43 protein-coding genes and 1 pseudogene (1 of these 44 running past the window's edge) are annotated in these 54,902 nt (G+C 54.6%); 32 read left to right on the top strand and 12 right to left on the bottom strand.

Annotated features, from left to right (window positions below; translation table 11 throughout):
• Window positions 1-30 precede the first annotated feature (30 nt).
• Together EDC54_RS15055 and EDC54_RS15050 are read left to right on the top strand one after the other, a co-directional pair.
• Entirely contained in the window at window positions 31-6,858 is a 6,828-nt protein-coding gene (locus EDC54_RS15055) for an Ig-like domain-containing protein (protein WP_329957852.1), read from the top strand.
• A gap of 106 nt (window positions 6,859-6,964) precedes the next feature.
• Window positions 6,965-7,312, top strand: a complete 348-nt coding sequence (locus EDC54_RS15050) for a tryptophan synthase subunit beta (protein ID WP_132458058.1) — start codon at window positions 6,965-6,967, stop codon at window positions 7,310-7,312.
• Between the two features lie 126 nt (window positions 7,313-7,438).
• Here EDC54_RS15050 and lapD read toward each other — a convergent pair whose 3' ends face one another.
• The gene (gene lapD / locus EDC54_RS15045) at window positions 7,439-9,385 is read right to left on the bottom strand and encodes a cyclic di-GMP receptor LapD (protein WP_132458055.1); all 1,947 of its coding nucleotides are present in this window, start codon (window positions 9,383-9,385) and stop codon (window positions 7,439-7,441) included.
• 9 nt (window positions 9,386-9,394) lie between these two features.
• Complete coding sequence (lapG, locus tag EDC54_RS15040) at window positions 9,395-10,084, bottom strand: cysteine protease LapG (RefSeq protein ID WP_132458052.1); 690 nt, start codon at window positions 10,082-10,084, stop codon at window positions 9,395-9,397.
• A gap of 164 nt (window positions 10,085-10,248) precedes the next feature.
• On the opposite strand from lapG, the gene murQ reads away from it, so the two are divergent.
• The 3 genes from murQ (at window position 10,249) to tadA (ending at window position 12,490) form a co-directional block, all read left to right on the top strand.
• Window positions 10,249-11,175, top strand: coding sequence for an N-acetylmuramic acid 6-phosphate etherase (gene murQ / locus EDC54_RS15035; RefSeq protein ID WP_132458049.1), 927 nt, complete (start codon window positions 10,249-10,251; stop codon window positions 11,173-11,175).
• Window positions 11,176-11,206: 31 nt separating this feature from the next.
• A complete protein-coding gene (yfhb, locus tag EDC54_RS15030; protein ID WP_132458046.1) occupies window positions 11,207-11,845 on the top strand; it encodes a phosphatidylglycerophosphatase C in 639 nt (212 codons plus the stop codon).
• 93 nt (window positions 11,846-11,938) lie between these two features.
• Window positions 11,939-12,490, top strand: coding sequence for a tRNA adenosine(34) deaminase TadA (tadA, locus tag EDC54_RS15025; RefSeq protein ID WP_196238463.1), 552 nt, complete (start codon window positions 11,939-11,941; stop codon window positions 12,488-12,490).
• A 25-nt stretch (window positions 12,491-12,515) separates the two neighbouring features.
• Here the strand turns inward: tadA and mltF are convergent, their stop codons facing one another.
• Window positions 12,516-13,961: a membrane-bound lytic murein transglycosylase MltF gene (gene mltF, locus EDC54_RS15020; RefSeq protein ID WP_196238462.1), complete on the bottom strand. Its 1,446-nt coding sequence runs from the start codon at window positions 13,959-13,961 to the stop codon at window positions 12,516-12,518.
• A 278-nt stretch (window positions 13,962-14,239) separates the two neighbouring features.
• Here mltF and purL point away from each other — a divergent pair, with 278 nt between their 5' ends.
• The 5 genes from purL (at window position 14,240) to glnB (ending at window position 23,025) form a co-directional block, all read left to right on the top strand.
• Window positions 14,240-18,124 (top strand): phosphoribosylformylglycinamidine synthase, encoded by a 3,885-nt coding sequence (purL, locus tag EDC54_RS15015; protein WP_132458039.1) that lies wholly within the window; start codon window positions 14,240-14,242, stop codon window positions 18,122-18,124.
• A 652-nt stretch (window positions 18,125-18,776) separates the two neighbouring features.
• The gene (locus EDC54_RS15010; RefSeq protein ID WP_132458037.1) at window positions 18,777-20,213 is read left to right on the top strand and encodes a sensor histidine kinase; all 1,437 of its coding nucleotides are present in this window, start codon (window positions 18,777-18,779) and stop codon (window positions 20,211-20,213) included.
• A 96-nt stretch (window positions 20,214-20,309) separates the two neighbouring features.
• Window positions 20,310-21,083, top strand: a complete 774-nt coding sequence (gene qseG, locus EDC54_RS15005; protein WP_230514538.1) for a two-component system QseEF-associated lipoprotein QseG — start codon at window positions 20,310-20,312, stop codon at window positions 21,081-21,083.
• Window positions 21,080-22,417, top strand: coding sequence for a two-component system response regulator GlrR (gene glrR / locus EDC54_RS15000; RefSeq protein ID WP_132458031.1), 1,338 nt, complete (start codon window positions 21,080-21,082; stop codon window positions 22,415-22,417). Before qseG ends, glrR begins: the two co-directional genes overlap by 4 nt.
• Window positions 22,418-22,686: 269 nt before the next feature.
• Entirely contained in the window at window positions 22,687-23,025 is a 339-nt protein-coding gene (glnB, locus tag EDC54_RS14995) for a nitrogen regulatory protein P-II (RefSeq protein WP_132458028.1), read from the top strand.
• 68 nt (window positions 23,026-23,093) lie between these two features.
• Here glnB and pemA read toward each other — a convergent pair whose 3' ends face one another.
• From pemA to hmpA, 3 genes are all read right to left on the bottom strand, one after another.
• Window positions 23,094-24,209 carry a pectinesterase PemA gene (pemA, locus tag EDC54_RS14990; RefSeq protein WP_132458025.1) on the bottom strand — a complete coding sequence of 372 codons (1,116 nt, stop codon included), beginning with the start codon at window positions 24,207-24,209 and terminating at the stop codon, window positions 23,094-23,096.
• An 86-nt stretch (window positions 24,210-24,295) separates the two neighbouring features.
• A complete protein-coding gene (gene paeY, locus EDC54_RS14985; protein ID WP_132458022.1) occupies window positions 24,296-25,954 on the bottom strand; it encodes a pectin acetylesterase PaeY in 1,659 nt (552 codons plus the stop codon).
• A 621-nt stretch (window positions 25,955-26,575) separates the two neighbouring features.
• Window positions 26,576-27,766 carry an NO-inducible flavohemoprotein gene (gene hmpA, locus EDC54_RS14980; RefSeq protein ID WP_132458019.1) on the bottom strand — a complete coding sequence of 397 codons (1,191 nt, stop codon included), beginning with the start codon at window positions 27,764-27,766 and terminating at the stop codon, window positions 26,576-26,578.
• A 361-nt stretch (window positions 27,767-28,127) separates the two neighbouring features.
• Between hmpA and glyA the strand changes: the two genes are divergently transcribed.
• The 5 genes from glyA to EDC54_RS14955 all read left to right on the top strand — a co-directional run bounded on the left by glyA (window position 28,128) and on the right by EDC54_RS14955 (window position 33,743).
• On the top strand, window positions 28,128-29,381 hold the full coding sequence (glyA, locus tag EDC54_RS14975) for a serine hydroxymethyltransferase (RefSeq protein ID WP_132458016.1): 1,254 nt from the start codon (window positions 28,128-28,130) through the stop codon (window positions 29,379-29,381).
• A gap of 201 nt (window positions 29,382-29,582) precedes the next feature.
• On the top strand, window positions 29,583-30,740 hold the full coding sequence (locus EDC54_RS14970; protein ID WP_132458013.1) for a 3-phenylpropionate MFS transporter: 1,158 nt from the start codon (window positions 29,583-29,585) through the stop codon (window positions 30,738-30,740).
• 31 nt (window positions 30,741-30,771) lie between these two features.
• The gene (locus EDC54_RS14965; RefSeq protein ID WP_132458010.1) at window positions 30,772-31,431 is read left to right on the top strand and encodes a DUF1007 family protein; all 660 of its coding nucleotides are present in this window, start codon (window positions 30,772-30,774) and stop codon (window positions 31,429-31,431) included.
• On the top strand, window positions 31,422-32,498 hold the full coding sequence (locus EDC54_RS14960; RefSeq protein WP_132458007.1) for a nickel/cobalt transporter: 1,077 nt from the start codon (window positions 31,422-31,424) through the stop codon (window positions 32,496-32,498). The genes EDC54_RS14965 and EDC54_RS14960 overlap by 10 nt, the downstream gene beginning before the upstream one ends.
• Before the next feature lie 117 nt (window positions 32,499-32,615).
• The gene (locus EDC54_RS14955; protein WP_132458003.1) at window positions 32,616-33,743 is read left to right on the top strand and encodes an ABC transporter substrate-binding protein; all 1,128 of its coding nucleotides are present in this window, start codon (window positions 32,616-32,618) and stop codon (window positions 33,741-33,743) included.
• Window positions 33,744-33,818: 75 nt separating this feature from the next.
• On the opposite strand, the gene EDC54_RS14950 is transcribed toward EDC54_RS14955, so the two are convergent.
• The 4 genes from EDC54_RS14950 to suhB all read right to left on the bottom strand — a co-directional run bounded on the left by EDC54_RS14950 (window position 33,819) and on the right by suhB (window position 37,802).
• Complete coding sequence (locus EDC54_RS14950) at window positions 33,819-34,619, bottom strand: ABC transporter ATP-binding protein (protein WP_132458000.1); 801 nt, start codon at window positions 34,617-34,619, stop codon at window positions 33,819-33,821.
• On the bottom strand, window positions 34,616-35,599 hold the full coding sequence (locus EDC54_RS14945) for a FecCD family ABC transporter permease (RefSeq protein WP_380895424.1): 984 nt from the start codon (window positions 35,597-35,599) through the stop codon (window positions 34,616-34,618). Before EDC54_RS14945 ends, EDC54_RS14950 begins: the two co-directional genes overlap by 4 nt.
• Window positions 35,600-35,707: 108 nt before the next feature.
• Window positions 35,708-36,832 carry an ABC transporter substrate-binding protein gene (locus EDC54_RS14940; RefSeq protein WP_132457994.1) on the bottom strand — a complete coding sequence of 375 codons (1,125 nt, stop codon included), beginning with the start codon at window positions 36,830-36,832 and terminating at the stop codon, window positions 35,708-35,710.
• Between the two features lie 166 nt (window positions 36,833-36,998).
• Window positions 36,999-37,802, bottom strand: a complete 804-nt coding sequence (suhB, locus tag EDC54_RS14935; protein WP_132457991.1) for an inositol-1-monophosphatase — start codon at window positions 37,800-37,802, stop codon at window positions 36,999-37,001.
• Window positions 37,803-38,041: 239 nt separating this feature from the next.
• On the opposite strand from suhB, the gene trmJ reads away from it, so the two are divergent.
• From trmJ to sseB, 11 genes are all read left to right on the top strand, one after another.
• Window positions 38,042-38,767 carry a tRNA (cytosine(32)/uridine(32)-2'-O)-methyltransferase TrmJ gene (gene trmJ, locus EDC54_RS14930; RefSeq protein ID WP_132457988.1) on the top strand — a complete coding sequence of 242 codons (726 nt, stop codon included), beginning with the start codon at window positions 38,042-38,044 and terminating at the stop codon, window positions 38,765-38,767.
• A gap of 119 nt (window positions 38,768-38,886) precedes the next feature.
• Complete coding sequence (iscR, locus tag EDC54_RS14925; RefSeq protein WP_102119449.1) at window positions 38,887-39,381, top strand: Fe-S cluster assembly transcriptional regulator IscR; 495 nt, start codon at window positions 38,887-38,889, stop codon at window positions 39,379-39,381.
• Between the two features lie 201 nt (window positions 39,382-39,582).
• A complete protein-coding gene (locus tag EDC54_RS14920; protein WP_132457985.1) occupies window positions 39,583-40,797 on the top strand; it encodes an IscS subfamily cysteine desulfurase in 1,215 nt (404 codons plus the stop codon).
• Between the two features lie 24 nt (window positions 40,798-40,821).
• Window positions 40,822-41,208: a Fe-S cluster assembly scaffold IscU gene (gene iscU / locus EDC54_RS14915; RefSeq protein ID WP_132457982.1), complete on the top strand. Its 387-nt coding sequence runs from the start codon at window positions 40,822-40,824 to the stop codon at window positions 41,206-41,208.
• A 68-nt stretch (window positions 41,209-41,276) separates the two neighbouring features.
• Window positions 41,277-41,600 (top strand): iron-sulfur cluster assembly protein IscA, encoded by a 324-nt coding sequence (gene iscA / locus EDC54_RS14910; protein ID WP_132457979.1) that lies wholly within the window; start codon window positions 41,277-41,279, stop codon window positions 41,598-41,600.
• Window positions 41,601-41,670: 70 nt separating this feature from the next.
• Window positions 41,671-42,189, top strand: a complete 519-nt coding sequence (gene hscB, locus EDC54_RS14905; RefSeq protein WP_132457976.1) for a co-chaperone HscB — start codon at window positions 41,671-41,673, stop codon at window positions 42,187-42,189.
• Between the two features lie 72 nt (window positions 42,190-42,261).
• The gene (hscA, locus tag EDC54_RS14900) at window positions 42,262-44,112 is read left to right on the top strand and encodes a Fe-S protein assembly chaperone HscA (protein ID WP_132457973.1); all 1,851 of its coding nucleotides are present in this window, start codon (window positions 42,262-42,264) and stop codon (window positions 44,110-44,112) included.
• Window position 44,113: 1 nt separating this feature from the next.
• Complete coding sequence (gene fdx / locus EDC54_RS14895; protein WP_132457970.1) at window positions 44,114-44,449, top strand: ISC system 2Fe-2S type ferredoxin; 336 nt, start codon at window positions 44,114-44,116, stop codon at window positions 44,447-44,449.
• A gap of 21 nt (window positions 44,450-44,470) precedes the next feature.
• Window positions 44,471-44,674: a Fe-S cluster assembly protein IscX gene (iscX, locus tag EDC54_RS14890; RefSeq protein ID WP_132457967.1), complete on the top strand. Its 204-nt coding sequence runs from the start codon at window positions 44,471-44,473 to the stop codon at window positions 44,672-44,674.
• Between the two features lie 199 nt (window positions 44,675-44,873).
• On the top strand, window positions 44,874-46,187 hold the full coding sequence (gene pepB / locus EDC54_RS14885; protein WP_132457964.1) for an aminopeptidase PepB: 1,314 nt from the start codon (window positions 44,874-44,876) through the stop codon (window positions 46,185-46,187).
• Between the two features lie 31 nt (window positions 46,188-46,218).
• Window positions 46,219-47,013 (top strand): enhanced serine sensitivity protein SseB, encoded by a 795-nt coding sequence (gene sseB, locus EDC54_RS14880; protein WP_132457961.1) that lies wholly within the window; start codon window positions 46,219-46,221, stop codon window positions 47,011-47,013.
• Window positions 47,014-47,047: 34 nt separating this feature from the next.
• On the opposite strand, the pseudogene EDC54_RS14875 reads toward sseB, so the two are convergent.
• A pseudogene (locus EDC54_RS14875) lies at window positions 47,048-47,211 on the bottom strand (MurR/RpiR family transcriptional regulator); the annotation flags it as partial.
• Window positions 47,212-47,275: 64 nt separating this feature from the next.
• Window positions 47,276-48,145 carry a 3-mercaptopyruvate sulfurtransferase gene (gene sseA / locus EDC54_RS14870; protein WP_132457958.1) on the bottom strand — a complete coding sequence of 290 codons (870 nt, stop codon included), beginning with the start codon at window positions 48,143-48,145 and terminating at the stop codon, window positions 47,276-47,278.
• 418 nt (window positions 48,146-48,563) lie between these two features.
• Between sseA and ndk the strand changes: the two genes are divergently transcribed.
• From ndk to hisS, 6 genes are all read left to right on the top strand, one after another.
• On the top strand, window positions 48,564-48,992 hold the full coding sequence (gene ndk, locus EDC54_RS14865; RefSeq protein ID WP_132457955.1) for a nucleoside-diphosphate kinase: 429 nt from the start codon (window positions 48,564-48,566) through the stop codon (window positions 48,990-48,992).
• A 225-nt stretch (window positions 48,993-49,217) separates the two neighbouring features.
• Window positions 49,218-50,429 carry a bifunctional tRNA (adenosine(37)-C2)-methyltransferase TrmG/ribosomal RNA large subunit methyltransferase RlmN gene (locus EDC54_RS14860; protein ID WP_132457952.1) on the top strand — a complete coding sequence of 404 codons (1,212 nt, stop codon included), beginning with the start codon at window positions 49,218-49,220 and terminating at the stop codon, window positions 50,427-50,429.
• A 156-nt stretch (window positions 50,430-50,585) separates the two neighbouring features.
• On the top strand, window positions 50,586-51,359 hold the full coding sequence (gene pilW / locus EDC54_RS14855) for a type IV pilus biogenesis/stability protein PilW (RefSeq protein ID WP_132457949.1): 774 nt from the start codon (window positions 50,586-50,588) through the stop codon (window positions 51,357-51,359).
• Window positions 51,349-52,338 carry a cytoskeleton protein RodZ gene (gene rodZ / locus EDC54_RS14850; RefSeq protein WP_132457946.1) on the top strand — a complete coding sequence of 330 codons (990 nt, stop codon included), beginning with the start codon at window positions 51,349-51,351 and terminating at the stop codon, window positions 52,336-52,338. The genes pilW and rodZ overlap by 11 nt, the downstream gene beginning before the upstream one ends.
• Window positions 52,339-52,378: 40 nt before the next feature.
• A complete protein-coding gene (gene ispG, locus EDC54_RS14845; protein WP_132457943.1) occupies window positions 52,379-53,500 on the top strand; it encodes a flavodoxin-dependent (E)-4-hydroxy-3-methylbut-2-enyl-diphosphate synthase in 1,122 nt (373 codons plus the stop codon).
• Between the two features lie 129 nt (window positions 53,501-53,629).
• A protein-coding gene (gene hisS, locus EDC54_RS14840; protein ID WP_132457940.1) for a histidine--tRNA ligase crosses the window boundary here: on the top strand, window positions 53,630-54,902 show its 5' portion. Its footprint extends 2 nt past the window's final position; only the first 1,273 of its 1,275 coding nucleotides appear in the window; its start codon is at window positions 53,630-53,632; the stop codon is cut by the window's right edge — 1 of its three bases falls inside, at window position 54,902.

Raw genomic sequence — 54,902 nt, 5'->3', positions numbered from 1 at the left:
ACGGTCGGCGGTGAGACCTACCAGACCACGGTGAATGCCGATGGTCTGAGCTGGAGCGTCAACGTACCGGGCACGGTGCTGGCGGCGAACGGGGATATCTCCGCGACGGTCACCACCCGCGATGCGGCGGGCAATCTCACCACAGCTAATGCACAGCATACTTACGGTGTGGATGTCTCCGCACCTGTTGCCTCAATCTCTATTGATAATGTCACAGCAGACAACGTCATTAACGCCGCCGAGTCGGGCCAGAGCATTGCCGTCACCGGCAAGGTGGGCGATGACGTCCGCGCCGGTGATGCAGTGACGGTTACCATCGGCGGCGAAACCTATCAGACCAGCGTCAATGCCGACGGCCTGAGCTGGAGCGTCAATGTGCCGGGATCGGTGCTGTCTGCGAATAGTGATATCTCCGCGACAGTCACCACTCGCGATGCAGCGGGCAATGTCACCACCGCAAATGCGCAGCATACTTACGGTGTGGATGTCTCCGCACCAGTGGCATCGATCACTATTGATAACGTCACTGCGGATAATGTGATTAACGCCGCCGAGTCGGGTCAGACTATCGCGGTCACCGGTAAGGTGGGCGATGAGGTGAAAGCTGGTGACGGAGTGACGGTTACGGTCGGCGGCGAGACCTACCAGACTACGGTCAATGCCGACGGTCAGAGCTGGAGCGTCAGTGTGCCGGGCTCGGTGCTGGCCGCCAATACTGATATCAGCGCGACGGTCACCACCCGCGATGCAGCAGGCAATGTGACGACGGCTGACACGAACCACACCTATGGCGTTGATATCTCAGCGCCGGTGGCGTCTATTACTATTGATAACGTTACTTCGGATAATGTGATTAACGCCGCCGAATCGGGCCAGACTATTGCGGTGACCGGTAAAGTAGGTGATGAGGTGAAAGCCGGTGATGCAATCACCGTGACCGTGGGCAGCGAGTCTTACCAGACCACGGTCAATGCCGATGGCCTGAGCTGGAGCGTCAACGTACCGGGCTCGGTGCTGTCTGCCAATAGTGATATCAGCGCGACGGTCACCACCCGCGATACGGCGGGCAATATCACCACGGCGGATGCCCAGCATACTTACGGCGTGGACGTCTCCGCACCAGTGGCATCGATCACTATTGATAATGTCACCGCGGATAATGTCATTAACACCGCCGAGTCGGGCCAGACCATTGCGGTCACCGGTCGCGTGGGCGATGATGTCCGCGCCGGTGATGCAGTGACGGTCACCGTCGGCGGCGAGACCTATCAGACGACGGTGAATGCCGACGGCCTGAGCTGGAGCGTCAATGTGCCGGGGGCGGTGCTGGCCGCGAACGGGGAGATCTCCGCGACGGTCACCACCCGTGATGCGGCGGGTAATCTCACCACCGCTAACGCACAGCACACATACGGTGTGGATGTCTCTGCACCAACGGCGTCTATTACTATCGATAATGTCACCACGGACAATGTCATTAACGCCGCCGAGTCGGGTCAGACCATTGCGGTGACAGGCAAGGTCGGTGATGAGGTGAAAGCGGGCGATGCAATCACCGTCACCGTGGGCGGCGAGTCTTACCAGACCACGGTCAATGCCGATGGTCTGAGCTGGAGCGTTAATGTACCCGGATCGGTGCTGGCGGCGAATAATGATATCAGCGCGACGGTCACCACCCGTGATGTGGCGGGCAATGTGACGACGGCTGACACCAACCACACCTATGGCGTTGATGTCTCCGCACCAGTGGCATCGATCACTATTGATAACGTCACTGCGGACAACGTCATTAACGCCGCTGAGTCGGGGCAGACCATTGCGGTGACCGGCAAGGTGGGCGATGACGTCCGCGCCGGTGACGAAGTCACGGTTACCATCGGTGGTGAAAGCTACCAGACCACGGTCAATGCCGATGGCCTGAGCTGGAGTGTTAGTGTGCCCGGTTCGGTGCTGGCCGCGAATAGTGATATCAGCGCGACAGTCACCACCCGCGATGAGGCAGGTAATCTCACCACCGCAGATGCGCAGCATACTTACGGTGTGGATGTCTCTGCACCAACGGCGTCTATTACTATCGATAACGTCACAGCAGACAACGTCATTAACGCTGCTGAGTCGGGTCAGACCATTGCGGTCACCGGTAAGGTGGGTGATGACGTTCGCGCCGGTGATGTAATCACCGTGAGCGTGGGCAACGAAACCTATCAGACCACGGTCAATGCCGACGGCCTGAGCTGGAGCGTCAATGTGCCGGGATCGGTGCTGTCTGAGAATAGTGATATCTCCGCGACGGTCACCACTCGCGATGCAGCGGGCAATGTCACCACCGCAAATGCGCAGCATACTTACGGTGTGGATGTCTCCGCACCTGTCGCTTCAATCTCTATTGATAATGTCACAGCAGACAACGTTATTAACGCCGCCGAGTCGGGCCAGAGCATTGCCGTCACCGGCAAGGTGGGTGATGAGGTGAAAGCGGGCGATACAATCACCGTGACCGTGGGCAGCGAGACCTATCAGACGACGGTCAATGCCGATGGCCTGAGCTGGAGCGTCAATGTGCCGGGCGCGGTGCTGGCGGCGAACGGGGATATCTCGGCGACAGTCACCACCCGCGATGCGGCAGGTAATCTCACCACCGCAGATGCGCAGCATGCTTACGGCGTGGATGTCTCTGCACCAACGGCCTCGATTACTATTGATAACGTTACTGCGGATAATGTGATAAACGCTGCCGAGTCGGGCGAAACCATTGCAGTGACTGGTCGCGTGGGCGATGACGTCCGCGCCGGTGATGCAGTGACGGTTACGGTCGGTGGCGAGACTTACCAGACGACGGTGAATGTCGATGGTGAGAGCTGGAGTGTCAACGTACCGGGCTCGGTGCTGGCCGCGAATAGTGATATCTCCGCGACGGTGACTACCCGTGATGCGGCTGGCAATATCACTACTGCCAATGCGCAGCATACTTACGGTGTGGATACTGTTGCGCCAACGGCCTCAATCACCATTGACGATATTACCGCAGATAATGTGATAAACGCTGCCGAGTCAGGAGAAACCATTGCAGTGACTGGTCGCGTGGGCGATGACGTCCGCGCCGGTGATGCAGTGACGGTTACGGTCGGTGGCGAGACTTACCAGACGACGGTGAATGTCGATGGTGAGAGCTGGAGTGTCAACGTACCGGGCACGGTGCTGGCCGCCAATACTGATATCAGCGCGACAGTTACCACCCGCGATGCAGCGGGCAATGTCACGACGGCAGATGCGCAGCATACTTATGGCGTTGATATTAATGCGCCGGTGGCCTCTATCAGTATTGATAATGTCACCGCAGACAACGTCATTAACGCCGCCGAGTCGGGGCAGACCATCGCAGTGACCGGTCGCGTGGGCGATGACGTCCGCGCCGGTGACGCAATCACGGTTACCATCGGCAGCGAAACCTACCAGACCACGGTCAATGTCGACGGCCTGAGCTGGAGTGTCAGTGTACCGGGCTCGGTGCTGGCCGCGAACGGGGAGATCTCCGCAACGGTCACCACCCGCGATGCGGTGGGTAATGTCACCACCGCGGATGCACAGCACGCTTACGGCGTGGATATTTCGGCGCCGGAAATTGTTATTACCGATTTTGCTGGTAACGATGGTTTTGTCAGCCAAAACGAGCTGAAAAATACGGTTATCAGTGGTACCAGCAGTGAAAAGACGGTCGATTTGCTCTTTACCGATATGAATGGTAAATCGATCTCGCTTGGTGACGTGCCGGTGACGAACGGGAAGTGGCAGGCAAATATTGATCTGAGCCCGCTAGCAGAAGGCAAGATTGTGGCAGGGGCGACGGCGACCGATTCGGCGGGTAATCAGGCATATGATGACAGCCTGGCTATCATGGATATTACTCCGCCCGTTGCTCACGACAATTCGGTGTCTGGTGTGGAGGATACCTCGCTCCCTATCGACTGGCACGATTTCGGCGTATCTGCGGATACCACCAGCATCGTGATGTCTTCTCTGCCGCCTGCGAGTGTCGGCACGCTCTATTTTAATGACAGCGGAAACTGGACGGCGGTGACGGTCGGGCAGACTTTTACCGCCGCTAACACCGACTTACGCTTTACGCCGGCGAACAATGTCTCTGGGGTTGCGTTGGGCGACATTGGCTACCGGCCTGTTGATAGCGCCGGCAACCTGGGAAGTGACGCCGCGTTGCACGTCGATCTTACGCCCGTGGCGGATGCACCGGTGGTCAGTTTGAATATCACCAGCGGAGCGACGACGCCGACCTCTTTGGAAATCATTAAGGTCAATGGCGGTAGTACCAACGGCGGTTTTGATGTACAGAATGGGAAAATCATCGCGGTGGGTGATGGCGTTCGCGTCTGGTTGACGGAAGGGGATCCGATCCCAACCGTGGTCGGCAGCGGTAAGGTGGCGTACTACAGTCAGAGCAACATCAACGGCGATGGCGGTTACAGCGATATCTTCGTTGTGCATTCCAATAGCGGGTATTTCTACCGGCAGGGCGATTGGCCTGCCGATCGTAAAGAGCATCGCGATCTGGATTCCCTCAACGGTAACCGAAGCAGTAATGGCAGCAGCGCACAATCGGATTATGTGTTCGTCATGAAGGAGGAAGGGTATACCTATAGCGCGGCCCACAATACGAATAATAACCAGGGGACATCCGTCAATACGCTGGACGGGCTGAAGGTCAATTATACCGATAGCAGCGGCAAGTCCGGATCGCTGACGACGCAGACCAGCAACAATATTGAAGGCGTCATCTACAGCGATGGTTCGACCTATACGCCGGGGACCAACAGTGCAGCGGTGGAAAAAATACCCGGCCAGCCAGGTTCGCAGCTGCATACCCTTGATGTTTCGGCGACCCTGACCGATCTCGACGGTAGCGAAAGGTTGTCGGGAATTACGCTGACCGGGATCCCACAGGGAACGGTGCTGACTGACTATATTAACAATGTGACATATACCGTGGGGGCTGATGGCACATACCTCATCAACAATGCCAACAATGCCATGACGCTGGCGGGAAAGGTCACGATAGATGTCCCGATCGATGCCGGTAAATTCAATGTCGTGGCGCAGGCGACATCCACGGAAATCGCCAATTATGATACGGCGACCGGCTATTCGTCTGGCGGTGTGGAACAGTACGGGCTGCATGTTGGTACGGTAGGTGATGACAAGATATCCGGTACGCATAGCCATGATGTCATGGTGGGCGATGTATCCGGCTTGCAGATTATTGAAGGCAAAAATTACAACATCGCGTTTATGGTTGACTCGTCAGGCAGTATGTCTGCAACCGATATCGCTCATACACGCGCTTCACTGATCGATGTCTTCGAGAATTTGGTCAATAGCGCCAACAGCGCGAATTCCGGTACGGTGAATGTCTTCCTGGCTGACTTTGATTCGCAGGTCGGTAAAACCGTGTCAGTGAACATGACGGATGCCAATGCCCTGAACAAGTTGACCGCGGTACTGGACTCCATGGTGGGGGGCTCAACGGCAGGGGGAGGAACGAACTATGAAGATGTGTTCAAGACGACGGCGAACTGGTTCCAGAGTGACGCGGTGAAAAATAACGTGGGTAACAACCTGACGTATTTCATTACCGATGGGGAGCCTACCTACTATCAGACCAATGAAACCAATGAAGTCCGCGTGAGTGACTGGTGGCAGTCGCTGAACATCGACAACATCGCCTACCAACCGGGGCAGTCTTACTACATGGATGTGCGAGGCGCGCAAAGGGAAGTAATTGATACAAAAGGAAATGTTTATCAATATAGCGCAAGTGGATGGTATGGCGTCTCGCGCACTGTGATTGGGCAGGTGCATGCGCAAGGCGATGGTACCTATGAGATTTCGTCACTGGGTGGCGCGGGTAATAACGGCTATTGGGCGCGGGATATTTGGGGTCGACGTTATTGGGTCGATAATTCGGTTAACCGCGATGACAGTAATGAAAACGCTGCACAGGCTTTTGATTTACTGAAAAAGCATTCAACCGTTGAAGCGATTGGCATCGGTTCTGATTTGAATGGCGAGCTTCTGAAGCATTACGATACCGACGGTATCGTGCAGGATCACATTGATCCGGAGAAGCTCAACGAGGCGATTCTGGGCAGCAGCGAGCCGATGAATGGCGGCAATGACGAACTGTATGGCGGGTTGGGGAACGATATTCTGTTCGGCGATTCGGTCTCTTTCCCTGACATCGACGGTAACGGCATTGCGGCCTTGCAGAACTATATTGGCAAGCAGTTAGGCATGCAAACGGGCGTACCGACCGCGAAAGAGATGCATAGCTATATGACGACGCACAGTGCGGAGTTCGATCTGTCGTCGGAGAAAGAAGGCAACGATATTCTCAATGGCGGTGCCGGGAATGATCTTCTTTTCGGTCAGGGAGGGAATGATATTCTGATCGGCGGTGAAGGAAATGACCTGCTTTATGGCGGTACTGGCGATGATATCCTGATTGGCGGCGCAGGGGGGGATACGCTCGTCGGCGGCGCGGGTGCGGATATCTTCAGATGGCAGTCCGGCGACATCGGCAACGATGTGATTAAAGACTTCAATGCCAAAGAGGGGGACCGGATTGATCTTAGCGATCTGATTGGCGAACTGGAGGAAGGTACCGATATCAGCCGCTATATTCGTATCACCGAAAATCATGGTTCGCCGACGATAGAGGTCAGCACGGCGGGAGATTTCGCTGGGGATAAAGGCGGCACGGTTGCAGTGTCGATCACGTTGGAACATTATAGCGGCGCGTTACCTTCGCTGGAGAGTCTGGTTAGCAAGCCGGAATTATCCAGTTAATGAACATCATGGCCGCTGTCCGTTAGGGCAAGTGGCCCCTCCCTGTTTACATGGCCAGCTTTAATTGGCTGGCTGTTTTTTAGTCAATTTAGCAAGGTTTCCGAACATGTTTTATATCCAGCGCGACAGTGACGGCCACCTGACGAAGGTAGAACAGAGCCCTTTTCCTGAAATGAATGGCGAGTTGTCCGCTGATTCACGTGAGGTGCAAGACTGGTTTCGCAGCCAGCAGACGGCGATGTCCAGCCTACAGCAACTGGAAGCCAGCGATCTGGACATGGTGCGCGTACTTGAGGATTTAATCCAGGTTCTGATCCAGAAAGGCGTGGTCAGTATTACTGATTTTCCTCAGGCGGCCCAGTTGAAACTGATCAGCCGCGCTCAGGCGCGCGAAGCGCTGAACGGCGGGCTGCACAAGCTGATTGGCGATGATGACGAGGAGACTATGTTTTGATGCGGTTGCGCCTTGTTTAGCGCGCAAATAGATATCCGTGAATTGGAACACGCCGGTTCCCGCCGCGCGAGCAAGGGAAAGATTAACCTCAATGCGCGGATTGCCCGGTGAGTAAACCCCTTATCATCAGACCGCCGGCACGGGCTCACCCAGCAGACGCCCCATCGCGCCTTGTAATCCCATTCCCTTAAGCACATCCAGTTCACCCCGTGTTTCAACGCGTTCGGCAATAAGCGGCAGGGCAATACTATTAGTGGCGCGGTAGAGCGCTTCAATAAACATCTGTTTATCGCTTTCCCGATCGATATTGCGGATGTAGCTGCCATCGACTTTCAGGTACGCCAGCCCCCACTGGGACAGGTTACCGATCATATTAAAACGTCCGCCAAAATGCTGTAATCCCAGCGCGCAGCCATGTTCATTCAGCAGCTTGATAAAGGCTTCCAATTGATGACTCTCTGGCAGTTGATTCTCATCCAGTTCCAGAATGAGTCGTCTGGCGATATCGGGCTGATGCTTTAACGGGGCTAGCATATCGGCGAACAGGTGAAGATCTAGCACAGTGCTGCCGGACAAACTCAGCGCGAGATTGCCGTCATGCTGGCGTAGATAGTCGATGACTTCGCGTAACATGGTCTGATCCAGACGGGTATTCCAGCCAAAGCGTTGAACCCATGGCAGGAAGCGGCCCGCGGCGATGCTGTTGCCGTGTTCATCCTGAATCCGCGCCAATACCTTATGGTGTAATACCTGACGGGTATCGTCGCACGCCACGACGGGCTGGAGGAAAAGCTGCACACGCGCCTGCTCAAGAATGGGATCGAGCAAATTGAACCACCGGTGACGGTCGGTTTCGATCTGTTCTTCCTCGCGCGGCGCAAGATCGTGAGGGAGAAGGGCATCCATATCGCTCTCAGCCTGTGTGAGCGCCCGATCGCCCTGAATCAGCAAAGACTGCGCGGTATCGCCTGGGCGAAAAGGCACCATGCCGTATTTTGCGACGGGCGAGACATCGGTTTCGCCTGTCAGATGCAACGTTTCAATATTGCGCGTCAGTTCACCAATCAGCGCATAGGCTTCTTTTTCCACCAGCCCCGGACAGAACAACGCAAATTCCCCACCGCGAATACGCGCCAGCAGGCTCTCCGTATTCGTATGCTGTTTTTGCATTTGACGCAGGATCTCTCCGACGGAGGCTAATAACGCATCCGTTCGCTGGCCGCCCAGCCGCTGGTTCATCCCGGTAAGATCCTGAACGCGGATCATGATAAGAAAGCCGGGCGCAGTTTCATCATCTGCCAGTTTGTCGTTGAATTGCATATCGAACGCCCGGCGGTTTGCTAACCCGGTCTGTGGATCCTGATAGGCTTCCTGGCGCAAGCGCTCGCTGCGTTGGGCTTCCTCTGCAAATAAGGTCTTGAGCTTGCTGACCATTTGGTTCATGGCCTGCGCGACGCGACGGAACTCCGGTGTATTCGGTAAGTCAGGCTGGCTAAGAAATTCGCGCCGGGTGATCGCCAGCGACTGCTCGACGATATAATCAAGCGGACGTAGCTGGCGGCGCAGGAACAGCGCGCCGATAAGTACGCCCAGCGTACCGCAGCCGAGCAGCCATAAGAATGACGCTGAGCTACTGCGCCACAGGCGGGTCACCGAGAACATCGTGTGGCTGACCACTTCGACTTTCGCCGCCTGTTCCCAGCCGCGCATCACAATGGCTTCGCCCGTGCCCGGCTGAAGATTCACCAATCGGACAAACCAGACGGGGACGTCAGGGATATCCGGCGATGCGGTGCGCGCCAGGATAACGTTGCCGGTTTTTAAGTCCCGCACGCGAATACTGGAGAAATAACCGCTGTCAAAAATCGAGCTGACCATCAACTCCACCATCGCCGGGTCATCAATATTCGGCGTCAGAGAGAGACCGAGTGCGGTAGCGGCATCCTGTGCGTGAGCGCGAAGCTGGTTGTTATATTGTTCGCGCGAATTCTCCAGGCTGACGAAAAAGCTTCCGCTGAAAATGATTAGCACAAACAGGCAGATGGCTATCAGTAATTGTTTGTATAAGGACATCGCCTACCTTTACTCCTTAATTGAAAATCCTTCGGCACGCATCTTGATTAATACGTCCTGCCAGCGTGACAGTCGTTTACTGTCGCCAACGCGTTTGTTGTTACCGCTCGAACCGGGAAGCCAGAGACCATCGCCATTAAACGCGTAGACCGGGATCAGGTCATTACGCTGCGTCGCAGGTTGGATCTTGTCGGTCAAATTATCCAGCACCAACGGGATGGCGGTCGGCGAGGGATAAAAGGTGACGACCATATGGGCTTTATTTAAACGCAGCGCTTTAACGTAGGTAATACGCAATTTTTCTGCCGAGACGCCCAACTGGCGCAGCGTAAAATACTTGGCCAGCGCATAATCTTCACAATCCGCCGCGCCTTTACGCAGCGCCTCAATCGGCGTTGCCCAATAATCTTCCCGATCCCAGATGACGCTATCGTCGCGAAACAGTAAACGATCATTAAAAAATGCGTTTACGCTCTCTAACTGGGTCTTTTCATCTTGGGTGCGCGCCGCGATCAACAGCTTCTGCCATGCCTCAATCCGGTGCCGTGATGCCGGCGTTGCCGGCCCATAAAGCTGTTCGGAACGCTGGTTAATGGTAACAAAATCCCAGTCGGCGCGCAGGGAGCCCGCCAGCAAAAATAGCAGACAGCTAATAAAGACGAGCCTGTAACAGGAAAGCTTGAACCTGAGGTGTCGCACTGAGGTGTCTCTGTTTACCTTGCGAGATAAATATGGCGAGTGAATCCGATGCTATGATGCAGAATAGCTTACTTTTGCGGGGCTCAAAAGCAGTATAGTGGTGAAAAACCACGGTTTGTGATACGCGAGTGGGAAACGCTGACTTAGCGCTCGGAGGGAGTGGAATGCGTTCAGATGTGATGAGTGATGATAGTCTAAATTTAGGGAGTCTGGTTTCTGAATCGCGGAATCCTGCGACGATGGCGTTGGATGAACTTTCCACGCTGGAGATGATGCGCGTATTTAATCAGGAAGATCGCAAAGTCCCTGAGGCCATTGCACAGGTTTTGCCGGAGATTGCCGAGGCTGTCGAACTGGCGACGATATCGCTGAAGGCTGGGGGACGGTTGATCTATGTCGGGGCGGGAACCAGCGGTCGTCTGGGAGTGCTGGATGCTTCGGAGTGTCCCCCCACGTTTGGCGTGCCGCACGGTCTGGTGATCGGTTTGATTGCCGGTGGCGTCGGCGCGCTGCTGAAAGCGGTTGAAGGGGCGGAAGATCAGCCCGAACTCGGTGAAGCAGATTTGAAAGCGCTGGATTTGACGGCGGCTGATATGGTGATCGGCCTTGCCGCGTCAGGGAGGACGCCTTATGTCATCGGCGCGTTACGCTATGCGCGCGCGATAGGATGCCGGACGGCGGCGATTTCCTGTAATCCTCATTCGCCCATCGCCCGGGAGACGCAGGTCGCGATTTCTCCGGTGGTGGGGCCAGAAGCGCTGACCGGCTCAACCCGCCTGAAGTCAGGGACGGCACAAAAACTGGTTTTGAATATGATTTCCACCGGCGTCATGGTTAAGCTGGGTAAGGTGTACCAGAATTTAATGGTCGATGTAAAAGCGACCAATGTGAAGCTGGTGGATCGAGCCTGTCGGATCGTCGTAGAGGCGACGGGAACCGAGCGGGACAGGGCGCGGCAGGCGCTAGGGCTGGCAGAAAATGACGTTAAGGTCGCCATTCTGATGCTTTTGGCGGACATTGACGCGGAAAAAGCGCGTCACCGTCTGAAACAGCACAATGGCTATCTGCGCGAGGCGCTGAAGGGCGGATAAGCGTATCGGCGCGTAAATCGGAGGGCGGGTTTTGAGCGATAAGCGAGAGCGGCGCATAGTGTTTTTTGATCTGGATGGCACGTTGCATCAGCAGGATATGTTTGGCAGCTTTTTGCGCTTCTTACTTTTCAGGTTGCCGTTAAATCTCATTCTGGTTATTCCGTTGTTGCCAGCGATCGGCATGGGGTTGTTGTTACGTGGCCGTGCGGCCCGGTGGCCGATGAGCTGGCTGCTGTGGGGGATGACCTTTGGTCGCGGGGAAGACCGGCTCGTTCAGTTGGAGAAGCAGTTCGTCGACGCGTTTCGCCGTCATGTGACGCCGTTTCCACAGGTGCAGCAGCGGTTGAAAACCTATCTGGCAGAGAGCGATACGCAGGTCTGGCTTGTGACCGGGTCGCCACAGCGGCTGGTGGAGCAGGTTTATCATGACTCGCCTTTTCTGCCCGGTGTTCGCCTGATGGGGAGCCAGATAACGCGCCGCTACGGCGGTTGGGTATTAACGCTGCGTTGTCTGGGATATGAAAAAGTCATTCAGATGGAACGACGTCTGGGCGCACCGCTCAAACTCTACAGCGGCTATAGCGACAGCAAGCAGGATAATCCACTACTCTATTTTTGCGAACATCGCTGGCGGGTCACGGCGACAGGCAGCCTGCAACAGTTGGAATGACGCCCGCAATACAGCATTCCTCTATTCCCGTCATACTTCCAGCCGTGAATTCGCCGGTTGCCTGAATGATTTAGGGTATAATGCGCCGCCAAAATGGTGAGTAAACGCATTCAATGGGATCGGTTTGGGAGAAGAACGGTGAGTGGCCTGCGTAATGATGAATATTGGATGCGCTACGCATTGACGCTGGCTCAGCGCGCTCAGAATGAGGGTGAAGTGCCCGTCGGCGCAGTGCTGGTGCTGGGGGACGATGCGATCGGTGAAGGTTGGAATCGTCCGATCGGTCATCACGATCCTACCGCACATGCTGAAATCATGGCGCTGCGTCAGGGCGGGCAGGTGTTGCAAAATTATCGCCTGTTGGATACGACGCTATATGTTACGCTGGAGCCCTGCATTATGTGTGCGGGTGCGATGATACACAGCCGGATTGGGCGTCTTGTTTACGGCGCATCCGACGAGAAAACCGGCGCGGCGGGGTCGCTGGTGGACATTCTGCGTCATCCCGGTATGAATCATCAGGTTATGATCGCGTCCGGCGTGCTGGCTGAGGAGTGCTCGGCAGCGCTGAGCGCGTTCTTTCGTCTGCGGCGCGAACAGCATAAAGCCCGTCGCGCCGCGGAAAAAAGATCCGGGCAGGCATAGCGCGGCGGCGTGCTTGCTCGCCAGCCTATTCCGGCAGACGATCGGGGGAAACGGCCGGGTAGCCCTGGGCGATCTGGGTCTGCTGCCGGGTTTTGATCTCTTTCTCCAGTAGATAGCCTTCAAGGCTTACCATATAGCGCCGGATGTTTTCCACATAGTTGTAAGCTTCATGCCCGCGCGCATAGCCGTAGGTGGTTTGCGTGTAATAGCGTTTCTGGCTGAGCATCGGCAGACGGATTTTTACGTCCGCCCAACTGTCGGGGTTACCTTTCTGTTTTTCAGTCAATTTACGCGCATCAAGCAGATGCGCATATCCCATGTTATAGGAAGCCAGCGCAAACCAGATTTTCTCATCTTCCGGGATGGTGTCCGGCATTTTCTGGATCATATGCGACATATATTGCGCACCACCGCGGATGCTCTGTTCCGCATCGGTTCGATCCGTCACGTTCAGGCTTTCTGCGGTATTACGCGTCAACATCATGAGTCCACGCACGCCGGTAGGCGAGGTCGCTAGCGGGTTCCAGTGCGACTCCTGATAGGAGATGGCCGCCAGTAGCTTCCAGTCGATGTCGGTAGCGTATTTTTCAAACAGCGGACGCAATGTGGGAAGCGTTTCGTCGATCGCACTCAGGAACGTGGTTGTATCAACGTAGTCAAATTCGCCGACGTGGCCGAGATATTTCTCTTCCAGACGCGCGAGCGTACCGTCTTCAACAATCTGGCTGAAAAAGTCCAGCAGCGCGGCGGGCAGGCTGTCATCATGCGAACGGCGCATATACCAGGTGACGGGCTCTTCATCGCTGAGATCGAAGGCGACCGCGAGCTGTGGGTGGATACGCTGCATCAAACCGATAGTAACGGAGTCGCCTAGCGTATAATCCAGCTTGCCGTCGGCAACCTGTTTCAGTAGCTCCTGCGTGCTCTGATCGGAGGCGGATTCCCAGTTAAGCTGCGGATACTTTTCGGCTTTTAAATCACGCAGGGTGGCCGCATGGGCGGAACCAGACGTGACGACGAAGCGGCCTTGCAGCTTATCCAGCGTTCTCGGACGCGGCGACCCCAGGCGGTAGACAATCTGCTGCGAGATGGAATAGTACATTGGACCGGCGCGAAAGCGTCCCAGCCGCTCGTGATTGTAAATCAGCCCGGCAGCCAAGAGATCCGCATTATCGTCGTCCAAATCGTCAAACAGTTCGTCAAGATTCTTACGCGACGACACCACCAGCTTTACGCCGAGGTAATCGGCGAAACGTTTTGCCAGTTCATAGTCCAGACCTGTCGGGGACCCGTTGCTCATTGCATAAGTCAGTGGCGAATTAATGGTGCTGATGCGTAATTCACCACGTGAAAGGATCTGCCTGAGCTGGATATCCTGGCTACTGCGCCAGGGGATGTTAGGCCAGAGCGCCAGCGCCAGCAGTAACGTGATAATCCCGATGAAAAAATAATTTAATTTTAAAGGCTTCAAATAGTTATCTCTCGGTGGCCGGGGAGCCAGTCTGTCTGTAGCGGCAGTTTTTTATACATCATTTCCCAGAGTGGGGGCATTTTGCTTAACAAAACGCCAGCGTGCAACTTTTATTGATTTGGTCACCGATTAATCACTTGCCCGGAGCCAAGTGCAATTATCGCCACGCAAACGGTTTCGTCTGGGGGAAGGATTCTCTATAATGTGCGCGTTTCCCCCCTGTTGCGCCCAATGACTGCGCCGCGGTCAGTGCATCGAAGACGAGAGAACTTTAGATTATGGAAATACTGCGTGGTTCACCTGCTTTATCGGCTTTTAGGATTAATAAGTTGCTGGTTCGCTGTAAAGAGCACTTGCTGCCGGTCAGCGATATCTATGCGGAATATGTCCATTTCGCCGATGTCAGTGCCCCGTTGAACAACGATGAACAGGCTAAACTCACGCGTTTGCTAAAGTATGGCCCTTCTCTCGACGAGCATGAGCCGCAAGGCCGTCTGTTATTAGTCACCCCTCGTCCCGGCACGCTTTCGCCGTGGTCTTCCAAAGCAACGGATATCGCCCACAACTGTGGGTTGAGTAACGTGCGGCGTCTGGAACGCGGTCTGGCTTTTTATATTCATGCGCCCACGCTAAACGAAGAACAATGGCAACAACTGGGGGCGCTGCTGCATGACAGAATGATGGAAAGCGTTTTTAGCGACCTGAAACAGGCCGAAGCGCTGTTTTCTCATCATCAACCTGCGCCCTTAAAGCGCATCGAAATTTTGCTGGAAGGGCGTCCGGCGCTGGAGGTGGCGAACCACCGCCTGGGGCTTGCATTGGCGGAGGATGAAATTGATTATCTGCTGGAAGCCTTTGTCAATTTGGGTCGCAACCCTACCGATATCGAACTCTATATGTTCGCGCAGGCGAATTCAGAACACTGCCGCCACAAGATTTTTAACGCAGACTGGGTGATTGACGGCAAAGCGCAGCCGAAGTCGTTGTTCAAAATGATCAAAAACACCTTTGAACACACGCCTGATTATGTTCTTTCCGCGTATAAAGATAATGCCGCCGTCATGGAAGGGTCTGCGGTTGGGCGTTTTTATACCGATCCCAACGGGCAGTATGCCTACCATCAGGAAGAGGCGCATATTCTGATGAAGGTTGAAACCCACAACCATCCGACGGCGATTTCGCCGTGGCCGGGGGCTGCAACTGGGTCCGGCGGTGAAATTCGTGACGAAGGCGCGACGGGACGAGGCTCCAAGCCAAAGGCGGGGCTGGTGGGCTTCTCCGTATCGAACCTGCGTATTCCTGGTTTTATCCAACCGTGGGAAGAGGATTTCGGCAAGCCCGACCGCATCGTCAACGCGCTGGATATCATGACCGAGGGTCCATTGGGCGGCGCGGCATTCAACAACGAATTCGGCCGCCCTGCGCTGACGGGCTATTTCCGGACATATGAAGAGCGGGTTGATAGCCACAATGGCACGGAGTTACGCGGTTACCATAAACCGATCATGCTGGCGGGCGGCATCGGTAATATCCGTGCTGACCACGTTAAGAAAGGTGAAATTAGCATCGGCGCCAAACTGATTGTGCTGGGCGGGCCGTCAATGAACATCGGTCTGGGCGGTGGGGCGGCATCTTCCATGACATCCGGCCAGTCCGATGCGGATCTGGATTTTGCCTCCGTTCAGCGCGATAACCCGGAAATGGAGCGCCGTTGTCAGGAGGTTATCGATCGCTGCTGGCAACTGGGGGACGCGAACCCGATCCTGTTTATTCACGATGTCGGCGCGGGCGGTTTGTCCAACGCGATGCCAGAACTGGTAAGTGATGGCGGTCGCGGTGGCCGTTTTGAGCTGCGCGATATTTTGAATGATGAGCCGGGCATGAGCCCGCTGGAAATCTGGTGTAACGAGTCGCAGGAACGCTATGTTCTTGCCGTCGCGCCGCAGCAACTGGCGCTGTTTGATGAGATTTGTCGTCGCGAGCGGGCGCCTTACGCGGTGATTGGCGAAGCGACGGAAGAACAACACCTGACGCTTAACGATCGCCACTTCAACAACAAACCGATTGATTTGCCGCTGGACGTGCTGCTGGGGAAAACGCCCAAAATGCTGCGCGATGTGGAGCGCAAGTCGTCGCCAGGTCGTGCGCTACAGCGCGACGAAATCTACCTGGCTGAAGCGGTTGAACGCGTACTGCATCTGCCTGTGGTGGCGGAAAAAACCTTCCTGATCACGATTGGCGACCGCTCAGTGACCGGCATGGTGGCACGGGATCAGATGGTCGGGCCGTGGCAGGTGCCGGTGGCCGACTGCGCGGTGACCACGGCCAGTCTGGATAGCTATTACGGCGAGGCGATGGCTATCGGTGAGCGTGCGCCGGTGGCGCTGCTCAATTTCGCGGCATCTGCCCGTCTGGCCGTCGGTGAAGCACTGACCAACATTGCTGCTACGCATATCGGCTCGCTTAACCGCGTGAAACTGTCTGCAAACTGGATGGCGGCGGCGGGGCATCCGGGAGAGGATGCCGGATTGTATGACGCGGTAAAAGCCGTGGGCGAAGAGCTGTGTCCGGCATTGGGGCTGACGATCCCGGTAGGTAAAGATTCCATGTCGATGAAAACCCGCTGGCAGGAAGGGGACGAAGAGCGCACGATGACATCGCCGATGTCGCTGGTGATCTCCGCTTTCGCCCGCGTGGAAGATGTTCGCAAGACGGTCACGCCGCAGTTGCGTACCGGGCTGGATAATGCGCTGTTGCTGATCGATTTGGGCGCGGGCAACAAAGCGTTGGGCGCCACCGCGCTGGCGCAGGTTTATCGGCAGTTGGGGAATGAGTGCGCCGATGTTCACCGCCCGGAACTACTGGTAGGTTTCTTTAACGCGATACAACAGCTGGTTGCCGATCGCGCGCTTTTGGCATATCACGACCGTTCAGACGGCGGCCTGATAGTGACGCTGGCGGAGATGGCGTTTGCGGGGCACTGCGGCGTCACCGTCGATATTGCCTCTCAGGGCGAGGATACGCTGGCGACATTGTTCAACGAAGAACTTGGCGCGGTCATTCAGATCCCGGCGGCACGTCGCGCCGAGGTTGACGCCGTTCTGGCGCTGCACGGTCTGGCGGATTGCGTGCACTACCTTGGGCAGGCTGAAGAAGGTTCCCGTTTCATCATCAAACGGGGAGAAGAGGCCGTATATCAGGAAAATCGTTCGACGTTACGTCGCTGGTGGGCTGAAACCAGCTGGCAGATGCAACGCCTGCGTGACAATCCGCAGTGCGCCGATCAGGAGCACATCGCCAGACAGGATGATCACGATCCCGGCCTGAACGTACTGTTAACCTTTGATCCGCAGGAAGACATTGCCGCGCCTTATATTGCCAAAAATACCCGGCCTAAAGTGGCGGTGTTGCGTGAGCAAGGGGTGAACTCTCACGTTGAGATGGCGGCGGCGTTTCACCGTGCAGGGTTTGATGCGATTGATGTCCACATGAGCGATTTGCTGGAAAACCGGCGCAATTTACAGGATTTTCAGGCGCTGGTTGCCTGTGGCGGTTTCTCTTATGGCGACGTGCTGGGCGCGGGCGAAGGTTGGGCCAAGTCCATCCTGTTCAACTCCCGCGTGCGTGACGAATTCGCCGCCTTCTTCCAGCGTTCGCAGACGCTGGCGCTGGGGGTATGTAATGGCTGCCAGATGATGTCCAACCTGCGTGAGCTGATTCCCGGCGCCGATCTCTGGCCGCGTTTTGTCCGCAATAAGTCAGACCGTTTTGAAGCGCGCTTCAGTTTGGTTGAAGTGGCGAAAAGCCCGTCGTTGTTTATGAACGACATGGCGGGGTCGCGTATGCCAATCGCGGTTTCACACGGCGAGGGACAGGTTGAATTGCGTGATGATACCCATCTGGCGGCGATTGAGGCGCGCGGTTTGGTGTCGCTGCGTTACATTAACCATTATGGTCAGGTAACCGAGAATTATCCGGCTAACCCGAATGGTTCGCCAAACGGTATTACGGCTATTACCAGCACCAGTGGCCGGGCAACCGTAATGATGCCGCATCCTGAGCGCGTGTTCCGTACCGTGAGCAACTCCTGGCACCCGGAAGAGTGGGGCGAGGACGGTCCATGGATGCGTATGTTCCGTAACGCCCGCAGACAGCTGGGCTAAGGGGCGCAAAAAGGGCATTGTCGCTTTTTGGTGACATATTGTCTTTTTAGTGTCTCCAATAGGCAACGTTTAACTATTTGATTTATATAAATGGAGTGACGTTGCCATAAAATTGTCTACTTTTGGCGACATTTGTCGCCTTTTTTACCGGTTATGGCGTTTTTGTCGCACGGCTCTGTGCGCTGTCAGAATGAGATGCTGATTTAAATGTATTTTTTAATCAATTGGTTATGATTTTAAATTTATGATTGGCACGATAAGTGCTAAGTAACCGGTGTTGCTCATTCAACTGGTTATGATTGCGTTGCTGATTGGCAAATATTTTCGCTCATAACATCTGGAATGATGCCAAAAGAAAAGGTGCCTATCGTCCATCAGACCGATAACCGTGCGTGAAAACGGGCGTTATCAAGCATCGGGCGACACGTTGAGTGAGGCACCACCTATTCAGTTACGCGGCCAGAGGGAGTGATTCTTCTGGCCGCGTCGCATTTTTTCGCCGCCTCACCCTCCCTCCCTTGAGCCACACCCCGATCGCGTTTCACGGCATGGCATTTTTGTCGGATTGCGAAACATTACGCATGTCGCGGGGGAAAACGTTGAACTTTTATAAGACTCGGTTAGCATCAAAGCGGATTCGATAGGTAACGAGATGATTTCCTTGAAACGATGGCGTTTATTTCCGCGTTCTCTGCGACAATTAGTGATTATGGCGTTCTTGTTGGTGCTGCTGCCGCTGTTAGTGCTGGCTTATCAAGCCTACCAGAGCCTGAACATGTTGAGCGAACAGGCGGCGGAGATTAACCGCACGACGCTGACCGATGCCCGCCGCAGCGAAGCGATGACCAGCGTGGCGCTGGCGATGGAACGCAGTTATCGCCAGTACTGCGTATTAGACGACCAGACGCTGGCGACGCTCTATCAAAATCAGCGTAAACAGTATGCACAAATGCTGGACGCTCACGCGCAGGTGTTACCCGACACCCGCTATTATCAGATGTTGCGCCAGCTTCTTACCCAGCTCGGTGAGTTACGTTGTCATAACAGCGGTCCTGAGCAAACGGCCTCTGACCTGCTGGAAGCGTTCTCACGCGCCAACGGGCAAATGGTGCAGGCAACGCGCGACGTTGTTTTTTCTCGTGGGCAACAGCTTCAACAGGCGATTTCTGAGCGCGGTCAGTTTTTTGGCTGGCAGGCGCTGCTCTTGTTTCTGGTCAGCGTACTGCTGGTGATCCTTTTTACTCGTATGATCATCGGTCCGGTGAACGGCGTGGAACGGATGATTAACCGTCTGGGAGAAGGCCGGTCGTTGGGCAATACCAGTACCTTCAAAGGGCCGCGTGAAATCCGGACGCTGGCGCAGCGTATTATCTGGCTAAGCGAGCGCCTGTCCTGGCTGGAATCGCAACGTCATGAGTTTTTGCGCCATATCTCTCATGAGCTAAAAACGCCGCTAGCCAGCCTGCGGGAAGGCACGGAACTGCTGGCTGACGAGGTGGTTGGTCCGCTGACTGTCGACCAGAAAGAGGTGGTCGACATTCTCGATAGCAGTAGTCGCCATTTACTACAATTGATCGATCAACTGCTGGATTATAACCGCAAGCTGGCAGATGCGCCGACGGAGTTAGAGCGGGTTGAAATCGAAGAGGTCGTGGATATCGTCGTGTCATCCCACAGTTTGCCTGCCCGTGCCAAGATGATTCATACCGATGTCGCGCTGGAGGCGGAATACTGTTGGGCAGAAACGACGCTGCTGATGCGGGTGGTGGATAATCTCTATTCCAATGCGGTGCACTACGGTAAGGAATCCGGTAACATTTGGATTTATAGCCGTCAGGTTGGCAATCGCGTGCAGATTGACGTCGCCAACAAGGGGACACCGATCCCTGACGCAGAACGGAGCATGATTTTTGAGCCCTTTTATCAGGGAAGCCACCAGCGGCGCGGCGCGGTTAAAGGAAGTGGGCTGGGATTGAGTATCGCGCGTGACTGTATTCGACGTATGCGCGGTGAGCTGAGCCTGATTAACGTGGACTATGCTGATGTGTGTTTTCGTATCGAACTGCCCCTAATTTCCGAGAATGAATAGATAATGAATGCATGGTTGACGAATGGATGGCGTGTAAGTAGAGGATTGGTCAATGGATGGTTCAAAAATAGATCGTCTTTCCGTCTGCTAAAGCTAATGGTATTGGTGTCCTCAGTCGTTCTGGGCGCGTGTCATCATCATGTGAACAGCGGCATCGCGTTGCTGGACACGGAAGGTGCGCCGCCGAAAGAGCAGGTTGCCGATTTCCGTGTCGCGCAGTGCGAGCATCTGTGGGAGGTAGACGATCGCGATTCCATGAACAACGCACTTTACTGGCTAAGGGCGATGGACTGTGCGGGGCGTCTGACACCTTTTCAGGCTCGCGAAGAAGCGGAGCAAGCTGCCGGCGAGGGTTGGGAAAATGCGTTTAAGCAAGGCATCTTACTGGATAATGCCGGTATCACTCAGGCTGAGCGACGTCAGGTGCTTGAGCAGATGAATTTACACCGTCTGGCGTTCCCTGCGGCGTTGCGTCCACTGATTCAGACCTGGCGCGACAAACAAACGCTGTTCCTGGCGCTATCAGACGAGCGCCTGCGCTATAAACGTTTACAGGAATCCAGTGATAAGCAGTTGGACGCGCTGCGCGCGCAGCTAAACCTTCTCCAATATCAGTTAGAAACCACAACGCAGAAGCTGGAAAATCTGACGGATATCGAACGCCAACTGTCGTCTCGTAAGCAACTGTCAGGGGATATGCCGGATAACGAGGCCGAGCGCCGCGATGCGGCCAGTGGCGAGAGAAACGGTATGAGCAATTCGCCGGCGAAACCCGGACATGAATCGGTTGATGCGGATGACACCTATACGCTGCCGATGGAGTCCACTACGGATAAACCGACGAAGAAGAAGGAGTCAGCAAAACCATGACGGCCCGGAGAACGGCGAATTTGCTGCTGGTGGATGATGACCCCAGCCTGTTGAAACTGTTGGGAATGCGTCTGACCAGCGAGGGGTTTAGCGTGATGACGGCGGAAAGCGGTCAGGAAGCATTGCGCTTGCTGACGCGGGAGTCGTTCGATCTGGTCATCAGCGATCTTCGTATGGATGAAATGGACGGCATGGCGCTATTTTCAGAAATTCAGCGCTATCAGCCAGGAATGCCGGTGATCATTTTAACCGCCCATGGTTCAATCCCGGATGCCGTGGCGGCTACGCAGCAGGGCGTGTTCAGCTTTCTGACCAAGCCGGTTGACCGCGATGCGCTCTATAAGGCGATAGACGAAGCCATGGCGCTGTCAGCACCGACGAGCGATGACAGCTGGCGTGAAACCATCGTGACCCGCAGCCCCATTATGCTGCGTCTGTTGGAACAGGCCAGAATGGTCGCGCAGTCGGACGTCAGCGTATTAATCAATGGTCAGAGTGGAACGGGAAAAGAGGTGTTGGCTCAGGCGATTCATGCCGCAAGCCCACGGGCCAAAAAAGCATTTATCGCCATTAACTGCGGGGCATTACCGGAACCGTTGCTGGAATCGGAACTGTTTGGTCATGCCAAAGGGGCATTTACCGGCGCGGTTAGCAGCCGGGAAGGGCTTTTTCAGGCGGCAGAAGGCGGCACGCTGTTTTTAGATGAAATCGGCGATATGCCGCTGTCATTGCAGGTTAAATTACTGCGTGTATTGCAGGAAAGAAAGGTTCGTCCGCTGGGCAGCAACCGCGATTTGGAAATTGATGTGCGGATCATTTCCGCCACGCACCGCGATTTGCCAACGGCGATGGAAAAAGGTGAGTTTCGCGAAGATCTCTATTACCGGCTCAACGTGGTAAATATGAAGCTGCCTGCGCTGCACGAGCGCGCCGAAGATATTCCGCTGTTGGCGAACCATCTGTTACGCGAATCTGCCAATCGGCATAAACCTTTCGTTCGCACGTTCTCAACGGATGCGATGAAACGATTGATGACGGCTAGCTGGCCGGGTAATGTGCGTCAGTTGGTGAATGTTATTGAGCAGTGTGTCGCGTTGACCAGTGCGCCGGTGATCGGTGAAGCGCTGGTCGAACAGGCGCTGGAAGGAGAAAGCACGGCGCTGCCGACGTTTGTTGAAGCGCGTCATCAGTTTGAGCTTAACTATTTGCGCAAGCTGTTGCAGATTGCAAAAGGTAACGTTACGCATGCCGCAAGAATGGCCGGGCGTAACCGGACAGAGTTTTATAAACTGTTGGGCCGTCACGAACTGGATGCCAACGATTTTAAAGAGTAACGCGTCGTGTTCTGGTTGCATGTCTGCTGTTTACATACACCGGCATCATTTACGGTGGGCGGCAATGATATGACTCATCGGCTCAGCGCGATTGGGATGCTGTTTAGCGCGATCTTTAGGGATGTGGTTCACGATGTTCGGGGCTTATGTGACGTTCATGCGCAAGTCGCTAAGTATAACGGATAGGGATTGTCAGCCTGAGTGCTGACATGCTGCTGTTCGCGGATGCCCGGTTTTGGCCGCAACATAGATAATACAAAGGTTCCTCCATGAAGAAAATTGATGCGATTATTAAGCCGTTCAAACTGGATGATGTGCGTGAAGCCTTAGCGGAAGTGGGCATCACAGGGATGACGGTAACGGAAGTGAAAGGTTTTGGCCGCCAGAAAGGTCATACCGAACTGTATCGTGGCGCAGAATACATGGTCGACTTTCTGCCGAAAGTGAAAATCGAAATCGTGGTGTCGGATGATATTGTCGATACCTGTGTGGAAACGATCATGCAGACGGCACAGACGGGTAAAATCGGCGACGGCAAAATTTTTGTCTTTGATGTGGCGCGCGTTGTCCGTATCCGTACTGGTGAAGAGGATGAGGAAGCGATTTAAGCGCCGCCCTCTGTCCCTTTGCTGATACCGAGTAAGAAGCCAGCCTCCTCCGGCTGGCTTCACGATCATTATTTTCCTTGAGGTAAGGTCGGAACCCACCCGGCCAGCACCTTCTCCGCGGTGTATTCTGCCGCTTGTTCATCGCTTAACTGCCGGCGCAGATCATTTTTCTCTGCGCCTGCGCCGCTGGATTGATACTCGAAAAATCGGGATTCTTGCGGCTCGAACCAGATTTTCTCCCCGTGCTTATCTTTTCCGGACATTTTGTCCCAGCCGTAGATATGGTCATCCATGCGGGTGTTCAGGAACACGGTCTGACCGATAGCGTTGGGATCGGCATAGCGGCCATCGGCAAAGGTGGTGGTGGGGTGCCAGGGGCGACCTAGCGCATAACTTTTTTCCGGCACGCCCGGCTCTTTAATCACCCGGCTATTGGTAATAACCAGACCATACTTCTGATTGATATCGGTGCTGGGCGCGGTCAGATAGCCAAGCGGCTGATCTTTCACGTCGGTACGGTTGCGGGCGACAATATCGCAGTTGTCGAACAACGCCGTACCGTTGCCAAAGATGAAATCAACGGTGCCGCTGATACGACATTGTGAGAAGAAGCTACGCCCGCCTTTTACATATAACGTGTCCTGATAGCCCGTCAGGCTGACATCATGGAACCATGCCCGATCGCTTTTTTCCGCAACCAGCAGCGCAACCGCCTGCGAATCTTTTAATTTTGTGGGGTCATCGCTGGCTTTAGCCTGATTGGCGGGGTAATCAAAATCATTGCTGATGGTCAGCGAACGGGCGCTGAAGTCGGGAGCATTGACTTTCACCGTGTTGCTGCCATAGGTTCCCCATTTGCTGCCATCGGGCTTGAGCATCCCGGCGGCGGTGGTGGCGGTGATGATAGTACCGTCACGACTTTCCCCCTGTAGATGAATGTTGGGACGGGTAATGGTCAGGCGCTCACGGTATACGCCATTTTTCACATAGATAACAAACGGGGAGCTGTCAGCCGGCGCGCTGGCAATCGCTTCGGCGATGGTTTTGTAGGCGTTGGCGTCCGCCGCGTGGGAGGAAACCAGCGCATGGTAATCGGCTGCCTGCGCTAACGTCCAGGGAGAGGCGATTAACATGGTTAAGGCGAGCGTCTTGCGGAAATGAGAAGCGTATCCGTGTTTTGTCATGTCCAAAGTCCTGTCATCGGTGAGTGTGCCTGCGCGCGCCGGTATAGAACGCGCGGTGTTGTCTTATCGTTTTGCCTGACTGATGGTTACTGATGTTTGCCGACGGTTTTTTCCGCCAGTGTGGCTAAAGCCGGTTCCTGCCGAATGGCGTTGGCAATAATGCCTGCCACAGCGATAGCGCCTTTTTTCTGGAAATGGGTGGTGTCCGGCTGGCGCACACTACCGGCTCGATCGCGATAAAAAGGGTATTTCCTGGGATCGACCGCCAGCCAATACTGCTTCCAATGGTTGCGGTTACCCTGATTCGCCAGAGCGAGGGTTGCAGGCTCAATATCAAGCAGGATCACGTTGTTACCGGCAGCGGTATCCCTGATGGTCTGGCTGTAATCACCGATGAAGGCATAGCCATTTTCCGCATTTTGCTTGGTGAAGTGGCTATGTACGGCGGGGGTGCCATCTTTGCCTTCTGCGGTGCGCACGCGAGTTGTCGGTGTGAGCAGCACGGGCGTGAGTTTGTGCTGGCGGGCGAAGGTGATATAGCGTTCCAGCGACGTCTGGAATGACATATCGGCTTTCCCGTGCGGCGCCTGTTTCTTCCCTGCGGCGTTATTCGGGTAAGTACAAAGATTGGCGACATCCGCGGGGCCGCGCACGGCTTTCGCACTATTGCAGTTCTGATCGTTGTGACCCATTTGGATAAACAGGAAATCACCTTCTTTCATTAGGGGTTGTATCTGGCGGAACCATCCCTCGTAAAAATAGTCACGCGAGCTGCGGCCTGAACGCGCGCCATTAACGACTTTCACCCCGCTGTTTTTACTGAATTGCTGTTCGAAAACCTGTCCCCACCCCATCCGTGGGAAACGTCCTTTTTCATAAGTTGCCGCCGTTGAATCGCCGATGATAAAAATGCGAGTTTGGGCTTTCTGAATCGCGTCCAGATTCTGGCGGGCGGAACGGTAATCCAGCGGTTCATAGTCGCCGGTATTGTTCAAACCAACAATGGGATGGAATGCGCTGTCGGTCAGCACCGTATGGCCGGAATAACCGGTATTGTTGTGGTAGTTGCGATTATGGTTAATCACGTTGATGATTTTAGTGACGGCTTCCTGCTGATTGTCTGAATAGGTCAGGGGATCGAAGTGCGCCGGAGAATGAACTCCTGCCTGTTTCAGGGCGTTCTTAAAACCGGCATGAAAGACGGCATAGGCTTTTTTCCATGCGGCGGCATCGAGTTTCGGTGATGACGGGTCATCCGTTAACTGCTGTGGGCCGATGTAACCTGCCGCTACGGCGATATCGGAGGCGATGCGGTCAGTGAGCGGGTTGATATTGGCGATGTTTTCTTTTCCGTCATGTAAGGATGGGGCGACGGCAGACAGGCAGATCGAGCGGGAAATATGATTGAGCAGACAATTATTCCCGCCAGATTCAATGGCTAAAAGCCGCAATGGCGGCGTAAGGCCTGAAATATCAAGGTGGTATTTTCCTTGTTCATCGGTTTTGGTTTGTCGGCGCTGGCCTTGCTGATCTCTGAGAATAATCGTGGCGGGCAGGTGAATATCACGTACCGTGACCTTGCCGGATAAACCCGTTTTTTCTCCCAGCATTGTTCCTGTCAGGAATTCAATGTTGCCTGATGTCGTTGTGTGGCGGGGGGAACCGGACGTTTTGGCCTGTGCAGTCATGAAAAACGAAGAGAATATCAGCGCGAAAACAACACCTTCGGAAAAACGTTTTGCCATGATTTAGACATATCCCTTGTTGATGAATCGAAAATGGTGAACCCAGGTATTATCAAAGGAAGGACGCTGTTTTTATCGTGCTTGTCACGCCCTTTAGTGAAAATGCAGGGATGCGTTTATTGTGCACCCAAGCTGCTTCAAGGGCGATACCTAAATACAGGATGTTTTTTGAAACTAAAATCCATTAAAAATAAAATGTTATTTTATTTTTGTGGTTTTTTTTGTGATCCATCTCTTTTTTAGCGGTGGGCGAAAGATCCGACGTAGAAAATTGTGATCGAAAGGGGTTTTAGGTGGGCATTCTCTGTCCCGTAAAAAAAGTCGCAAAAGCGACCTCAGACCGTTTACAAACCTATTTTATCGCATGAAACGGGAGTAACGGAATAGAAGAGTAAAGCGTTTGCGCCAGGGACAAAAGCGTCAGGAACGCTTTTGAACGTCGCATGCGACGGCCCTGAAAGGGTGAATCTCAGGGATGAGATTCATATCTGCGCAATCCGAGCTTACAGGGACGTACTTGCCGCGTTTTTAAGATCTATCCGTTACTTCCGCTCTACGGACTTTATCAGCAACCTCAGGTCGCATAAGCGACCTTTGGGTTTGAACCGTCATCAATGAGCATCAGACAACTTTATGCGGGCCAAAACATTCGTAATGCAGCTGCTCAGCCGGGATCCCCATCGCCAGGAGCTGTTGAGCGATAAACTGCATGAAAACGACGGGGCCGCACAGGTAGTAGTGCATACCGGGCGTGGTGAGTTCGTCTTTTAGCGGAGCTAACTGCATCAGCCCATGCTGATGATCCTCCTCGTTCAGACGATCGGCCTGCAACGGTTCCCGATACCAGATGTGAGACTGGAAGTGCGGCAATGCCTGCCCCGTCTGTTTGATTTCATCAGCAAAGGCGTGTGTCGTGCCGTTTTCTGTTGCATGCAGCCACAATACTTTCGCCTGATGCTCTTGCTGTTTGAGCATATGCAACATACCCAGCATCGGCGTCAGCCCTACGCCACCGGAGATCAGGGCAACCGGCGTCGAGGGTGGGACATCAAGGAAAAAATCACCGTGCGGTGCGGCCAGATAAATGATATCGCCCTCGCGCGCGGTGTTATGCAGGTAGCTGGATACAATACCTTGCGCTTCGCGCTTTACGGCAATCCGGTAGGTTTTTCCATTGGGGGCGTGAGTCAGGGAGTATTGGCGAATTTCCTGATTAGCAAAACTGTCGTGTTTGATGTAGACCGCCAGATATTGACCCGGCTGAAAATCCACAACGGGTTGGCCATCGGTGGGCTCCAGCGTAAAGCTAGTAATGATGTCGCTTTGTGGCTGCTTGCTCACAATGCGGAAAGGTCGCACGCCGCGCCAGCCGCCGTTTTTCGCTTCGGTACTACGGTAAATATCGCCTTCACGCTGGATGAAGACATTCGCCAGTACGCCATAGGCCTTACCCCAGGCGTCCAAGACTTCCTGCCCCGGGCTGAACATTTCATCCAGCGTTGCCAATAAGTGCTGGCCGACAATCTGGTATTGATCAGCCTGAATATTAAAGCTGGCATGTTTTTGGGCGATGCGTTCGACCGCCGGCAGCAGCGCGCTCAGGTTTTCAATGTTCGTCGCATAGGCGCAAATCGCATTGAACAACGCTTCCCGCTGGTCGCCGTTACGCTGGTTACTCATATTGAAAATCTCTTTGAGCTCAGGGTTATGCGTAAACATGCGATCGTAGAAATGTGCGGTCAGTTTGGGTCCGGTTTCCGCCAATAGGGGAATGGTGGATTTAACGATAGCGATAGTTTGATTATCCAGCATGGTGACTCCTTGTTATTCGAGTGATTTATAAGTTGTATTTTATATGCATATTATTGGGTTCGTCCTTCTCTGTAAATGCCCTTTTTGCTGGTGAGGTTTTTTTCACCCGGGAGGAGAGGGAATAACATGAAGAAAAGGCAGGTTGTGAATGAAGAAAAATCCGTTTGCCGCTGCGCGGTTCTTCTTTGCTCAGGCCTTGCCCTGCCTGAGGCTAATCGTTTGCGTAAAAACCTCTGTCAAGCCCTATCTTCATGAGGGAGAAACGGTTTACACTATATGCCATTCCCAAGATGGGCGGGCTAATCCCCAAAAGGGACAATAATTTCCAGTATATTTACGTTAGCTGAGTCAGGAGATGCGGATGTTAAAGCGTGAAATGAACATTGCCGATTATGATGCCGAGCTTTGGCAAGCAATGGAGCAAGAAGTTGTGCGTCAGGAAGAGCACATTGAACTGATTGCGTCAGAAAACTATACCAGCCCACGCGTAATGCAGGCTCAGGGTTCTCAGCTGACGAACAAATATGCTGAAGGCTATCCGGGCAAGCGCTATTACGGCGGTTGCGAATATGTCGACGTGGTTGAACAACTGGCGATTGATCGTGCGAAAGCCCTGTTTGGCGCAGATTACGCCAACGTACAGCCGCACTCTGGCTCTCAGGCTAACTTTGCCGTCTATACCGCGCTGCTGCAACCGGGCGACACGATCCTGGGGATGAACCTGGCGCACGGCGGTCACCTGACGCACGGCTCTCCGGTTAACCTGTCTGGTAAACTGTATAACGTCATTCCTTATGGCATTGATGAAAGCGGTAAGATCGACTACGACGAAATGGCTGAACTGGCGCGCGCGCATAAGCCGAAAATGATCGTTGGCGGCTTCTCTGCCTATTCCGGCATCGTTGACTGGGCGAAGATGCGTGAAATTGCCGATAGCATCGGCGCGTACCTGTTTGTGGACATGGCGCATGTTGCCGGCCTGATTGCCGCAGGCGTTTACCCGAACCCGGTTCCTCATGCTCACATCGTGACCACCACTACGCACAAAACGCTGGCGGGTCCGCGCGGCGGCCTGATTCTGGCGAAGGGCGGCGATGAAGAACTGTACAAAAAGCTGAACTCCGCCGTCTTCCCTGGCGGCCAGGGCGGCCCGCTGATGCACGTCATTGCGGGGAAAGCTGTCGCGTTGAAAGAAGCCATGGAGCCGGAGTTCAAGGTTTATCAGCAGCAGGTCGCCAAAAACGCCAAGGCGATGGTCGACGTCTTTCTGGCGCGTGGTTTTAACGTGGTTTCCGGCGCGACCAGCAACCACCTGTTCCTGTTGGATCTGGTCAGCAAGAACCTGACCGGCAAAGAAGCGGATGCGGCGCTGGGACGGGCTAACATCACCGTAAACAAAAACAGCGTACCGAACGATCCGAAGAGCCCGTTCGTGACGTCGGGTATCCGTATCGGTACGCCAGCGGCGACCCGTCGCGGCTTTAAAGAAGCGGAAGTGCGTGAACTGGCTGGCTGGATCTGCGATGTGCTGGACAACATTAACGATGAGGCGACCACTGAACGCGTGAAGCAAAAAGTTCTGGATCTCTGCGCGCGTTTCCCCGTTTACGCATAATCTGACACGATCTCTGACGTCACCGTTGGAGCATTTCTGAAACGCCAGCCAATGTGCTGGCGTTTTTTATGCCTGTCGCTCAACGCGATACCGCCGTTTACGTTTAATGGCGAATAACGCGTTGCGCCACCGCGCGCACTCTGACAGAGTAATCAGAAAAATATGGCGGTGGGAGACATCGTCATCAAAAAGGGAAATATCATGGTCTTACAATCGCCGCGCTGGCTGGCGCTGAGCTATTTCACCTACTTTTTTTGCTATGGTGTGTTCCTGCCGTTTTGGGGAGGATGGCTGAAAGGCGAGGGGCTGTCGGCAGAGTCGATCGGTATGCTGTTGGGGACTGGTCTGGTAGCCCGTTTTGTCGGCAGTTTAGTCATCACCCCCAGCGTGAAGGACCCCTCTAAACTGATCGTCGTGTTACGCACGTTGGCGCTGTTGACGCTGGGGCTGTCAGTCGGTTTTTGGCTGGGAAATGTCTGGCTGTGGCTGATGCTGGTGATGATCGGTTTTAATCTGTTTTTTGCGCCTCTCGTTCCTTTAACCGATGCGTTGGCGGCGACCTGGCAACGCCAGATTGTCATGGACTATGGCAAGGTTCGCGTGTGGGGTTCAATTGCTTTTGTCATTGGCTCCGCCGTGACGGGCGAACTGGTCGCTGTCTGGGGACATTCTGCGATTTTGACCACTCTGAGTGTAGGGCTTGTCGCTATGCTGTTGGGGATGCAGCTGCAACCAAGCGTTATGCCGCAAGCGACGACAGCTTCCACCCAATCCACGACGGTGACGCCATGGAAAGCTCTGCTAAGTGAAACGGCAGTATGGCGTTTTTTGCTCTGTGTTTCTCTTTTGCAGGGCGCTCATGCGGCCTATTATGGCTTCAGCGTGATTTACTGGCAGGCATCTGGCTACTCCGCCTCGATCATTGGTTATCTTTGGTCGTTAGGCGTAGTGGCGGAGATTGTGATTTTTACCTTTAGCCAGCGCCTGTTCCGCGGTTGGAGCGCCAGACAACTTCTGCTGCTTTCCGCCGTATGCGGCGTGGTGCGTTGGGGGCTGATGGGCGCGACATTAGATCTGCCGTGGTTGATTGTGATACAGATATTGCACTGCGGCACCTTTACCGTCTGTCATTTGGCTGCGATGCGCTTTATCGCGGCACGCGCCGGCGGCGACGTATTGCGGTTGCAGGCGGTTTACTCTGCGCTGGCGATGGGTGGGAGCATCGCGGTGATGACGATGGTGTCCGGCTTCCTGTTTGAACATTTGCAGGGCGGTACGTTCTGGGTGATGGCGCTGTTGGCGTTGCCGGCGCTGTTTATCCGGCCCTCTGTCAGCCACCATGCCGCAGCCAGAACATAAAGAGTGGCGTAAATATCTTGTGGTAAAGAATATGTTACATTATAACGCTTTGAAACGGTGGGGCGGACGGATAGTGTTGCTGATGACAGCTCTGGCATTCGGCCCGCCGGTTTTCGCTCACCCACACAGTTTTATTGATATGCAGATGACAGTTGAGAGTCAGAACGATCAGATCACCGGTTTACGTATGCAGTGGACGATGGACCCGATCACTTCAGCCGATCTGCTGTACGACGCCGGGAACGCGAAAAAAGAGTCTGAAGTCTGGAAAAAGCTGGCGGCGGAGGTCATGGCTAACGTATTGGGACAGCACTATTTTACGGATGTTTATCGCGATAGCCAGCCGGTTAAATATGCGTCGATGCCGACGGAGTATCACCTTTCTCGTAAAGGAAATCAGGCGGTTCTGGAGTTTGTATTGCCGCTGGCGCACCCACAGCCGCTGGCCGGAAAGCCGCTACTGATTTCTACTTACGATCCCACCTATTTTGTCGATATGTCTTACCAGAATGATCGCGCGGTAAAGCTGGCGCCGGCACTGACATCGCGTTGTAAAACGACGCTTTTTACGCCGGCGCCCAACAGCGAGCTGCAATCCTATGCGCTGTCGCTGGATAAAAACGATGCGCCGGATGAAGATATGGAACTGGGGAAACAGTTTGCGCAGCGGGTGACGTTGCAATGTCAATAAACCTGAGCGCACAGCCACGCCAGCGTTCGTTGCTGAATCAACTGGGCGATCTGTGGCCGCAGTGGCTGTTTCTCCTGCTGCTTGCCATCGCGCTGTACTACACCGTAGGCCACTGGCCGCAAATCGTACTGCAAAGCGCGATCTGGCAGAAGTCTCTGCATCAGCAGATGTCGCATCTGCTGCAAATGGTCGAACAGCAGCCGCATCAAGCGGGACTCAGCCTGATGATGTTCAGCCTGCTGTATGGCGTGCTTCATGCCGTGGGGCCGGGACACGGTAAGGTCGTCATTGTAACCTATCTGGCTACCCATCCCTCGAAACTGAAAAGTAGCCTGAAACTGACGCTTGCGGCCTCGCTGGTTCAGGGGGGAATGGCCGTAACGCTGGTGACCGTTGTGTTAGGGCTTTTGCAACTGTCGAGCCGCACGCTGCATAACAGCAGTTTCTGGATGGAAAAGGGCAGTTTCTTACTGGTGGCAGGCCTGGGCGCATTGCTTTGCTATCGTGCGCTGAAACAGCTATATGCCGTGCTGGTGAGACGGCCTAAACCGGCAACCATTTTGCGTGTAGCGCCTTTGCGCATCGCACCCACGGATAGCTGTATAGCGCTGCGCCCGACTCTTGCGCCATCCTATTCTCTTCATGGGCACGATGCCAATTGTGGCTGCGGACATCGCCATCTCCCTACCCATGAGGAACTTGAGCGCGAGAGTAGTTGGCGGACGCGTCTGATGATTGTGCTGGCGATGGGGATGCGTCCGTGCTCGGGTGCCATTTTGGTTCTACTTTTCTCTAAAGTGATCGGCGTTTATCAATGGGGCGTCGCCTCTGCGCTGGTCATGGCTGCCGGAACGGCGATCACCATCTCGACGCTGGCCGCGTTGGTCTTTTACTGTCGCCGCGTCGTTGAACGTTTAGGTGCAAATCGCGCATCGCCGGTGTGGCAGCGTGTGACTTTTTCTCTTCTTGCTTTTGCGGGGGGGCTGATTCTGGTTGGCTCCGGCATCCTGCTTTATCTCAGCGCGCAGCCCGCGATGATGGGCGGTCTTCGGCCCTTCTCCGGCTGATTCACTTTTTATTAACTTCGCACTAAAAACCCATTGCCTCCGATAATCACGGCGGGATATCATTTCAATAATGATAACTATTATCATTTATAACCATCATCGCAGAAGGGAATAATAATGAAGAAATGGCTGTTCTCAGTCGTTGTTCTGTTGGGACTGAGCGCGAGCGCTGTCGCCAGCGCAAACCCGATTGTTATTGAAGACGTTAGCGGCAGGAAAGTAGAAATTAAATCCGCAGTAAAGCGGATTATTTTAGGGGAGGGCCGACAGATTTATCTGCTGGCCGCCTTTGACACCGAAGCGCCGTTTCAGCGCGTGGTCGGCTGGCGTGACGATTTACCCAAAGCGGATTATGACGGCTATCTGGCTTATGAAAACCAATACCCGGAAATCAAAAAATTGCCGACGTTTGGCGGCGCGAAAGACGGGACTTTTAACGTCGAACAGGCGTTAACGCTTAAGCCCGATCTGGTGCTGATGAACCTGGAATCAAAAGCCGCGACGGATGAGGGCAAGTTGATTGAAAAGCTCAACTCGCTCGGTATCCCCGTGGTGTTCATTGATTTCCGCGAGAAGCCGTTTGAGAACGCGGAAAAAAGCATTCACATCATGGGGCAATTGCTGGGTAAACCGCAGCGCGCCGAAGAACTGATTCAGTTCCGTCGCGAGCAGATTGAACTCGTCACCGAACGGTTGAAAAACTATCAGGGGCCGCGTCCGCAAGTGATGATCGATCGGGCTGGAGGGTATGACGAAGAGTGCTGCATGTCATTTGGCGACGAGAACTTTGGTCGTATGGTTGAAGCGGCGGGCGGCGACAACATTGCTAAAAACATCATTCCCGGCACCTTTGGTACGTTGAACCCCGAGCAGATTATCAGCGCCCGCCCGGATGTGGTGGTCGTGACGGGGGCGAACTGGAAAAACTACAACACGGCGAATGGTTGGGTTGGCGTAGGGCCGGGCGCGGACCAGAAAGAGGCGCTGCAACGCCTGCAAAAACTGATGGCGCGCTCGGCTTTTAAAACGCTGCCCGTCGCGACGAATGGCAACGCCCATGCGATTTGGCACCAGTTTTACGACAGCCCCTATCAGTTTGTGGCGATTCAGGTATTAGCCAAATGGATACATCCGGAGCTGTTTCACGATCTCGATCCTGATGCGACGTTCCGTACCTTCCATGAAAAGTTCCTGCCGTTGCCGTATCAGCCGGGCTACTGGGTGACGCTGCCCGCGACGAAATAGCGCCGGCTGGCGAGGCCAGAACGTAAAAAAGCACTGAACGATCCGGTCAGTGCTTTTTTTTCTTGCGATGCGGGACTAGAAGGTCGGTTCGCTGACCAGTCCGTCGATAATCACCTGCGGCACCCCCTGAGAGCAGCGCTCGATGCGTCCGCGCACGCCGTAGACAGCAGATAAACTTTCCGAGCTAATGACTTCCGCGGGTGCGCCATCGGCAATCAGATTACCGCTTTGCAGCATCAGGACATGATCGCCGTGGCGCAGCGCGATATTGATGTCATGCACGACGACGACGGTCACGATGTTGCGCTTGCGCGTTTCCTTGCGCACCAGATCCATTACGTGGAATTGATAGTTCAGATCCAGCGCGCTGAGCGGTTCATCAAGCAGTAATAGCGACGGTTGGCGGATGAGCGATTGCGCCAATCCTACCAGTTGTTTCTGCCCGCCAGACAGTTGGTCGAGGTAGCTCAATGCCAGATGCTCGATACCTAACTGACGCAGCAGCGTCATGACTTCATGTTGCTTTTCGGCATTATGCATGCCGCCGGACGCGCGTTGCGCGACGATAATGGATTCCAGAACATGCAGGTGAACGCCTGCGGGTAGGGACTGCGGTAGATAAACGACCTTTTCCGCCCGTTGAGCGAACGGCAGCGTCATCAGGTTGGCGTCATCCAGCCACAGCTCGCCTTCAGAGGGATTCAAGCCCGCAATCGCACGCAGCAGCGTGGATTTGCCGCTGCCGTTAGGGCCAAGCAGGACGGTGATTTTTCCGCGCGGGAGTTCCGGTACGGACAGATCGCGAATCACCTGACGCTTGGGATAACCCGCGCGAAAATGTGAAAGCCGTAATCCGGAAGTGGTTTGCTGGTTCATACATTCCCTCTGTGGCGCAGAATAATGCTCAGGAAGAAAGGCACGCCTACCAGCGAGGTGACGATACCAACCGGAATAATGACGCCTGGAATGAGGTTTTTCGAGGCGACAGACGCCATCGACAACACCAGTGCGCCGGTTAATGCGCTCGCGGGCAGATAGAAACGGTGATCTTCACCGAAAATCATGCGGGCGATATGCGGCGCAACGAGGCCGATAAAACCGATGGGGCCAACGAAAGCAACGGAAATGGCAGACAGGATGCTGATGCGCAGCAGCGTCGCCAGACGCAGACGTCGCACATTGATACCAAAGCTGACGGCGCGATCTTCACCCAATCGCAGTGCGGTTAGTTTCCATGAGCTCATCAATGACAGCGGCATCACGATAACGAGCACCAACAACAAGATCCCGAGTTTTTCCCAGGAGGCGCGGGCCAGGCTGCCCATCGTCCAGAAGACAAGGCCTTGCAGCGTATCTTCGTTGGCGATGAACTGGAGCATGGACACCAGCGCATTAAAGGTGAACACCAGCGCGATCCCAAACAGCACTACGCCGGAGGTTGCGACCTGCGTCCAGCGGGTAATTCCATCAAGCAGCAAGGCGGCCAGCAGGGCAAAGATAAACGCGTTGGCGGAGATAAACCACTGCGCCGGAATGCCGGGGATGCCGATGCCGAGGACGATCGCCAGCGCCGCGCCGAAGGCTGCCGCGGAAGACACCCCCAGCGTAAATGGGCTGGCCAGCGGGTTATTCAGGATCGTTTGCATTTCAGCGCCGGCCAGACCCAGCGCCAGCCCGACAATGATAGCCATCAGGGCATAAGGCAGACGAATATCCCAGACGATCACGCGCGTACCCGCGTCAGCGCTGGCTGGGTCGGTCAGCGTCTGCCAGAGTACATCGAGCGTCAGGCCCGAAGGCCCCATGGTAAAATCCAGCAGCAGAGAGCTAAGGATGATCACCAGCAGTAATGCCATCGTGCCGACGCGGCGTCGAATGATACCCCGATAGTTGTCCATAACGGTGTTGGCATCCGCAACAGTGCGGCTACGGATACCCGGTTCAGTGGTTGTGCTCATGAAAAGTTAGTCACCTTGTTTCCAGGCAAAGATAAAATCGCTGTCAGGCAGCGAAGTAAAGTGTTTAATAATATGGCGATAGGTGTCATCAGGGTTCAGGTCGCTGAAGAGTTGGGGATAGATCGCCTTCGCCAGATATTCCATCCCGACAATGTTGTACGGATGGTTGTAAAACTGGTGATAAATACCGACAACCTGTTTTTGCGCCACCGCCGGAATTTGGCTCACGCCCTGACGCGCCATCAATGCCTGTGCGCTGGCGGCGATATCTGCCTTGTTGGCGTTGTAACCCAACGGCAGCGTTTTGCTTGACGGCGAGTTACGCTTTGCGCCGGTCATAATGTACACATCTGGCTTCATGCTGATGAGTTTTTCCAGCGAGACATCGCCGTTAGCGCCCGGCAACAGCGCAGAGCCGATATTGTTCGCGCCGATCGCTTCGACCATTCCCCCCCAGCCATTATGCGCATGGCTAAAACAGCAACTGTCGGAGCGTCCTGCCCAGGCTTCGACAAATACGTTGGCTTTTTTGGGTAGCGTCGCGGTTTTTTGCTGAATTGCCGTCAGATGTTGACGATAAAACTCGCTATAGGCTTTGGCGTTATCTTCTTTGTTCAGGACTTCACCCAGCAAGTCGACGCTGCTGGCCGTGTTTTTCGCCGGATCGACTTCGGAATCGATGAAAACAACCGGAATATTCAATGCGCCAAGTTTCGCCAGCACACCACTTTCGGTCAGTGACGACTTGGCGCGTAGCTGCGCCACCATGAGATCGGGCTGTTTGGCCAGAACGCTCTCCAGCTCGATTTCACCTTTGTCGCCAAATCCCATATCCAGAACATTCTCTGCCTGCGGCCATTTAGCTTTCAGCATATTCCAGGTCGCAATATCGGATTTCTTGGGGATATTGTTCCATGCCACCATTCGTTGAAAGGGATTATCCCGATCCAATAATGCCATGGTCATGATGTCGCGACCGTCCTGAATCACGATGCGTTTCGGTTCCTGTTTCAGCTCAACCTGGCGTCCCGCGATATCCGTAACCGTGACGGGATATTGGGTAGCATCGCTACCGAAGGATGCGAAGACGGTAGTCGCCAATAGCAGTGGCATAAATGATTTCTTCAACATGGACATTTTCCTGATGAATCCCAAATTAAAGAGAATGATTCTAATAATTATTATCAAATGAGGGTAGAGCTAAAGGTGGAAATGGCCGCGAACAGGGGGGTAAGTAAGTAAAAAAAATACGCCAGCGCGGGGCTGGCGTAGGAAGACGATATTGTCAGAAAGTGTATCAGCGTTTTAGCGCGTCGCTTAACTCTTCGCGGATGGTGCCAAGAATGGATTTCACCACGCGCGGGTTGCCTGCTACCAGATTACCGGAGGCCAAATAGTTATGACCGCCGACGAAGTCCGTTACGATGCCGCCTGCTTCACGAACCAGTAATTCGCCACCGGCAAAATCCCACGGCTTGAGGCCGATCTCGAAGAATCCGTCAACGCGACCTGCGGCCACGTAGGCCAGGTCCAGTGCGGCAGAGCCGGTGCGGCGGAAATCCGCGCAATAGGTGAACAGTGCGCCAATCGCGTTAAGGTAGCTTTTGCTGTGCTGTTTTAATTTGAAGGGGAAGCCCGTTGCCAGCACGGTCCCTTCCAGATCGCGCGCATTGCTGCTGCGCAGGCGATAACCGTTCAACTGTGCGCCCTGACCGCGGGTGGCGCTAAACAGTTCATTACGCATGGGATCATAGACGACGGCAACTTCGGTGCGGCCTTTGATGCGAACGGCGATAGAAACGGCGAAGTGGGGTAAACGTTTGATGAAGTTGGTGGTGCCATCCAGCGGGTCGATAACCCATTGTATCGTCGGATCTTCACCAGCCAGCTCGCCACACTCTTCACCAATAATGGTGTGCTGTGGGTAAGACTTGCGGATGACTTCAATGATCAGACGTTCTGCATCCCGATCAACGTTGGTGACAAAATCGTTGCTGCCTTTCTGGCTGGCTTCGACAGCGTCTGGCGTTTCATAGTTTTTGGCAATCAAATTACCGGCTTTACGCGCAGCGCGTATAGCGATGTTGAGCATCGGGTGCATGGTATCGTCCACTGGAATGTTAAAGAACAGAAAGCGGCGCGTAGTATAGCAACGAAAAGATCAAATATCTATATATCCCGCGCGTTGCGGCGTGTCGAGACCGGCGCATCTTGGAACGCGTTCTTAAGCCCGCGCTTTACGCCGTTCAAATGCGCGTGTTTTATCTCGCAACTCGAATTATTTCGTGTATGTGTTTGTGTTAAGGTATCGCGATTTCCTTTTCGCACGACAGAGTTCACATGTTAGAAAATATTCGCATTGTTCTGGTTGAAACGTCCCACACCGGCAATATGGGCTCGGTGGCCAGAGCGATGAAAACCATGGGGTTAAGCAAACTTTATCTGGTCAACCCGCTGATTAAGCCTGATTCGCAGGCGATAGCGTTAGCAGCCGGCGCCAGCGACGTTATCGGCAACGCCACGATTGTGGACTCGCTCGATCAGGCGCTGGAAGGGTGTAGTCTGGTGGTGGGCACCAGCGCTCGTTCCCGCACCTTGCCCTGGCCGATGCTGGAACCGCGAGAGTGTGGTGTGCGCAGCGCGCAGGAAGCCGAACACGCCCCGGTGGCGCTGGTATTTGGCCGCGAACGCGTCGGGTTGACGAATGATGAATTGCAGAAGTGTCATTATCATGTGGCGATTCCCGCGAACCCGGCATACAGTTCGCTTAATCTGGCGATGGCCGTGCAGATCATCGCTTATGAAGTGCGTATCGCCCATCTGGATCGGTTACAAGCGGAAGCGCCGGTACATGAAGAATCGCCGTACCCGCTGGTCGATGATCTGGAGCGCTTTTATCTGCATCTTGAGCAGACGCTGCTGCAAACCGGATTTATCCGGCCTGCGCATCAGGGACAGGTGATGAACAAGCTGCGTCGCCTGTTCACCCGCGCCAGACCGGAAAGTCAGGAACTTAACATTCTGCGCGGCATTCTGAGTTCAGTACAAAAAACACACGGCGAATAATACTTGAGTATTTTGCTTGGTTAAATAGTTGACTAAAACACTCGGGAATGTCAGACTCGCGGTATGTTCTGCTAATACATGTTTTCATAATACATGTTTTATCTACGGGTATCACTATCATGAGACTGACATCTAAAGGCCGTTACGCGGTTACCGCCATGCTTGATGTGGCTCTGCATTCCCAGGAGGGGCCGGTTCCTCTGGCGGATATTTCCGAGCGTCAGGGCATCTCGCTGTCTTATCTGGAACAGCTGTTCTCTCGCCTGCGTAAAAATGGGCTTGTTGCCAGCGTTCGCGGCCCGGGCGGTGGTTACCTGCTGGGTAAACATGCAAATGAAATCGCGGTTGGCATGGTGATTTCGGCGGTTGATGAGTCTGTTGACGCGACGCGTTGCCAGGGGCGGGAAGGCTGTCAGGGTGGCGATCGCTGCCTGACGCATACGCTGTGGCGCGATCTGAGTGACCGGATTACCGATTTCCTTAACAACATCACGCTGGATGAGCTGGTGAATAATAAGGAAGTGCTGGACGTGGCGGATCGTCAGGATGCGGATACGCGTCGCACCGCCAACGGCCGTATTCAGGAAACTATAAACGTTAATCTGCGAGCCTGATTAGACTTCAACGTGGCGGAGCAAGTCCGTCACGTTTGTTTTTCAGCTAGACGCTTAACGACGCAACGACGGGTCTGGCGCTATTCAGACTCCGGCGAAGTATGATTTGCACTGCCCCGAAAGGTTGCGGGTAAAAAAACAGCCTGTCAATAAAACAAAACGCATTGTACGTTTTGAAGTGATGTACGGAGTTTATGAGCAATGAAATTACCGATTTATCTTGATTATTCAGCGACAACACCGGTTGATCCGCGTGTCGCTGAAAAAATGATGCAGTTTTTAACCCTGGACGGTACGTTCGGCAACCCGGCTTCCCGTTCCCACCGTTTTGGCTGGCAGGCGGAAGAGGCGGTTGATATTGCCCGTAACCAAATCGCAGAACTGGTTGGCGCCGATCCGCGTGAAATCGTTTTCACTTCCGGCGCAACTGAGGCCGATAACCTTGCGATAAAAGGGGCTGCCAACTTCTATCAAAAGAAGGGCAAGCACATTATCACCAGCAAGACAGAACACAAAGCCGTGCTGGATACCTGCCGCCAGCTTGAACGCGAAGGTTTCGACGTCACCTATCTGGCGCCGCAGCGTAACGGCATCATCGACCTGGCTGAGCTGGAAGCCGCGATGCGTGAGGACACCATCCTCGTTTCCATTATGCACGTCAACAATGAAATCGGCGTTGTTCAGGATATCGGCGCTATCGGCGAAATCTGCCGTAGCCGCGGTATTGTGTTTCATGTCGATGCCACTCAGAGCGTGGGCAAATTGCCTATCGACTTAGGCCAGTTAAAAGTGGATCTGATGTCTTTCTCCGCGCATAAAATCTATGGGCCGAAAGGGATCGGTGCGCTGTATGTTCGTCGTAAACCCCGTATTCGTCTTGAAGCGCAGATGCATGGCGGCGGTCATGAGCGCGGTATGCGTTCCGGCACCCTGCCGGTTCATCAGATCGTCGGCATGGGCGAGGCCTACCACATTGCGAAAGAAGAGATGACGGCAGAGATGGCGCGCCTGCGTGCGCTGCGCGATCGTCTGTGGAACGGCATTAATGATATTGAAGAAGTCTACCTGAACGGTGATATCGAGCAGGGAGCCCCCAACATCCTGAACGTCAGCTTCAACTATGTTGAAGGTGAGTCGCTGATTATGGCGTTGAAGGATTTGGCGGTGTCGTCCGGTTCTGCCTGTACGTCAGCCAGTCTGGAACCTTCCTACGTGCTGCGCGCGCTGGGGATGAATGATGAGCTGGCGCACAGTTCGATCCGTTTCTCATTGGGGCGTTTTACCACTGAAGAAGAGATCGACTACACCATTGAGCTGGTACGCAAATCCATTGGTCGTCTGCGCGATCTTTCCCCGCTGTGGGAAATGTTCAAGCAGGGCGTGGATATCAGCAGCATCGAATGGGCACATCATTAATTTACCTGACCGGGGACGACTATCATGGCTTATAGCGAAAAAGTAATCGATCACTACGAAAATCCGCGCAACGTGGGTTCATTTGATAACGCCGATCCTTCTATCGGCAGCGGTATGGTCGGCGCGCCCGCGTGCGGCGACGTAATGAAGTTGCAGATAAAGGTCAACAATGAGGGCATTATTGAAGATGCCCGCTTCAAGACATACGGTTGTGGTTCCGCGATTGCTTCCAGCTCGTTGGTGACTGAGTGGGTCAAAGGTAAATCGCTGAGCGAGGCCGAAACGATTAAGAACACGCAGATTGCCGAAGAGTTGGAGCTGCCGCCCGTGAAAATTCACTGTTCTATTCTGGCGGAAGATGCCATCAAGGCCGCGATTGCGGATTACAAAAGTAAACGCGACGCGAAGTAACCTGCGCCCTTGTCGGGGCCGCAATCGAAGCGGTCCCCCGGCGAGACAGTAACGATCGAGGTAACAGTATGGCGATTTCACTGAGCGAGAGTGCGGCGCAACGCGTGAGCGCCTTCATCGCAAACCGGGGAAAGGGTCTTGGGCTGCGTCTTGGCGTGCGCACATCCGGTTGTTCCGGCATGGCGTATGTACTGGAATTTGTCGATGAATTGAACGACGATGATCGTGTTTTTGAAGATAAAGGTGTTAAGGTCATTGTCGATGGCAAGAGCCTGGTCTACCTTGACGGAACCGAACTGGATTTCGTCAAAGAGGGGCTGAATGAAGGCTTTAAGTTCAATAACCCGAACGTTTCCGGTGAATGCGGTTGTGGTGAAAGTTTTAACGTCTGATCCCTCTTGGGTAGCGGTGCATACGGCCTGTTAATGGCGGTGCCGCTACCCGGAACTCCTGAGTACCACTATGGATTACTTTACGTTATTCGGGCTGCCGATTCGCTATGATGTGGATGGCGGCCTGCTGGTTTCCCGTTTCCAGGAATTGCAGCGGCAGTGGCACCCTGACCGTTATGCCGCCAGTCCGGAGCGTGAGCGCATGCTGGCTCTGCAACAGGCAGCGACGATCAATAGCGCCTATCAGACGCTGAAACATCCGTTGAAGCGTGCAGAACACATGCTGTCGTTGCACGGTTTTGATCTCAATAATGAGCAGCATACCATGCAGGACACTGCGTTCCTGATGGAACAGTTGGCGCTGCGTGAAGAGTTGGATGCGATTCCGCATCGATCTGATGCTGATGACGCGTTGGCGCTTTTTGCGGCACGGCTCCAGACGATGACGGACAAGCGCCAGTCGCAACTGCGCAGTGAACTGGACAATGAAACGTGGACAGATGCGGCGGATACCGTGCGCAAGCTACGTTTTTTAGACAAACTCCAGCAGCAGGTTGAAGAACTCGAAGAACAATTGCTGGACAGATAACTCGTTAATCCGGCGGGAGGACGATGGCGTAGCCAAACGGTTTTCCTGCCAGCCAATTGATGGAAGCTCAATATGGCCTTATTGCAAATTAGTGAACCGGGGCTTAGCGCAGCGCCGCATCAGCAACGTCTGGCTGTCGGCATTGATCTAGGCACCACACACTCTCTTGTGGCGACGGTGCGCAGCGGCGAAGCTCAAACGCTGGCGGACAGCGAGGGGCGCGATCTGCTGCCGTCGGTTGTCCACTATCGCCTCGACGGTCACAGCGTGGGTTGGCAAGCGCGTCGCGATGCCGCGCACGATCTGGAAAATACCATCAGTTCAGTCAAGCGCCTGATGGGCCGTTCTCTGGCCGATATTCAACAGCGCTACCCCCACTTACCCTACCGTTTTCACGCCAGTGATAATGGCCTGCCGCTTATTCAAACCGCCGCGGGCAATCTGAACCCTGTACAGGTTTCGGCGGATATTTTGTCCGCGCTGGCCGCACGTGCGGAAGCTGCGTTGGGCGGCGTACCGGACGGCGTGGTGATTACCGTTCCGGCCTATTTTGACGATGCGCAGCGTCAGGGGACGAAAGACGCTGCGCGCCTTGCCGGGTTGCACGTGCTGCGCCTGCTGAATGAGCCGACCGCTGCGGCGATTGCTTACGGTCTGGATTCCGGCAAAGAGGGCGTGATCGCGGTTTATGATCTGGGCGGTGGTACGTTTGATATTTCCATTTTGCGCCTGAGCCGTGGCGTGTTTGAAGTGCTGGCGACAGGCGGCGATTCTGCGCTGGGCGGAGATGATTTCGACCATCTGCTGGCGGAGTGGCTGAGTGAGCAGGCGGGAATGAGCGCGTATGGCGATCGTCAGTTGGAACATGCGTTTCGCGACGCGGCGGTAAAGGCCAAGATTGCGCTCAGCAACGCTGATGTGGTGCGTGTGGCGGTCGCCGGCTGGCAGGGCGATGTTACGCGTGAACAGTTCAATGCGTTGATTGCCGCATCGGTTAAGCGCACGCTGCTGTCCTGTCGACGCACCTTGAAAGATGCAGGGGTAACGCCACAGGACGTGCAGGAAGTGGTGATGGTCGGGGGATCGACCCGCGTTCCGCTGGTGCGTGAACAGGTTGGCGCGTTTTTTGGTCGTCTGCCGCTGACAGCCATCGATCCTGATAAAGTGGTGGCGATCGGCGCCGCAATTCAGGCGGATATTCTGGTGGGGAACAAGCCAGAGAGCGACATGCTGCTGTTGGACGTGATCCCGCTGTCTCTGGGGCTGGAAACGATGGGGGGGCTGGTTGAGAAAATCATCCCGCGCAACACCACGATCCCGGTTGCCCGCGCCCAGGAGTTCACGACGTTTAAAGATGGCCAGAGCGGTATGATGATCCATGTATTGCAAGGAGAGCGTGAGCTGGTGGCCGATTGCCGATCGCTTGCGCGCTTCTCGCTGCGTGGTCTGCCGCCGCTGCCTGCCGGTGGCGCACATATTCGCGTCACCTTTCAGGTCGATGCAGATGGCCTGCTGAGCGTCAGCGCGCTGGAAAAATCGACGGGCGTTGAGGCATCGATTCAGGTTAAACCGTCATACGGCCTGAGTGATACGGAAATTGCCGCAATGATCACCGATTCGATGGTGAACGCGCAGGAAGATGTCGGCGCGCGTCGTTTGGCAGAGCAAAAAGTGGAGGCCGCTCGGGTGCTGGAAAGTTTGCAGAGCGCGCTATCGGCTGACGCGGATTTATTGAGCAATGATGAAAAAGACGCGATTGCCACGGCAGCCGAACATCTGCATGCGATGATGCAGGAAAGCGATCCGGTGGCGATCGAGGCCGCTATTAAAACCGTAGATCAACAAACCCAGGAGTTTGCTGCCCGTCGCATGGATGCATCGATTCGTCGTGCGCTGGCTGGCCACTCTGTGGATGAGGTGTAACATGCCTAAGATTGTTTTTTTACCGCATCAGGATCTGTGTCCTGAAGGGGCGGTTTTGGACGCGGAGTGTGGGGAAAGCATTCTGGAAGTCGCGCTGCGTAATGGTATAGATGTTGAGCATGCTTGCGAAATGTCCTGCGCTTGCACAACCTGCCACTGCATTGTTCGTGAAGGTTTTGATTCGCTGGCGGAAAGCACGGAAGAAGAAGACGATATGCTGGATAAAGCCTGGGGGCTGGAACCGGAAAGCCGTCTGGGCTGTCAGGCGCGGGTTGCGAAAGAGGATCTGGTCGTTGAGATCCCGCGTTATACGATCAACCATGCTCGTGAGCACTGAATCTGAATAGGAGGAACCGCGATGGGATTAAAATGGACAGATAGCCGGGCTATCGGCGAAGCGCTTTATGACCAGTTTCCCGATCTCGATCCGAAAACCGTGCGTTTTACCGATATGCATCAGTGGATCTGCGAACTGGATGAGTTTGACGATCGACCGGACGCATCCAACGAAAAAATTCTGGAAGCGATCCTGCTGGTCTGGTTAGATGAAGCACAAGCGTAACGTTGCAGGGCTGCCTTTGGCGGCCCGTTTTATTTTGGCGGCAAAATTTGTCGCATCCTTATCATGATGATCCAGACCGTTGACAAACCCATCACCGCGTGTCGGGCTTTGTCAGCAAACTCAAGCATCCTTATCATGATGCTCGATGCACCTACCAACATGAAAAGTAGCAGGAATACCAATTACCGGGAGAAGTACAATGACGACCAAGGCAATGCTGATTTCACTCTCCACGCAACCTGCTGACGCGCGCTGGGGAGAAAAAGCGACGCTGAGTGTGAATGAGCAAGGGTTCACTATCCATGTCGGAACGACGCCGTTGAATGGCAAAGCCGCGCTGGCGGCGATCCAGCGTGCGGCCCGTAAAATTGATGGGCAGGGGATTAAACACGTCGCGCTTGCCGGAGAAGGCTGGGATCTGACGAACAGCTGGGCATTCTGGCAAGGTTATCGCGGTCCGAAAGGACAACGAACGGTTGAGTGGGCGGAGCTGAACGAAGCCGACCAAAAAGAATTGAATGACCGCCTGAAAATTGTGGACTGGGTACGCGACACCATCAACCTGCCAGCGGAAGATCTGGGGCCGGAACAGTTGGCGACGCGCGTCGTCGACCTGATGTGCGACGTAGCCTGCGACGCCATTAGCTATCGTCTCACCAAAGGCGAAGATCTGCGTGAACAGAATTATGCCGGGCTATACACCGTTGGGCGGGGTTCTGAGCGTCAGCCGGTGCTATTGGCGTTGGACTATAACCCGACGGGCAATCCTGATGCGCCGGTATTCGCTTGTCTGGTCGGCAAAGGCATTACGTTTGATACCGGCGGATACAGTCTGAAACCGAGCGGATCGATGGATTCCATGAAATCGGACATGGGCGGTGCGGCTACCGTAACCGGTGCGCTGGCGCTGGCGGCGGCGCGCGGTTTGACACAGCGTGTGAAGCTGTATTTATGCTGCGCAGACAATATGATAAGCGGTAATGCGTTCCGTCTTGGCGACATTATCCGCTACCGTAATGGCAAAACGGTTGAGGTGATGAACACCGATGCGGAAGGGCGTCTGGTGCTGGCTGATGGCCTGATTGATGCTTCCGAACAGAATCCGCAGTGGATTATTGACTGCGCGACCTTGACCGGCGCAGCGAAAATGGCGCTGGGCAACGATTATCACGCGCTATTCAGCTTTGATGATGAGCTGGTGGCGGCATTACAGGAAAGTGCCAAAGCCGAGGGCGAGCCGTTCTGGCGTCTGCCGCTGGAAGAGTTCCATCGCAGTCATTTGCCCTCCAGCTTCGCGGATCTTAACAACGTGGCCGGTGCGGCTTACAGCGCAGGCGCCAGTACGGCAGCCGCATTCCTGTCGCATTTTGTGAAGAGTTATCAGCAGGGTTGGCTGCACATCGACTGTTCAGCCACCTATCGCAAAAGTGCGGTCGAACAGTGGGCAACCGGCGCCACCGGGATTGGTGTACGCACGCTGGCGAACCTGCTGCTGAGTCAGGAAAAGAAATAGTCGCTTATAACGTTATTACGGTGAGGAGAGTATGGAGTTTTCACCACAAAACAAACTGGAAGAAGTGTTGATTTTGGCTGCAACCGAGCCTGCGCATCGTCCTGAATTTTTTAGTGAGTTGATGGAAGCAACGGTATTTGTACTGGGCAGCACCGAGGATAATGACGAACCCGGTGAGAAGGTGTTGCAGGCGGGCAGTAACGTCAATATCCAGCATTGGGAAAAAGCCGATGGGTCGTCCGCGATCCCTTTCTTTTCCTCACTGGAAGCGTTGCAGCGTGTGATCACGGAGGAAGCCTCTTTTCTGGCGTTGCCAACGCGTTCGCTGTTTGAAATGACGCAGGGCGCCACGCTGTTTCTTAACCCGAAGCTGCCTTACGGCAAAGAGTTTTTGCCGCAGGAAATCGACCATATTCTGTCTGGGGAAGGGCATGGCCTTGTTCAGGAACGCATCATCGAAGAAGAGATGCAGGTCATGTTGAGCCAACCAGCGGAAATGCCAGCGCAGATGATCGACTCCCTGACGCAGCTATTTGCCAAACATCGCCACGTAAAGCGAGCGTTTTTGGCGCAGATTCATGAACCGGGACAGGCGCAACCGCATCTGTTGATTGGTATTGATGTCAATCAGGACGTCGAAACCATTATCCGTGAAGCGGGCAGCGTTGCCAGCGACACGCTGCCGGACGAACGCCCGGTCGATTTGTGTCTGGTCAAAGAGGGGGAGCCGGGCATCAGCCATTATATGATCAAACACACCACGCCGTTTTACGAGCGCAAATGGGGCAGCTTCCTGAGGGAGTTTAAGGCCACCGGCAACGCCTGATATCGGGTATCAAGCTGATGAGGGCAACAGCGGATCAGGTTTTTTCCGTTGTTGCCTGCAACAGCAGTAAATCGATCGGCATCACCAGATTTGACTCAACGAACCGATCTCGCCGGCTTCCGCCGCATAGTGAACCGCATCATCGTAGAGCCGGAAGTGCAGATCGGCGAGCTCGTCTAATGAATTCAATGACCTGCGCATCAACATCTCGCCACGGAGCATTCAAGAGATCCGTTGGGTACCCATGTTACCCTGCGCGACATCAATCACGCGCAATCGGGACATCATCGCGGCTGCCCCAGTCGCTCCACGAGCCGTCGTACAACGTCACGTTGGGGATATTCAACTGCGTGAGCGCCAGCACCACGACCGAGGCCGTTACGCCGGAACCACAGCTGGCGACGATAGGGCGAGTGAAATCGACACCGTGCTTGTGCAAAATGGTCGCCAGTTCGGCATTCGGTTTTAACGCTCCGTTGTTGACTAAATCGGTCCAGGGTACGTTCAGGCTGCCGGGAATATGGCCGCGATGCAGGCCAGGACGCGGTTCGTCGACTTCGGCATTAAAGCGCGCGGCGGGACGGGCATCGATAATTTGCGCTGATTTGTCCTGACTGATTGCCAGAACGTCTTCACGTGAGCGAATCGCACTTGCATCCAGTGTGGCGTGGAACGTGGCGGGCTTTCGCCTGACCTCGCCTTGTTCCAGCGGCAGCCCCTGTGCTTTCCAGCCCGCCAGCCCGCCGCTCAGGATCGACAGTGTTTTCACGCCGAAGGTATGCAGCATCCACCACGCGCGCGGGGCGGAAAAAAGGTTGCCTTCGTCATAAATCACCAGATGCTGCCGATCGTCAATGCCCAACTCGCCCATTGCGCGCGCGAAGTTTTCGCGAGTCGGCATCATGTGCGGCAGGTCAATGCTGGGATCGGACAGGGTTTCAATATCAAAAAAAACCGCGCCAGGCAGGTGACCGGCGCGGTATTCGGCATGAATATCACGTGTGGTATCGCCCGGCGGCAACATCCGGGCGTCAATCAGCGTAATGCTGCTGTCATTCAGGCGGCTGGCAAGCCAGTTTGCGGAAACAAAACGCTCATGAGAAGCAGGCAAATCAGACGACGACGCTGGCATAGATCCTCCACGCTGGGGGCGATGCATTTAGCCCCGATGTGTAATGATAGAGGCATTGTCAGCGATTTTCCTTCATCCGACAAGTCACGGATGATTGCGCGATCCCGTCGCTATATGCTTGTTTTCACATCGGCCTGCCGTTTAGCTATTACGCCCGCCGTTGTCATAAATGCCAGAGCAATGAACGGGATAGATCGCCGATGGTCTGTGGCCTTTACCGTGGAAGAGGGGAAAAAGGAAAACGCCGTGCGTGGGCGTTAATGAAGAGGGAACAAGACGTAATATTATTTTAATAAAATGTTATTTCGCTGGTAGGCAATAACTGCGGCTGCCCCTATAATTTGCGCCACTTTCACTGGTCGGGTGTACAATTTTAATAATCCGACTGCAATCCTGACAGTTAGTTAATGAGGTCAATATGACGATAGAACGTACCTTCTCCATCGTAAAACCTAACGCGGTCGCGAAGAATGCTATCGGTGCCATTTATGCGCGTTTTGAAAGCGCGGGATTTACGATCGTGGGTGCAAAAATGCTGCGCCTGAGCCGTGAGCAGGCCGAAGGCTTTTACGCGGAGCATCAAGGTAAGCCGTTCTTTGAAGGACTGGTCGAATTCATGACGTCGGGTCCGATCATGGTGCAGGTCTTGGAAGGCGAAAATGCGGTTCAACGTAACCGTGACATCATGGGGGCGACGAATCCGGCCAATGCGTTGGCAGGCACGCTGCGCGCCGATTACGCCGACAGTTTCACGGCGAATGCCGTACACGGCTCTGATTCAATTGAGTCCGCTCAGCGTGAAATCGCCTACTTCTTCAGCGACGACGAGATCTGCCCGCGCGCTTAACGCGCGCAGACGGCGGGGGAGCAACCACTATCGGCCTTTTACCTGCGGTATCGCGTAATCATGCAGAAAAAAGGCGGTGATGGTGGCGAACCCGCTGTAAACTTTGTACAATGCCGCGCCCCCGATGAGCCTGCGCTTGTGCGGGGGCGTTTCTTTGGTCACTACCATCGAGTGCCACTCTCTTTTTTTGTGCCATAACGTGTAATAACGAGGCCGGGATCTACCATGTCTGAACAAACCGTATCTGAAACCACCGTGTCCGAGCAAACCGTGTCTGACTTCTCTCCGGCGTCTGTGGATGCCTCTCAATCCGCTAAAACCCATGCGGAAAAAATTAACCTGTTGGATCTTAACCGCCAGCAAATGCGCGATCTCTTCGTTTCGATGGGAGAGAAGCCGTTCCGCGCCGATCAGGTCATGAAGTGGATTTACCACTACTGCTGTGATGACTTTAATCAGATGACGGACATCAATAAAGCCTTCCGCGCTAAATTACAGGATGTGGCCGAGATTCGCGCCCCCGATGTGGTGGATGAACAGCGTTCTTCCGACGGCACGATTAAGTGGGCGATTCTGGTTGGCGGCCAGCGGGTTGAAACCGTCTATATTCCCGAAGACGATCGCGCGACGCTGTGCGTTTCCTCTCAGGTCGGGTGTGCGCTGGAGTGTAAATTCTGCTCAACGGCGCAGCAGGGCTTTAACCGCAATCTGCGCGTATCCGAAATTATCGGTCAGGTATGGCGTGCGGCGAAGATCATCGGGGCGTTTAAAGTGACCGGCCAGCGCCCGATCACCAACGTGGTTATGATGGGGATGGGCGAACCGCTGCTGAACCTGACGAACGTGGTGCCGGCGATGGAAATCATGCTGGATGACTTCGGTTTTGGCTTATCCAAACGCCGCGTCACGCTGTCCACTTCCGGCGTAGTGCCGGCACTGGATAAACTGGGCGATATGATTGATGTCGCACTGGCGATTTCACTGCACGCGCCGACGGATGATATCCGTAACGAAATCATGCCGATTAATAAGAAATACAATATCGACATGTTCCTGAGCGCGGTGCGGCGCTATCTGGAAAAATCCAATGCCAATCAGGGTCGCGTGACCGTTGAGTACGTGATGTTGGATCATATCAACGACGGCACGGAACATGCGCATCAACTGGCTGAATGCCTGAAAGATACGCCTTGCAAGATCAACCTGATACCGTGGAATCCGTTCCCCGGCGCGCCTTATGGCCGTAGCTCCAACAGCCGCGTAGACCGTTTTTCCAAGGTGCTGATGGAATATGGTTTCACCACGATCGTGCGAAAAACCCGTGGCGATGACATTGATGCCGCCTGTGGCCAGTTGGCCGGCGAAGTGGTGGACAGAACCAAGCGCACCCTGAAGAAGAAAATGGCGGGTGAACCTATCACGGTGAAAGCGGTCTGATAGCTAGTGAGCGCGGGCTAGCGATAGCCCGTTGCCTGCATTGTGGTTGCCGTGGGTGAATTGCGAAGCGCGCCGCGTTGTCGTCAGGTCTTTCTGTCGGCAGATTCGTATTCGGGTAACCTCATCTGTCAGGAATGACAGCATGAGGCATCAGGGATGGTGAATTTCTTACAGAAGATAGTGTTATCACACGGCGTATATTGCGCGGGCGGCCTGTTGGCGACGCTATTGCTGGCAGGGTGTGCGCAGTCGCCTCTGGCGAGGAGTACCGTCGTTGCGCAAACCCGTTTGCAACTGGGGTTGGCGTATCTGACGCACAATAATCTGAATTCGGCCCGTCAGAATCTGGAGAAGGCGGTGGCCATTGCCCCACAGGATTATCGGACGCAACTGGGGATGGCGCTTTACGAGCAGCGGATAGGTGAAAACCGCCTGGCCGAGCAGCGCTATCAACGGTTGCTGAATGCATCGCCCGAAAATGGCAGCGTCCTGAATAATTACGGTGCGTTTCTGTGTAGTTTAGGGCAGTATGTAGCGGCGCAGCGACAGTTTAGCGCGGCTGCGCAACTTCCTGATTACAGTCAGGTTGCTGATGCGTTGGAAAATGCGGGATACTGCTTTTTCAACGCAGGACAAGTTGAAGACGCGCGCCATGTTTTGAGCAGGGCGCTGAAATATGACCCGACAAAAGGCAACGCCTTGCTGACGGAAGCGGAAAAACAGTTTTCTGCCGGAAAAAATGAGCGCGCACGGCTGCTGCTTGATGTTTATCAGCGTCGTCTTCCGGCCAGTGCCGAAAGCTTATGGTTACAGATTCGTTTCGCCGCGTTAGCAGGCCATGATGGCGATAAAGCGCGTTATGGCCGCATGCTGGCGCGAAGTTTTCCACAATCTAAACAGTACCAGCATTTCTTAGCTAATGAATACTGAAGCCACCCAAGATACAACAGAAGAAAAATTACCCGGAGAACGCCTTCGTGAGGCGCGTGAGAAACTTGGGCTTAGCCAGCAAACTATTGCTGAGCGTTTGTGCCTGAAAGTTTCCACCGTTCGTGATATCGAAACCGGCGCATCCCCCGTCGGTCTGGCGCCAACCTTTTTGCGCGGCTATATCCGCTCTTACGCCAGGCTGGTTCATCTGCCTGAAGATGAACTGCTGCCCATGATGGATAAGCAGGTTTCACCTAAAGCCATTTCGGTGGCGCCAATGCAGAGCTTCTCTCTGAAAAAAAGCCGTAAAAAACGCGATGGCTGGTTAATGACAATTACCTGGCTGGTGGTGTTGATTGTGCTGGGATTGACCGGCGCATGGTGGTGGCAAAACCATCAGGCGCAGCAGGATGAAATCAATAGTCTGGTTGACCACGCCAGTTCAATGCAGACGCCAACGGAAGGGCAGCCCATTGCGTTGACTGACAGCCGGGCGTCTCAGGCGCCGACCACGCCGGATGTTGTCGCAGCGCCTGCGCCTACGCCGGCCGGCCTGCCAGCCAAGGTGGCCGAGACGCCTGCCGCGCCCGCAACGGCGCCGTCTGATACGCCTTCCAACCAATCGCCTTCAGCGGAGAACTCCGCGCCGCCCCAGTCTGTGGATAATACATTGTTAGGCGACGGGGCCATTGCACCCGCGGCAACGGTCGCGGAGAATAATCCAGCGTCTGCTGCCCATGCGTTGATGATGACGTTTACGGCTGATTGTTGGCTGGAAGTGACCGATGCGAGCGGTAAGAAGTTGTTCAGTGGTATGCAGCGCAACGGCGGTACGCTGAATCTGGATGGTCAGTCTCCATACCGACTGAAAATTGGCGCGCCAGCCGCGGTACAGATCCAATTTCAAGGTAAACCGGTTGATTTAAGCCGGTTTGTAAGAAGCAATCAGGTTGCACGCCTGACGCTGACGGCGGAATAACGCGTCGTCCAGATAAGAGTGCCAAGTTGGAGACGAAGTAATGCATAACGCTGCACCCATAACCCGCCGAAAATCAAAACGGATTTACGTCGGCAAGGTGCCTGTTGGTGATGGTGCGCCTATCGCGGTGCAATCCATGACCAACACACGAACCACCGATGTTGAAGCCACCGTCAACCAAATCAGATCGCTGGAGCGTGTAGGGGTGGATATCGTCCGTGTCTCCGTTCCCACGATGGAGGCGGCTGAGGCATTTAAGCTGATTAAACAGCAGGTGAATGTCCCGCTTGTCGCCGATATCCATTTCGACTATCGCATCGCGCTGAAAGTCGCGGAATATGGCGTCGACTGTTTGCGTATCAACCCCGGCAACATTGGCAACGAAGAGCGTATCCGCTCGGTTGTCGACTGCGCGCGGGACAAAAATATTCCGATTCGTATTGGCGTCAACGGCGGTTCGTTGGAGAAGGATTTACAGGAAAAATATGGCGAACCGACGCCGGAAGCGCTGCTGGAATCTGCGATGCGCCATGTGGATATCCTCGATCGTCTGAATTTCGACCAGTTTAAAGTCAGCGTTAAAGCCTCGGATGTTTTTCTGGCGGTGCAATCCTATCGCCTGTTGGCGGCTCGTATCGATCAGCCGCTGCACCTTGGCATCACCGAAGCGGGCGGCGCACGAAGCGGGGCGGTGAAATCCGCTATCGGCCTTGGTCTGCTGCTGTCCGAAGGGATTGGCGACACATTGCGCATTTCGCTGGCGGCCGACCCGGTTGAGGAAGTGAAAGTCGGCTTCGATATCCTGAAATCGCTGCGCATTCGTTCACGGGGAATCAACTTCATTGCGTGCCCGACCTGCTCCCGTCAGGAGTTTGACGTCATCGGCACGGTGAACGCACTGGAGCAACGGCTGGAAGACATCATCACGCCGATGGATGTCTCGATTATCGGCTGCGTGGTGAATGGCCCCGGTGAAGCGCTGGTGTCGACTATCGGCGTGACCGGCGGACACAATAAAAGCGGGTTTTACGAAGACGGGGTGCGTCAGAGAGAGCGTTTTGATAACGAGCAGATGATCGACCAACTGGAAGCGAAAATCCGCGCGAAAGCCTCCATGATGGATGAAAATCGGCGTATCACCGTCAATCTGGTCGATAAATAACCCCTGTCGGCGCGGCGTATGCCGCTACCCGCATTATTCACAACGCCTGATTTTGATAGGCGCGCGTCGCATTGAAGAGCGCCCCTTGATAATCGGTTTTATTTTTTGAAAAACGCATAGAGAACTGACGTGGCAAAAAATATCCAAGCCATCCGCGGCATGAACGATTACCTGCCAGCCGAAACGGCACTGTGGCAGCGTATTGAAAACAGCCTGAAACAGGTGCTCAGCAGTTACGGTTACAATGAAATCCGTTTACCGATTGTCGAACAAACGCCGCTGTTTAAGCGTGCAATCGGTGAAGTGACCGATGTCGTCGAAAAAGAGATGTATACCTTTGACGATCGCAATGGCGATAGCCTGACCCTGCGCCCGGAAGGGACGGCGGGCTGTGTCCGCGCCGGTATTGAACACGGTATTCTTTATAATCAGGAACAGCGTCTGTGGTACGTCGGTCCGATGTTTCGCTACGAGCGTCCGCAGAAAGGGCGCTATCGCCAGTTTCATCAGTTGGGGTGCGAAGTGTTTGGTTTGCAAGGACCGGATATTGATGCCGAGCTGATCCTGATGACCGCCCGCTGGTGGCGAGTGCTGGGCATTGCCGAGCACGTGAAGCTGGAACTGAACTCGATTGGCTCGCTGGATGCGCGCGCGCGCTATCGCGACGCGCTGGTGGCATTCCTCGAACAGCATAAAGATCAACTGGATGAAGACTGCCTGCGCCGGATGTACACTAACCCGCTGCGCGTTCTGGATACGAAAAATCCGCAGATTCAAGTGCTGCTGAATGATGCGCCGGTACTGACGGACTATCTGGATGATGAATCGCGAGCGCACTTTGAGTCGCTGGGTGAACTTTTAACGCAGGCTGGCATCCCATATACCGTTAATCCGCGTCTGGTTCGCGGGCTGGATTATTATAATCGCACCGTATTTGAGTGGGTGACGACCAGTCTGGGCGCTCAGGGCACGGTCTGTGCCGGTGGGCGTTATGATGGTATGGTGGAACAACTGGGTGGGCATGCGACCCCGGCGGTGGGTTTTGCTATGGGGCTTGAACGTCTGGTGCTGCTGGTGCAGTCGGTGAACCCCGAATATAAAGCGCAGCCCGGCGTGGATGCTTATCTGATTTCCTCCGGCGCGGGAACGCAGGTTGCCGCGATGCAGCTGGCGGAGAAATTACGTGATGCCCTGCCGCAGTTGAAACTGATGACTAACTACGGCGGCGGTAATTTTAAGAAACAATTTGCCAGAGCCGACAAATGGGGCGCGCGCATCGCGCTGGTGTTAGGTGAAAATGAGGTGGCGGCCGGTCAGGTGGTGGTGAAAAACCTGCGCAATGGCGAGCAGGATACATTGGCACAGGCCGACGTCGCATCGCGGCTGGCAGCGTTACTGGATT

The sequence above is a fragment of the Samsonia erythrinae genome (assembly GCF_004342665.1).
GTDB lineage: Bacteria > Pseudomonadota > Gammaproteobacteria > Enterobacterales > Enterobacteriaceae > Samsonia > Samsonia erythrinae.
This window is presented reverse-complemented; position numbering and strand designations above follow the sequence as displayed.

Coding starts and splice junctions, on each gene's coding strand:
- EDC54_RS14945 (WP_380895424.1), bottom strand. CDS start 35,599: ATGGCATTACTGCTGGTGATCATCCTTAGCTCTCTGCTGCTGGATTTT.
- qseG (WP_230514538.1), top strand. CDS start 20,310: ATGGTATTGGTGTCCTCAGTCGTTCTGGGCGCGTGTCATCATCATGTG.
- fdx (WP_132457970.1), top strand. CDS start 44,114: ATGCCTAAGATTGTTTTTTTACCGCATCAGGATCTGTGTCCTGAAGGG.
- EDC54_RS15010 (WP_132458037.1), top strand. CDS start 18,777: ATGATTTCCTTGAAACGATGGCGTTTATTTCCGCGTTCTCTGCGACAA.
- pepB (WP_132457964.1), top strand. CDS start 44,874: ATGACGACCAAGGCAATGCTGATTTCACTCTCCACGCAACCTGCTGAC.
- purL (WP_132458039.1), top strand. CDS start 14,240: ATGGAAATACTGCGTGGTTCACCTGCTTTATCGGCTTTTAGGATTAAT.
- paeY (WP_132458022.1), bottom strand. CDS start 25,954: ATGGCAAAACGTTTTTCCGAAGGTGTTGTTTTCGCGCTGATATTCTCT.
- hscB (WP_132457976.1), top strand. CDS start 41,671: ATGGATTACTTTACGTTATTCGGGCTGCCGATTCGCTATGATGTGGAT.
- iscX (WP_132457967.1), top strand. CDS start 44,471: ATGGGATTAAAATGGACAGATAGCCGGGCTATCGGCGAAGCGCTTTAT.
- EDC54_RS14955 (WP_132458003.1), top strand. CDS start 32,616: ATGAAGAAATGGCTGTTCTCAGTCGTTGTTCTGTTGGGACTGAGCGCG.
- glyA (WP_132458016.1), top strand. CDS start 28,128: ATGTTAAAGCGTGAAATGAACATTGCCGATTATGATGCCGAGCTTTGG.
- murQ (WP_132458049.1), top strand. CDS start 10,249: ATGCGTTCAGATGTGATGAGTGATGATAGTCTAAATTTAGGGAGTCTG.
- EDC54_RS14950 (WP_132458000.1), bottom strand. CDS start 34,619: ATGAACCAGCAAACCACTTCCGGATTACGGCTTTCACATTTTCGCGCG.
- sseA (WP_132457958.1), bottom strand. CDS start 48,145: ATGCCAGCGTCGTCGTCTGATTTGCCTGCTTCTCATGAGCGTTTTGTT.
- EDC54_RS14965 (WP_132458010.1), top strand. CDS start 30,772: ATGTTACATTATAACGCTTTGAAACGGTGGGGCGGACGGATAGTGTTG.
- rodZ (WP_132457946.1), top strand. CDS start 51,349: ATGAATACTGAAGCCACCCAAGATACAACAGAAGAAAAATTACCCGGA.
- lapD (WP_132458055.1), bottom strand. CDS start 9,385: ATGTCCTTATACAAACAATTACTGATAGCCATCTGCCTGTTTGTGCTA.
- EDC54_RS14920 (WP_132457985.1), top strand. CDS start 39,583: ATGAAATTACCGATTTATCTTGATTATTCAGCGACAACACCGGTTGAT.
- suhB (WP_132457991.1), bottom strand. CDS start 37,802: ATGCACCCGATGCTCAACATCGCTATACGCGCTGCGCGTAAAGCCGGT.
- glrR (WP_132458031.1), top strand. CDS start 21,080: ATGACGGCCCGGAGAACGGCGAATTTGCTGCTGGTGGATGATGACCCC.
- EDC54_RS14860 (WP_132457952.1), top strand. CDS start 49,218: ATGTCTGAACAAACCGTATCTGAAACCACCGTGTCCGAGCAAACCGTG.
- iscA (WP_132457979.1), top strand. CDS start 41,277: ATGGCGATTTCACTGAGCGAGAGTGCGGCGCAACGCGTGAGCGCCTTC.
- trmJ (WP_132457988.1), top strand. CDS start 38,042: ATGTTAGAAAATATTCGCATTGTTCTGGTTGAAACGTCCCACACCGGC.
- EDC54_RS15050 (WP_132458058.1), top strand. CDS start 6,965: ATGTTTTATATCCAGCGCGACAGTGACGGCCACCTGACGAAGGTAGAA.
- sseB (WP_132457961.1), top strand. CDS start 46,219: ATGGAGTTTTCACCACAAAACAAACTGGAAGAAGTGTTGATTTTGGCT.
- tadA (WP_196238463.1), top strand. CDS start 11,939: ATGGTGAGTAAACGCATTCAATGGGATCGGTTTGGGAGAAGAACGGTG.
- hmpA (WP_132458019.1), bottom strand. CDS start 27,766: ATGCTGGATAATCAAACTATCGCTATCGTTAAATCCACCATTCCCCTA.
- ndk (WP_132457955.1), top strand. CDS start 48,564: ATGACGATAGAACGTACCTTCTCCATCGTAAAACCTAACGCGGTCGCG.
- ispG (WP_132457943.1), top strand. CDS start 52,379: ATGCATAACGCTGCACCCATAACCCGCCGAAAATCAAAACGGATTTAC.
- hscA (WP_132457973.1), top strand. CDS start 42,262: ATGGCCTTATTGCAAATTAGTGAACCGGGGCTTAGCGCAGCGCCGCAT.
- EDC54_RS14960 (WP_132458007.1), top strand. CDS start 31,422: ATGTCAATAAACCTGAGCGCACAGCCACGCCAGCGTTCGTTGCTGAAT.
- pilW (WP_132457949.1), top strand. CDS start 50,586: ATGGTGAATTTCTTACAGAAGATAGTGTTATCACACGGCGTATATTGC.
- EDC54_RS14970 (WP_132458013.1), top strand. CDS start 29,583: ATGGTCTTACAATCGCCGCGCTGGCTGGCGCTGAGCTATTTCACCTAC.
- iscR (WP_102119449.1), top strand. CDS start 38,887: ATGAGACTGACATCTAAAGGCCGTTACGCGGTTACCGCCATGCTTGAT.
- EDC54_RS14940 (WP_132457994.1), bottom strand. CDS start 36,832: ATGTTGAAGAAATCATTTATGCCACTGCTATTGGCGACTACCGTCTTC.
- iscU (WP_132457982.1), top strand. CDS start 40,822: ATGGCTTATAGCGAAAAAGTAATCGATCACTACGAAAATCCGCGCAAC.
- glnB (WP_132458028.1), top strand. CDS start 22,687: ATGAAGAAAATTGATGCGATTATTAAGCCGTTCAAACTGGATGATGTG.
- pemA (WP_132458025.1), bottom strand. CDS start 24,209: ATGACAAAACACGGATACGCTTCTCATTTCCGCAAGACGCTCGCCTTA.